This is a genomic window from Streptomyces canarius, from assembly GCF_014650735.1.
GTDB classification, from domain to species: Bacteria; Actinomycetota; Actinomycetes; order Streptomycetales; family Streptomycetaceae; genus Streptomyces; species Streptomyces olivaceoviridis.
Genome location: NZ_BMVN01000026.1, coordinates 1 through 56,590, shown reverse-complemented (window position 1 = coordinate 56,590; position 56,590 = coordinate 1). Strand labels below are relative to the sequence as shown.

Annotated in this window: 53 protein-coding genes and 4 pseudogenes (1 of these 57 cut by a window edge); 23 read left to right on the top strand and 34 right to left on the bottom strand. The window is 71.8% G+C overall.

Translation table 11 applies throughout. The features are described 5' to 3' along the window. The 4 genes in view from IE294_RS29980 to IE294_RS29965 are tightly spaced (at most 35 nt apart) and all read right to left on the bottom strand, a layout consistent with a single transcriptional unit that may run on beyond the window. Positions 1-326, bottom strand: the beginning of a protein-coding gene (locus tag IE294_RS29980) for an aldehyde dehydrogenase (protein ID WP_189891229.1). 1,138 nt of this gene lie to the left of the window's left edge; 326 of the gene's 1,464 nt are visible here — the first part of the coding sequence; its start codon is at positions 324-326; its stop codon lies off the left edge, out of view. A gap of 35 nt (positions 327-361) precedes the next feature. After that, the gene (locus IE294_RS29975; protein ID WP_189891227.1) at positions 362-1,168 is read right to left on the bottom strand and encodes an acetoacetate decarboxylase family protein; all 807 of its coding nucleotides are present in this window, start codon (positions 1,166-1,168) and stop codon (positions 362-364) included. Positions 1,169-1,178: 10 nt separating this feature from the next. Next, the gene (locus tag IE294_RS29970; RefSeq protein ID WP_189891226.1) at positions 1,179-2,387 is read right to left on the bottom strand and encodes an NAD(P)/FAD-dependent oxidoreductase; all 1,209 of its coding nucleotides are present in this window, start codon (positions 2,385-2,387) and stop codon (positions 1,179-1,181) included. Positions 2,388-2,390: 3 nt separating this feature from the next. Then, complete coding sequence (locus tag IE294_RS29965) at positions 2,391-2,579, bottom strand: ferredoxin (RefSeq protein WP_014670403.1); 189 nt, start codon at positions 2,577-2,579, stop codon at positions 2,391-2,393. A gap of 337 nt (positions 2,580-2,916) precedes the next feature. Between IE294_RS29965 and IE294_RS29960 the strand changes: the two genes are divergently transcribed. Both IE294_RS29960 and IE294_RS29955 read left to right on the top strand, forming a co-directional pair. Further along, complete coding sequence (locus tag IE294_RS29960) at positions 2,917-4,272, top strand: glutamine synthetase family protein (RefSeq protein WP_189891224.1); 1,356 nt, start codon at positions 2,917-2,919, stop codon at positions 4,270-4,272. A 37-nt stretch (positions 4,273-4,309) separates the two neighbouring features. Further along, on the top strand, positions 4,310-5,602 hold the full coding sequence (locus IE294_RS29955; RefSeq protein ID WP_189891222.1) for a cytochrome P450: 1,293 nt from the start codon (positions 4,310-4,312) through the stop codon (positions 5,600-5,602). A gap of 63 nt (positions 5,603-5,665) precedes the next feature. Here the strand turns inward: IE294_RS29955 and IE294_RS29950 are convergent, their stop codons facing one another. Next, on the bottom strand, positions 5,666-5,902 hold the full coding sequence (locus tag IE294_RS29950) for a hypothetical protein (protein ID WP_229917415.1): 237 nt from the start codon (positions 5,900-5,902) through the stop codon (positions 5,666-5,668). On the opposite strand from IE294_RS29950, the gene IE294_RS29945 reads away from it, so the two are divergent. Then, on the top strand, positions 5,877-6,521 hold the full coding sequence (locus tag IE294_RS29945; protein WP_229917414.1) for an Lrp/AsnC family transcriptional regulator: 645 nt from the start codon (positions 5,877-5,879) through the stop codon (positions 6,519-6,521). The genes IE294_RS29950 and IE294_RS29945 overlap by 26 nt on opposite strands. 29 nt (positions 6,522-6,550) lie before the next feature. On the opposite strand, the gene IE294_RS29940 is transcribed toward IE294_RS29945, so the two are convergent. The 5 genes and pseudogenes from IE294_RS29940 to IE294_RS29920 all read right to left on the bottom strand — a co-directional run. Then, positions 6,551-7,804: an MFS transporter gene (locus IE294_RS29940; protein WP_189891218.1), complete on the bottom strand. Its 1,254-nt coding sequence runs from the start codon at positions 7,802-7,804 to the stop codon at positions 6,551-6,553. A gap of 187 nt (positions 7,805-7,991) precedes the next feature. Beyond that, complete coding sequence (locus tag IE294_RS29935) at positions 7,992-8,864, bottom strand: helix-turn-helix transcriptional regulator (protein WP_189891216.1); 873 nt, start codon at positions 8,862-8,864, stop codon at positions 7,992-7,994. 188 nt (positions 8,865-9,052) lie between these two features. Continuing rightward, positions 9,053-9,277 (bottom strand): hypothetical protein, encoded by a 225-nt coding sequence (locus IE294_RS29930; RefSeq protein ID WP_229917413.1) that lies wholly within the window; start codon positions 9,275-9,277, stop codon positions 9,053-9,055. A gap of 54 nt (positions 9,278-9,331) precedes the next feature. Then, positions 9,332-10,396, bottom strand: coding sequence for a hypothetical protein (locus tag IE294_RS29925; protein WP_189891214.1), 1,065 nt, complete (start codon positions 10,394-10,396; stop codon positions 9,332-9,334). A gap of 79 nt (positions 10,397-10,475) precedes the next feature. Beyond that, positions 10,476-10,706, bottom strand: a pseudogene (locus IE294_RS29920) (alpha/beta hydrolase); the annotation flags it as partial. A 105-nt stretch (positions 10,707-10,811) separates the two neighbouring features. Between IE294_RS29920 and IE294_RS29915 the strand changes: the two are divergent. Beyond that, positions 10,812-11,327: pseudogene (locus IE294_RS29915) on the top strand (ATP-binding protein); the annotation flags it as partial. 21 nt (positions 11,328-11,348) lie between these two features. Here IE294_RS29915 and IE294_RS29910 read toward each other — a convergent pair. The 8 genes from IE294_RS29910 to IE294_RS29875 form a co-directional block, all read right to left on the bottom strand. Next, positions 11,349-11,720: an STAS domain-containing protein gene (locus IE294_RS29910; protein WP_189891212.1), complete on the bottom strand. Its 372-nt coding sequence runs from the start codon at positions 11,718-11,720 to the stop codon at positions 11,349-11,351. A 28-nt stretch (positions 11,721-11,748) separates the two neighbouring features. Continuing rightward, the gene (locus IE294_RS29905; RefSeq protein ID WP_229917412.1) at positions 11,749-12,969 is read right to left on the bottom strand and encodes a PP2C family protein-serine/threonine phosphatase; all 1,221 of its coding nucleotides are present in this window, start codon (positions 12,967-12,969) and stop codon (positions 11,749-11,751) included. A 168-nt stretch (positions 12,970-13,137) separates the two neighbouring features. Further along, positions 13,138-13,854 carry a GntR family transcriptional regulator gene (locus tag IE294_RS29900; protein ID WP_189891210.1) on the bottom strand — a complete coding sequence of 239 codons (717 nt, stop codon included), beginning with the start codon at positions 13,852-13,854 and terminating at the stop codon, positions 13,138-13,140. A 167-nt stretch (positions 13,855-14,021) separates the two neighbouring features. Continuing rightward, positions 14,022-15,563 carry a sugar ABC transporter ATP-binding protein gene (locus IE294_RS29895; RefSeq protein ID WP_189891208.1) on the bottom strand — a complete coding sequence of 514 codons (1,542 nt, stop codon included), beginning with the start codon at positions 15,561-15,563 and terminating at the stop codon, positions 14,022-14,024. After that, entirely contained in the window at positions 15,560-16,636 is a 1,077-nt protein-coding gene (locus IE294_RS29890) for an ABC transporter permease (RefSeq protein WP_189891206.1), read from the bottom strand. The genes IE294_RS29895 and IE294_RS29890 overlap by 4 nt, the downstream gene beginning before the upstream one ends. After that, positions 16,633-17,709, bottom strand: coding sequence for an ABC transporter permease (locus tag IE294_RS29885; RefSeq protein WP_189891204.1), 1,077 nt, complete (start codon positions 17,707-17,709; stop codon positions 16,633-16,635). Before IE294_RS29885 ends, IE294_RS29890 begins: the two co-directional genes overlap by 4 nt. Next, entirely contained in the window at positions 17,706-18,794 is a 1,089-nt protein-coding gene (locus tag IE294_RS29880; protein WP_189891202.1) for a mandelate racemase/muconate lactonizing enzyme family protein, read from the bottom strand. The genes IE294_RS29885 and IE294_RS29880 overlap by 4 nt, the downstream gene beginning before the upstream one ends. Before the next feature lie 35 nt (positions 18,795-18,829). Then, complete coding sequence (locus IE294_RS29875) at positions 18,830-19,921, bottom strand: substrate-binding domain-containing protein (RefSeq protein ID WP_189891200.1); 1,092 nt, start codon at positions 19,919-19,921, stop codon at positions 18,830-18,832. 387 nt (positions 19,922-20,308) lie between these two features. On the opposite strand from IE294_RS29875, the gene IE294_RS29870 reads away from it, so the two are divergent. From IE294_RS29870 to arr, 5 genes are all read left to right on the top strand, one after another. Then, the gene (locus IE294_RS29870; protein ID WP_189891198.1) at positions 20,309-21,520 is read left to right on the top strand and encodes an ROK family transcriptional regulator; all 1,212 of its coding nucleotides are present in this window, start codon (positions 20,309-20,311) and stop codon (positions 21,518-21,520) included. Positions 21,521-21,885: 365 nt separating this feature from the next. Beyond that, positions 21,886-23,784: an alpha-galactosidase D gene (locus tag IE294_RS29865; RefSeq protein ID WP_189891196.1), complete on the top strand. Its 1,899-nt coding sequence runs from the start codon at positions 21,886-21,888 to the stop codon at positions 23,782-23,784. A gap of 110 nt (positions 23,785-23,894) precedes the next feature. Next, positions 23,895-26,312 carry a glycosyl hydrolase family 95 catalytic domain-containing protein gene (locus IE294_RS29860; RefSeq protein WP_189891194.1) on the top strand — a complete coding sequence of 806 codons (2,418 nt, stop codon included), beginning with the start codon at positions 23,895-23,897 and terminating at the stop codon, positions 26,310-26,312. Positions 26,313-26,609: 297 nt separating this feature from the next. Beyond that, the gene (locus IE294_RS29855) at positions 26,610-27,788 is read left to right on the top strand and encodes an SGNH/GDSL hydrolase family protein (protein WP_229917411.1); all 1,179 of its coding nucleotides are present in this window, start codon (positions 26,610-26,612) and stop codon (positions 27,786-27,788) included. Positions 27,789-27,916: 128 nt separating this feature from the next. Continuing rightward, positions 27,917-28,345 (top strand): NAD(+)--rifampin ADP-ribosyltransferase, encoded by a 429-nt coding sequence (gene arr / locus IE294_RS29850; protein ID WP_189891190.1) that lies wholly within the window; start codon positions 27,917-27,919, stop codon positions 28,343-28,345. Between the two features lie 64 nt (positions 28,346-28,409). On the opposite strand, the gene IE294_RS29845 is transcribed toward arr, so the two are convergent. After that, entirely contained in the window at positions 28,410-29,111 is a 702-nt protein-coding gene (locus IE294_RS29845; protein WP_189891188.1) for a CBS domain-containing protein, read from the bottom strand. A 377-nt stretch (positions 29,112-29,488) separates the two neighbouring features. On the opposite strand from IE294_RS29845, the gene IE294_RS29840 reads away from it, so the two are divergent. After that, positions 29,489-29,956 (top strand): pyridoxamine 5'-phosphate oxidase family protein, encoded by a 468-nt coding sequence (locus tag IE294_RS29840; protein WP_189891186.1) that lies wholly within the window; start codon positions 29,489-29,491, stop codon positions 29,954-29,956. 21 nt (positions 29,957-29,977) lie between these two features. Here the strand turns inward: IE294_RS29840 and IE294_RS29835 are convergent, their stop codons facing one another. The 4 genes from IE294_RS29835 to IE294_RS29820 form a co-directional block, all read right to left on the bottom strand. Continuing rightward, positions 29,978-31,051, bottom strand: a complete 1,074-nt coding sequence (locus IE294_RS29835) for a zinc-dependent alcohol dehydrogenase family protein (RefSeq protein WP_189891185.1) — start codon at positions 31,049-31,051, stop codon at positions 29,978-29,980. Positions 31,052-31,134: 83 nt separating this feature from the next. After that, positions 31,135-32,070 carry a universal stress protein gene (locus IE294_RS29830; protein WP_189891183.1) on the bottom strand — a complete coding sequence of 312 codons (936 nt, stop codon included), beginning with the start codon at positions 32,068-32,070 and terminating at the stop codon, positions 31,135-31,137. 26 nt (positions 32,071-32,096) lie between these two features. Beyond that, positions 32,097-33,002, bottom strand: coding sequence for a universal stress protein (locus IE294_RS29825; RefSeq protein ID WP_189891181.1), 906 nt, complete (start codon positions 33,000-33,002; stop codon positions 32,097-32,099). A 184-nt stretch (positions 33,003-33,186) separates the two neighbouring features. Beyond that, positions 33,187-33,630, bottom strand: coding sequence for a universal stress protein (locus IE294_RS29820; protein ID WP_189891179.1), 444 nt, complete (start codon positions 33,628-33,630; stop codon positions 33,187-33,189). A 315-nt stretch (positions 33,631-33,945) separates the two neighbouring features. Here IE294_RS29820 and IE294_RS29815 point away from each other — a divergent pair, with 315 nt between their 5' ends. Next, positions 33,946-34,158, top strand: a complete 213-nt coding sequence (locus IE294_RS29815; protein WP_189891177.1) for a hypothetical protein — start codon at positions 33,946-33,948, stop codon at positions 34,156-34,158. Positions 34,159-34,207: 49 nt separating this feature from the next. Here the strand turns inward: IE294_RS29815 and IE294_RS29810 are convergent, their stop codons facing one another. From IE294_RS29810 to IE294_RS29790, 5 genes are all read right to left on the bottom strand, one after another. Continuing rightward, positions 34,208-35,092 carry a universal stress protein gene (locus tag IE294_RS29810; RefSeq protein WP_189891175.1) on the bottom strand — a complete coding sequence of 295 codons (885 nt, stop codon included), beginning with the start codon at positions 35,090-35,092 and terminating at the stop codon, positions 34,208-34,210. A 99-nt stretch (positions 35,093-35,191) separates the two neighbouring features. Next, positions 35,192-35,452 carry an SHOCT domain-containing protein gene (locus IE294_RS29805; RefSeq protein ID WP_189891173.1) on the bottom strand — a complete coding sequence of 87 codons (261 nt, stop codon included), beginning with the start codon at positions 35,450-35,452 and terminating at the stop codon, positions 35,192-35,194. Between the two features lie 192 nt (positions 35,453-35,644). Then, positions 35,645-36,670 carry an alcohol dehydrogenase catalytic domain-containing protein gene (locus tag IE294_RS29800; protein WP_189891313.1) on the bottom strand — a complete coding sequence of 342 codons (1,026 nt, stop codon included), beginning with the start codon at positions 36,668-36,670 and terminating at the stop codon, positions 35,645-35,647. A gap of 194 nt (positions 36,671-36,864) precedes the next feature. Then, complete coding sequence (locus IE294_RS29795) at positions 36,865-39,249, bottom strand: phosphoketolase family protein (protein WP_189891171.1); 2,385 nt, start codon at positions 39,247-39,249, stop codon at positions 36,865-36,867. Positions 39,250-39,593: 344 nt separating this feature from the next. Then, positions 39,594-40,586: an Acg family FMN-binding oxidoreductase gene (locus IE294_RS29790; protein ID WP_189891169.1), complete on the bottom strand. Its 993-nt coding sequence runs from the start codon at positions 40,584-40,586 to the stop codon at positions 39,594-39,596. A gap of 422 nt (positions 40,587-41,008) precedes the next feature. On the opposite strand from IE294_RS29790, the gene IE294_RS29785 reads away from it, so the two are divergent. From IE294_RS29785 to gap, 5 genes are all read left to right on the top strand, one after another. Further along, complete coding sequence (locus IE294_RS29785) at positions 41,009-41,218, top strand: ferredoxin (RefSeq protein WP_189891167.1); 210 nt, start codon at positions 41,009-41,011, stop codon at positions 41,216-41,218. Further along, on the top strand, positions 41,208-42,563 hold the full coding sequence (locus IE294_RS29780) for an NAD(P)/FAD-dependent oxidoreductase (RefSeq protein WP_189891165.1): 1,356 nt from the start codon (positions 41,208-41,210) through the stop codon (positions 42,561-42,563). Before IE294_RS29785 ends, IE294_RS29780 begins: the two co-directional genes overlap by 11 nt. Positions 42,564-42,594: 31 nt before the next feature. Next, a complete protein-coding gene (locus IE294_RS29775; protein ID WP_189891163.1) occupies positions 42,595-43,779 on the top strand; it encodes a cytochrome P450 in 1,185 nt (394 codons plus the stop codon). 111 nt (positions 43,780-43,890) lie between these two features. Further along, the gene (locus IE294_RS29770; protein WP_189891161.1) at positions 43,891-44,847 is read left to right on the top strand and encodes a GlxA family transcriptional regulator; all 957 of its coding nucleotides are present in this window, start codon (positions 43,891-43,893) and stop codon (positions 44,845-44,847) included. Between the two features lie 112 nt (positions 44,848-44,959). Beyond that, positions 44,960-45,958, top strand: a complete 999-nt coding sequence (gap, locus tag IE294_RS29765; RefSeq protein WP_189891159.1) for a type I glyceraldehyde-3-phosphate dehydrogenase — start codon at positions 44,960-44,962, stop codon at positions 45,956-45,958. A 75-nt stretch (positions 45,959-46,033) separates the two neighbouring features. On the opposite strand, the gene IE294_RS29760 is transcribed toward gap, so the two are convergent. Both IE294_RS29760 and IE294_RS47920 read right to left on the bottom strand, forming a co-directional pair. Beyond that, positions 46,034-46,921, bottom strand: coding sequence for an SDR family NAD(P)-dependent oxidoreductase (locus IE294_RS29760; protein ID WP_189891157.1), 888 nt, complete (start codon positions 46,919-46,921; stop codon positions 46,034-46,036). A 158-nt stretch (positions 46,922-47,079) separates the two neighbouring features. Continuing rightward, a pseudogene (locus IE294_RS47920) lies at positions 47,080-47,354 on the bottom strand (TauD/TfdA dioxygenase family protein); the annotation flags it as partial. Positions 47,355-47,884: 530 nt separating this feature from the next. Between IE294_RS47920 and IE294_RS29755 the strand changes: the two are divergent. Beyond that, positions 47,885-48,790 carry an NAD-dependent protein deacetylase gene (locus IE294_RS29755; RefSeq protein WP_189891155.1) on the top strand — a complete coding sequence of 302 codons (906 nt, stop codon included), beginning with the start codon at positions 47,885-47,887 and terminating at the stop codon, positions 48,788-48,790. Positions 48,791-48,945: 155 nt separating this feature from the next. Here IE294_RS29755 and IE294_RS29750 read toward each other — a convergent pair. Continuing rightward, positions 48,946-49,455 (bottom strand): annotated as a pseudogene (locus IE294_RS29750) (TetR/AcrR family transcriptional regulator). Here IE294_RS29750 and IE294_RS49815 point away from each other — a divergent pair. The 3 genes from IE294_RS49815 (at position 49,361) to IE294_RS29735 (ending at position 51,714) form a co-directional block, all read left to right on the top strand. Continuing rightward, positions 49,361-50,314, top strand: coding sequence for an ester cyclase (locus IE294_RS49815; protein ID WP_359833873.1), 954 nt, complete (start codon positions 49,361-49,363; stop codon positions 50,312-50,314). The pseudogene IE294_RS29750 and the gene IE294_RS49815 overlap by 95 nt on opposite strands. Before the next feature lie 189 nt (positions 50,315-50,503). Continuing rightward, entirely contained in the window at positions 50,504-50,995 is a 492-nt protein-coding gene (locus IE294_RS29740) for a sortase (protein WP_189891154.1), read from the top strand. 134 nt (positions 50,996-51,129) lie between these two features. Next, positions 51,130-51,714 (top strand): class F sortase, encoded by a 585-nt coding sequence (locus IE294_RS29735; protein ID WP_189891311.1) that lies wholly within the window; start codon positions 51,130-51,132, stop codon positions 51,712-51,714. A 61-nt stretch (positions 51,715-51,775) separates the two neighbouring features. Here IE294_RS29735 and IE294_RS29730 read toward each other — a convergent pair whose 3' ends face one another. After that, the gene (locus IE294_RS29730) at positions 51,776-52,354 is read right to left on the bottom strand and encodes a VOC family protein (RefSeq protein ID WP_229917410.1); all 579 of its coding nucleotides are present in this window, start codon (positions 52,352-52,354) and stop codon (positions 51,776-51,778) included. 231 nt (positions 52,355-52,585) lie between these two features. Between IE294_RS29730 and IE294_RS29725 the strand changes: the two genes are divergently transcribed. Both IE294_RS29725 and IE294_RS29720 read left to right on the top strand, forming a co-directional pair. Further along, the gene (locus tag IE294_RS29725) at positions 52,586-53,134 is read left to right on the top strand and encodes an ATP-binding protein (protein WP_189891150.1); all 549 of its coding nucleotides are present in this window, start codon (positions 52,586-52,588) and stop codon (positions 53,132-53,134) included. 81 nt (positions 53,135-53,215) lie between these two features. Further along, entirely contained in the window at positions 53,216-53,395 is a 180-nt protein-coding gene (locus IE294_RS29720; protein WP_229917409.1) for a hypothetical protein, read from the top strand. 135 nt (positions 53,396-53,530) lie between these two features. Here IE294_RS29720 and IE294_RS29715 read toward each other — a convergent pair whose 3' ends face one another. Beyond that, positions 53,531-54,271, bottom strand: coding sequence for a VOC family protein (locus tag IE294_RS29715; protein ID WP_189891148.1), 741 nt, complete (start codon positions 54,269-54,271; stop codon positions 53,531-53,533). A 54-nt stretch (positions 54,272-54,325) separates the two neighbouring features. Continuing rightward, a complete protein-coding gene (locus IE294_RS29710; RefSeq protein ID WP_189891310.1) occupies positions 54,326-55,087 on the bottom strand; it encodes a TioE family transcriptional regulator in 762 nt (253 codons plus the stop codon). A gap of 58 nt (positions 55,088-55,145) precedes the next feature. On the opposite strand from IE294_RS29710, the gene IE294_RS29705 reads away from it, so the two are divergent. Next, a complete protein-coding gene (locus IE294_RS29705; protein WP_189891147.1) occupies positions 55,146-56,348 on the top strand; it encodes an erythromycin esterase family protein in 1,203 nt (400 codons plus the stop codon). The last annotated feature ends 242 nt before the right edge of the window (positions 56,349-56,590 follow it).

The following is a 56,590-nucleotide window of genomic DNA, read 5'->3' as shown; positions in this document are numbered from 1 at the left end:
CGCCGGTGGGAGCGCAGGAGGGCGCCGTTGTCGCACGTCTCGACGATGGCCAGGTCTTCGAGGCGCTTGTCGACCCCGTCGGCGATGGCGTGCAGGATGCGGGCGCGCTCGGCGCGCGGGGTGGCGGCCCAGCCGGGGAAGGCCGCCTTGGCGGCGGAGACGGCCGCCGCGGCCTGAGTCGCGGTGCCGCGGGCGATCTCGCCCAGGGTGCTGCCGTCGATGGGCGAGACGTCGGTGAACGTGCCGGCGGAGGCGACGCGTTCACCGCCGATCCAGTGCCGGGTGTCGACGGCGACCCCGGCGACGGTGGTGAGGTGTGCGCTCATGGTGCTGGGCTCCTGGGGGTGGGTGCGGTGCGGGATCACTCGGCGCCGGAGGTGTTCGACTCCAGCAGTCGGCCGCCGTCCCAGACCACGCCCACCTGCCGGTAGTACGCGGCGATCGGCTCGCGGACCTCCAGCCGTGCCAGTTCCTCGGTGGGCGAGTCGAACAGGTCCAGGTCGGCGTCGCCGATCCAGGGCTGCCCGCCCTCGAAGGAAGCGGCGCCGGACTCGACCAGCTCGTCCAGGGCGAGGCCCTTGCCCTTCTCGATGGAGGGCAGCCAGCGGTGGTGGGCCATCGGGTGGCCGTTGACGAAGCCGTTGGTCTCCGCCGGCTCGCGCAGCGTGACGACGGCCTGGGCGAGGCGCCGGTCGGCGGCGGCCAGGGTGGCGCCGAAGCGGGCCCCGGCCTCGATGCGGGGGGCCGGCCCGTAGGGGTGCGGGCGGGTCTGGTGGATGGAGCCGAGCTTCTTCGGGTACCCCTGGTGCAGTCCGCGGGCGATGGCGAAGTCCTTGTCCACCCAGATGTGGACGCAGCGGCTGTAGGTCTGCCCCCGGTACATGCAGCGGACGACCGCGAAGGCCTCCTTGTACTGGGAGCGCACCGGGTCCAGCAGTTCCTCTCCGGAGGCGGCGCAGGACTGCCAGTCGGCCCAGACCAGCGCGACCGCACCCGGGTCGTCGTCGGCGAGTTCGAGCGGCTCGGGGAGCAGTTCACGCACCCGGGCGGGATCCGTGCGGTACTCGACGGTGAGCAGGTCGCCGGAGTAGCGCCAGGGCGGGGAGGGGATCAGCGACGAGGCACCCGTCGCCGTCTTGGGGAAGAAGTATCCACGAACGCTGGTCACTTGGGGTTCCTTACGCGGTGAGGGCGGGCTGCGCGAGCAGTTCGGCGCGGTAGCGGGCGGCGGCTGCCGCGGCGGCCGGGCCGCCGAGGGCGACGACACCGACGAGGCGGCCTGCGGTGTGGTAGCCGGCCACGACGTCCCCGTCCGGGTCGCCGTCCAGGACGCGTACGTCGTCCTTGCCGAGGGCGGGGGCACCGAAGGACTGGAGGCGGAAGTCGTGCTGGTCGCTCCAGAAGGTCGGCAGCGGCGCGAACCGCGCGGGTCCGGCGTCGCCGCCGCCGAGGTGGGCGGCGAGGACACGGGCGGCGTGCTTGGCGGTGTCCGTGGGGATCGACCAGTGCTCGACGCGGCGCGGTACGCCGTCGTAGCGGGCGTTGGGGAAGCGGGCGACGTCGCCGACGGCGACCACGTCGGGGCGTCCGCCGGCCCGCAGGTGCCCGTCGGTGAGCACGCCGTCCGTCAGGTCGAGGCCGTTGCCGTCGAGCCACTCGGTGTTGGCGAGGGAGCCGACGCACTCGACCACGACGTCCGCGGCGAGGACCGTGCCGTCGGCCAGGACGACGCCGGTGACCCGGTCGTCGCCCTCGAACCCGGTGACCCCGGTGCCGAGGGCGAAGCGGACACCCCGCTGTTCGTGCCGGCTGAGCAGCGCCTTGGCGAGCTGGTCGCCCAGGGGGCCGACCATGGGCAGCGGCAGCGGGTCCACCACGGTGACCTCGGCGGCGCCCAGGGCCACGGCGGTCGCGGCGACCTCGCAGCCGATGAATCCCGCGCCGACGATCACCACGCGCGCTCCCGGCCGGGTCAGCGCCTCGCGCAGTCCCTGGGCGTCGGCCAGCGTGCGGACCGTGTGCCGTCCGGTGACGGGGCCGGGGCAGCGCAGCCGCCTCGGGCGCATGCCCGTGGCCACGACGAGTCCCCGGTAGGCGAGGGCCTCGCCGTCGTCGAGTGTGACGACACGGCGGTCCAGGTCGGCCGCGACGACCTTGGTGCCCAGCCGCCAGCGCACGTCCGCGACGCTGGCCCGGGGCCGGAAGGCGAGCGACTCGAACGGGGCCTTGCCGGCCAGCACCTCCTTGGACAGCGGCGGCCGGTTGTAGGGCATGTGGGGTTCGTCCCCGACGAGGGTGATCGGCCCGTCCCAGCCGGCGGCGCGCAGCTGCTCGGCCGCGCGCAGGCCGGCCATGGACGCGCCGGCCACGACGACGGTCGCGCTCATGGCTCAGTCCTCGATCCGGATGGCCTGGAGCGGGCAGACGTCGGCGGCCTCCTCGACCTCGTCCCGGAGCGCGTCGTCGGGGTCGGGGACGTAGGCCAGATGTCCGGCGTCGTCGAAGCGGAAGACGTCGGGTGCCGCGAAGACGCACTGGCCGTGGTCCTGGCACTTGTTCATGTCGACGACGACCTTCATGGCCGGTCCTCCTGGTGCTGAGGGGGGCGTCGGGGAGAGGGAAGAGGGGCCCGGACCGTGCGGGCCGGGCCCCGGCCACAGGGGTACGGATCGCCCGCACCCCCAACTCGTTTGGCTTCAAACAACATAGGAACGGGCCGGGCCCTGGTCAATAGCTATCCGCATGGATAAATTTCTGCGACAGGACCCTTGCGGGAAGGTGACACCCCTCCCTACCGTTTGGCCTCAAACAAGCCGGCGGCCACTGCTCCTCTCCGCAGTCCGGGGCCGCCGCCCCCTCCCCTCCCCCAGCGCTCCGAGCTCTGGGAGGCGCCCCCTTCCCCTTGAGGAGACACCGGTGAGCGCATCCGACACCTCACCCGTCCACCACCACATGGAGCGGCTGGCCGCCGAGGGCATCGACGTGGTCCGGGTGACCTATCCCGACCTCATCGGCACCGAACGCGCCCGGGACGTCCTGCTCGACCATCTGCCCGCGGCCTGCGACCACGGGCTCGCCTTCTGCCGTGCCGTCTACCACACCAGCCCGCAGGGTGACGTGGTCCCGGTCTCCGGGGGCCTGGACGCCGGTCTGCCCGACATCTGCGTGCGCCCCGACCTCGGCACCCTCACCGCCCTGCCGTGGGAGCCCGGAGTGGCCACCTGCCTGGGCGACGTCACCGACCCGGCCACCGGGGTGGCCGCCCCGGAGTCCCCCCGCGACCTGCTGCGCGCCGTCGTCGACCGCTGTCACGAGCACGGGCTGCGCCCGGTGGTCGGCCCGGAACTGGAGTACTTCCTCTGCGACGCCGCCCCCGGCACCCCCGCCGGCTGGCACCGCTACGACCAGGCGGCGGGCGTCGTCTACACGGCGGGCCTGCGCGCCGACGGGGACAACCACCTGCTGCGCACCCTGCGCCTGCTGCGCGCCATGGACCTCGGCGTCACCAGCGGCAACCACGAGTTCGACGGCTCGCAGTTCGAGATCAACCTGACCCACTGCGACGCCATGGCCGCCGCCGACCGCGCCTTCCGCTTCAAGGCGGCGATCAAGGAACTGGCCCGCAGGGAGGGCCGCCTCGCCACCTTCATGGCCAAGCCCTTCAACGGCGTCGGCGGATCAGGATTCCACCTCCACCTGTCCTGCGTGGACGACCGGGACGACAACGTCTTCGACGACCCGTCCGCCCCCTACGGCCTCTCCGCCACCGCCCGTCACGCCGTGGCCGGCATCCTCGGCCACGCCCCCGCACTGGCCGCGCTGGCCAACCCGACGATCAACTCCTACAAGCGCTTCGGCCCCGACACCCTCGCGCCCTGGCTGATCGACTGGGGCCTGGACAACCGCAGCGCCATGATCCGCATCCCACCGGAGCGCGGCTCGGGCTCCCGTCTCGAACTGCGCCTCGGCGACGCCAGCGCCAACCCCTACCTGCTGATCGCGGGGACCCTCGCGGCGGCACTGCTCGGTGTGCTGGCCGGCGAGGAGCCCCCCGCACCGCTGGAGGGCTACGGCTACGACACCGCGAAGTCCGCCGTGCTGCCCATGGGCCTGCCCGCGGCCCTCGACGCCCTGGAGACGGACACGGCGCTGGCCGAGGTGCTCGGCAAGGACTTCACCACTTCCTACCTCGCGTACAAGCGCGACGAGGTCGCGCGCTTCCAACGGCACGTCACCGACTGGGAGTTCACCGAGTACGCCTACCACCTGTGACGCCGGCCCGCCCAGGACACCGAGGAGCACACAGCCCATGACCACCACCGCCCGGTCCGTGACCGACGCCGTACGCGAGCCGCTGCCGCTGGCCGACGTCGACCTCGCGAACCTCGACCACTTCACCGACGGCGTCACCCCGTGGCGCATGTTCCACACCCTGCGCCACGAGGCCCCCGTCCACTGGCAGCCCGAGGAGGCGCCCAACTCCGGCTTCTGGTCCCTCACGCGGCACGCCGACATCGCCCGCGTCGACCGCGACGCGGAGACCTTCACCTCGACGAGGTTCGTCAACCTCGAAGAGGTCGACGACGACCAGATCAAGAAGCGCGCCTCCATCCTGGAGCTGGACGGGGTCCGCCACCGTGCCCTGCGCAGCCTGCTCCAGCGGCAGTTCGGCGCGAGCGTCATCAACAGCTACGCCGACTTCCTGCGCGGTCTGACCGCGACCACCCTGGACGCGGCCCTCGCCAAGGGCACCTTCGACTTCGTCAAGGAGGTCTCCGCCGACTTCCCCATCAACGTCCTCGCCCGGCTCCTGGACGTGCCCCCGGAGGACAACCAGCAGCTCATCGACTGGGGCAACCGCATCATCGGCAACACCGACCCCGACTACGCGGACGTCCTGCTGCACAGCGAGGAGAGCGAGAAGTACCGCGACCTGCCCTTCCGCTCCCCCGCCTCCCTGGAGGTCTTCGCCTACGGCCGCGAGCTGGCCCGGCAGCGACGCGGCGGCACCGGCACCGACCTGATCTCCAAGCTGGTCAACGAGACCCCGCGCGACGGCGTCCCCCTGTCCCCGCAGGACTTCGACAACTACTTCCTGCTCCTGGTCGTCGCCGGCAACGAGACCACCCGCCACACCATCACCCACTCCATGCTGGCCCTCATCCAGCACCCCGAACAGCTAGCCCGCCTCCAGGAGGACCCCTCCCTCATCCCGACGGCGGTGGAGGAGTTCCTGCGCTGGGCCTCCCCCGTCTACCACTTCCGCCGCACCGCCACCCGCGATGTCGAACTGGGCGGCAAGCGCATCAAGGAGGGCGACAAGGTCGTCATGTGGTTCGCCTCCGGCAACCGCGACGAGGAGGTCTTCGGCAACCCCTACGACTTCGACGTGACCCGGCAGAACAACGACCACATCACGTTCGGCAAGGGCAGCCCCCACCTGTGCCTGGGCAACCTGCTGGCGCGCACGGAGATCCGCATCATGTTCGAGGAGCTGATTCCCCGACTGGCGGACATCAAGCTGGCCGGGGACGTCCCGCGGGTCCGCTCCAACTTCGTCAACGGCATCAAGAAGCTGCCGGTCGAGGTCACTCCGGCCTGACGGCCACAGCGGCCCGGCCCGCGACATCATCGAGGTCTTCCGCGAGTCTTCCGCGACCGTCGTTCACCGCTCTCCGCCGAAGTGGGGGATGCGGGCGGCGGTCGCGGGGACGTAGGGCGGCCAGTCACCGGCCGTTCCGGCGGCGACGAACTGGGCGAGAGCGCTCGCGAACACGCGGCCCAGCGCGCGCTGGGCATCGCCGGCACCGGCGAGTACGGGGCTGTCGGGGTAGGCGTCGAAGGTGTCGAAGAGGAAGGGCAGTTCGGCGCAGTGGGTGGCGCCGCGAGACCTTCCTCCCACGCGACGTCGAAGTGCGACCCCACCATGCCCAGCTTCTCCAACTGCTCCGACCTCGCACGTCCTGCTCCGGGTCTTATCGGCCGTCTTCGACTGGAGCGGCGGCCTGCTGACGGAGGCCGAACTGGCCGAGCTGCGCCCGGACACGCCCGCGGCACCCACCCGTGCCGTCCTCCAGTCCCTCGACCACCAGTTGATCAGGGCCCTGACCGGGGACGGGCGAGCGTCCTGCACCGACCTCGCGCGGCGCGTCGGCACCACCGCGCTCACCGCCCGCCGCCGGGTGGAGGCGCTGGTGGGTGGCCAGGTGCTCAGGCTCGCGACCGAAGTCGATCTGGCCCGGCTGGGCGTCCGCGCCGAGGCGCTCCTGTGGGTCACCGTCGCGCCCGGCGCAGTGGAGGAGACCGGGCAGCAGCTCAGCCACCACCCTCAGGTCCGCTTCACCACGGCCACCACCGGCTCCGCCAACCTCCTCGTGGCCGTCGCGGCAGCCGGCCTCGACGCGCTCCACCGCTTCCTCAGCGACACCGTCGGCGCCGTCGACCACATCACCGCCCTGGAGGCCACCCCCATCCTGACGGGGGTGAAGAGGACCGGCCTGGTCCGGCCGGGAAGCCTCTGAGCGGGGAGGACGCGGCCTCCTCGTACGGGTCAGCTCCGCGCTGGTTCCGCCGTGCGGTGGGAGGCGGCCAGCAGGCCGAGCGGCAGCAGGGCCGCCAGGGCGAAGGCGAAGCCGGTCAGCGACGGGCCCTTCAGGCCCAGGCCGGAGGTCAGGGCGACGCCGCCGAGCCAGGAGCCCGTGGCGATGCCGACCTGGAACGCGGAGGTGGCCAGGGCCATGGGCAGGAACCGGCCGGTTCCGGCGATGCGGACGACCTCGCCCACCACGACGGGGTTGTTGGCGAAGCCGGCTCCGCCGAGCAGCACGACCAGAACCACGGCCACGGCGCTGTCGGTCGCCCACAGGGTGATGGCGCCGAGCAGCGCGCAGGTGAGGGCGGTGGCCGGGATGAGCGTGGCGTAGGGCCGCCGGTCACCGAGGCGCCCGCCGGCCGTGGTGCCGGCCAGGGCGCCGACGCCGTAGCCGAGCAGCGCCAGCGGCACCGCGGCGGTCGCGAGGTGGGCGCGGTCGGTCAGCAGCGGGGCGACGTAGCTGTAGGCGGCCATGATGCCGGCCTGGATGAGCGCGATGGCCAGGTAGACGAGCCACAGGCGCGGATGCTTGAGCGCGGCCGTCTCGGCGCGCAGGGAGGTGTCGGCGCGTGTGGTGTCGGCCGGGATCCGGCGGGCGATCACGAGGGCGGCGGCCACGGCGAGAGCGGCGAGCATCCAGAAGGGGGCCTGCCAGCCGGACAGTTGGCCGGCCGCCGTACCGAGCGGGACGCCGACGATGTTGGCGAGGGTGATGCCGCCGACCATCACGCCCATGGCGCGGGTGCCGGCGGCCGGTCCCGCGGCGGCGGTCGCCACCACCGCGCCCACCGCCCAGAAGGTGCCGTTGCCGAGCGCGGCGGCGAACCGGCCGATGAGCGCGAGGGTCAGGTTCGAGCTGAGCGCGCCGACGACGTGACCCGCGGCGAAGACCAGCAGCGCGGCGACCAGGGCCGAGCGACGCGGCAGGCGCCGGGTCGCCATGGACATCACCGGCGCGCCGATCATCATGCCGACGGCGAAGGCGGTGATCAGCGTCCCGGCGCTGGAGACGCTGACATCGAGGGCGCCGGAGATCTGCGGCAGCAGGCCGGAGACGATGAACTCACTGGTGCCCATGATGAACGCGACGGCACCCAGCAGCCACACCACCGGCGGCAGCTTGGCCTTTCCGCCGGGCGCCGCCGTGCCGCTGTCACCCGTGGGCGGCGCGGCGGACGAGGTGTCCGGCTTCGTGGACGAGGGGGAACTCACTGACGGTCCTTCCAAGAGAGCAAGAGCGGCGGCGCCGGCCCCGGTCGTCCGAAGGGGTTCCGGCGAGGCGGCATACGCGCCGAGTGCGGGCGGGGCCCTTCCGGCCCGCCGCAGTCCACGAAACCAGCCGCCGGGCCCGGCAGGCAGTCACCCTTGTGAGGGGTAACGGCAGGGACCCCCTCCCGCGTCAGCCCTCGGTGTGGGCCTGCGCCGCGGCCTCGTCCTGTGTGGCCGCCCAGCTCGCCAGGAGCTTCAGGGCGTCCGCGGCCGGGGTGCCGGGATCGGCGCTGTACACGGTGATGGACAGCCCCTGGTCGCCGGACAGGTCCAGACTTTCGTGCACCAGCTCCATCCCACCCACCGCCGGGTGGTGGAACCGCTTGGTTCCCTCGGTGAAGACGTGCACGTCGTGCGCCCCCCACAGCGTGCGGAAGGCGTCGCTGCGGGTGGACAGCTCACCGATCAGGTTCGACAGCTCACGGTCGTAGGGGTGCTTGGCGATCTCCACCCGCAGGACCCCGACTCCGTCGCGGGCCACGCGCTCCCAGTCGGGGTAGAGACGGGTGGCGCGGGGGTCGAGGAAGACGAACCGGCAGGTGTTGGCCGGCTCCTGCTCGAACACCTCACCGAGCAAGGCACGGGCGAGCGGATTCGCGGCCAGGATGTCCATGCGGTTGTTGCGCACGTACGCCGGCTGGTCGTGCAGACCCTCGATGAGGCGCAGCATGCTGGGCCGCACGGTGGCCTTCTTCGGACGACGCCGGACCCGGGCCGGGGTCGCGCTCGCCGCACGGGCCAGGGCGTAGAGGTGGTCCCGTTCGATGTCGTCGAGCCGCAGGGCCTGGGCCAGGCCGTCCAGGACGCTGTCGGAGACTCCGCTGAGATCTCCGCGTTCCAGGCGTGTGTAGTACTCGACGCTCATCCCTGCGAGCATCGCGACCTCGCCCCGGCGCAGCCCGGGCACCCGGCGGTGCCCGTACACCGGCCGACCCCCCAGTTCCGGCGTGATCCTGTCACGACGGGTCCTGAGGAATGCGCTCACTTCGGCCCGATTGTCCATGCCGCCCAGCCTAGGGAGACGGCGCGGGCCCTGGGGGTCCCTGTCAGTACCCCCGTCCGAGGGCCCGCTCGACGCGTTCCAGGTCGCCCCGCGCCGTGGAGCACCGTCCCACAGCCTGCTCAGGAGGGTGCGCGCACCACCCGTCGGGCCAACTGCCGCCCTCGGGGATCAGCTGAGGCACCGGGTCCTCAGGACACGCCGACGGAGCCCGAGCCGCTCCTGCCGTCTTCCGGCCCGGTGAGCCGGGTGGCGAGGCGGTAGGCGACGGTGACGTCGCGGTACTCCTCGCCGGGCACGATCCTGTCGGGCAGGCGGGTTCGGTCGCTGTGGCTCGTCGACTCCCGCTCCCCGGTGCCGGGGAAGCGGACGGCCGTCGTGGGTTCCTCCGCGAATCGGAGACGCTCGGCGTGCACCGTCGACCGGAACGAGATGTCCCACGCCCGGCTCTCCGTTGCCGCGCCCCCCGTTCAGGGCGGCTCCTCCCGCTCCTCGGTGGTGCGGTGGCGACGGGGCCGGAGCGCCGGCTTGCCGTCCTCGGTGCGCGCTCGGCGCGCGCGGGTACCTTCCTGGTCCCGGACGGCCCGGCGCCGGCCCTCCGCGGGCTTGCGCACCGCACCCCGTCCGGCGGACTCGGTGCGATGCGCGGCGCCGCCCGCCGCGTGCGGGACGTCCGCGATGCCGCGTCCGCCGTCCCGCGCCGCCTCGGCCGCCGCTTCCGTCACGCCTGAAGCCGTGTCGGCCACCTTCCCCGTGGCGGCGCCGACCTCCGCCCCGGTCTCGCCGACGACCCGGCTCGCCGCACCGCCGGCCTCCTCCACCACCCGCCCGGCAGCGGTGCCCACGCCCTGAACGGCGCTTGCGGCCCCCTGGCCGATGTCCTGGGCCACCGAGCCGACGCCGTGACCGACGTCCTGTACGGCGGCCCGGGCGCCCAGGCCGACGTCCTGGACCGCCCTTCCGGCCCCCGTACCCAGCTCTCCGACGGCCTGACGGGCTCCGCCACCGACGTCCCGCACCGCGGACCCGACCCCCCGCGCCACCTCACGCAGGATCTCCGGATTGCGGTCGAGCGTGGTCAGCACGCGGTTGATGATCGAGGCGACGTTGTCGAGACGCACCCTGAGCTGAGCCTGCGCCTCCACACCCGAGATGCCCAGGTGCACCCGGCCCAGCGCGACATCGGCGCCCACGTTCAGCTTCACCAGGTCGAGCACCTCGGCTTGCAGCGAGACGTGCGCGCGCAGGTCCTCGACGTCCAGGTCGATCTCGTCGACCTTCAGCACCGGAACGTCGAGGAAGACGTCGGGGTCGGTACCGGCGGCCACCCGCGCGCCGGTTGTCCCGGCGCCGGGGACGGCCACGGCCTCATGAGCCGTGGCGGTGCTGCCGTAGGGCTCCGGCTCGACGTCGTACGGCTCGGGCTCGGTGTACTCGTCGATGTCCTCGGTGATGTCCTGGGCGTCGGGTTCCCCCTCGTACGGGTCACGCTCCCCGGCGGCCCCCTCGTCGTTGTCTGCGTTGCCCTGCGCCACCGCGCCTCCCCGAGTCAGCCGTCACTTTCGTCCCATTTTGTTCCAGCAGGGCGATCGGTGCGCGGCGATCGGCGCGCTGTCAACAGCGCTTCCGTGCGGGCTGCTGTGCCGCCGTCCGCTCCGGTGTTTCCGCTCCCCAGAAGGCGAGCAGTGCGCTGACGACTGCCTCGGGAGCCTCTTCGGCCATGTGGTGTCCGGAGTCGACCGGGGAGCCGTCCAGTCGGCCGGCCGCCCAGGGGCGCCAGACGCCCAGCACGTCGCCGTAGCGGCCGGCCATGTCGTCGCGGGTGGCCCACAGCACCCGCACGGGGGGGGCCGGCAACGGCCCGAAGCACTCATGGCCGAGCAGCCGCACCAGAGCAAGGGCCCCATTTGCCCTATTGTCCTGGAGCGGTGGAGTCATACCCGCCGCCTTCGGGCAGCGGACGCCTTCCTGCCCCACGGCCCGTCCGACGACGTGGCCCTTCTGCTGGCCCGTGTGCACGCGCTGCCCGAGGACCGGATGGCGTCCTGGGAATTCCCGTCCGACCCCGCGGCCGTGGCCCGGGCCAGGGCGCTGACCCGTGCCCAGCTCGCCATCTGGGGCATGTCGGAGCTGGACTTCGACACCGGGCTCGTGGTCAGCGAGCTGGTCACCAACGCCGTGCGGTACGGCGGCCCGGGACCGGTGGGCCTGCGGTCGCTGCGCGACGACTCACTGATCTGCGAGGTCTCCGACGGCAGCAACACCTCTCCTCGGATCAGACGCGCGGCCACGACCGAGGAGGGCGGACGCGGCCTGTTCCTCGTGGCGCAGTTCACCAAGAGCTGGGGTGCCCGCTACATGCCGCAGGGCAAAACGGTGTGGGCCGAGCAGATTCCGCAGCCGGAGCAGCCCGCGCCCGAGACGGACGAGCAAGCACCGCTGGCCATGTTCGACGACCCCGGCTGACCCGCCGCCGGTCGCGGCCGGTCAGTCGGGGACGGAGTCCGGGGTGGCGTAGCTGCGCAGTACCTGGTCCGTTCCGGTGAGCGCCAGCATGCGCCGTACACGTTCGCTGGGTGCGATCAGCGCGAGGCGGGCGCCGGTGCTCCGGGCCGTGCGGTAGACCGCGATCAGGCAGGTGAGCCCGGTGGAGTCCAGGAAGGTGACGTCGGACAGGTCCACGAGCACGCTGTGCCCACCGGTGAGCACCAGGGGTTGCAGGGCGTCGGCGAGGTGTGAGGCGGTGTGCAGGTCGAGGTCGCCCACGACCGTGACGAGGTGACGGCCGGTGCTCAGACGGCGTACGTGCACCCGGAGGGTGTGCGGACGATCACGGGAGGCGGGCCGGTCGCTGTTCATGGCCGCCTCGTTCCGCGGGGGCCCGGGTTCACGGGGTCAGCTCCTGCTGGTGACCGCCGCGCCACTCGGTGAGCAGCACGGTGGCGTCGTCGTCGAGCTTGCCGTCATGGTGTTCCATGATGGCGGCCATCAGCCGGCGCAGGGTCTCGTGCAGGGTGTGCCGGCCGGAGTGGTGACGGCGGATGAAGTCGACGAACCGTTCCTGGCCGAATTCCGTCCCGTACCTGTCGCGGGCTTCGACCACGCCGTCGGTGTACAGCAGCAGGCGGTCTCCGGGTTCGAGCTGCTCGGTGGCCGTGGTGACCGGCAGGCCGAGGTCGGCGCCCATGGGGCCGGCCGGGGGGCAGGCCAGTTCGGTGGTCCAGCGGTTGCCGCGGATCAGGATCGGCAGGTGCTGACCACGGTTGATCCAGGTCAGCCAGCCGCTCGCCATGTCCAGGTCGGCCAGGATGCCGGTGACGTAGCGGCTGGTGCCGAACTGCTCGATCAGCGTCTCCTCCACCAACCGGCTGGTCTCGGTCAGCGAGGCACCCTGGCGGCGGGCGTTGCGGCAGGCGGCCACGGCGACGTTCGCGGTGATCCCGGCGGTGGTGTCGTGGCCCATGGCGTCGAAGACGCCCAGGTGGAGGGTGCTGCCGGCCACCGCGTACTCGAAGGCGTCGCCGCCCACCTGGTAGGCGGGCTCCATCACCGCGCCGACGGTGACGTCGTGACCGGCGTAGGCGGCTGGCGGGGTGAGGTTCCACTGCATCTCCGCGGCCACGTTCATCCGCTCCGTACGCACCAGACGCGCGTAGGAGTCGCTGAAGGACCGCTTGCTCAGCAACAGCAGGGCCGTCATCGACGCCAGGTCGCGCAGGGCTTGGCGGACGGGTTCGTCGTCGCTGGCGGTGTCGGCCCGCAGTACACCCAGGCGTTCCACGCCGTCGGTGATGGCCACCCACCACCGCCGCCCGCCCGGACGGTCACGTGTTCCCTCCCAGCCGGGTTCGGCGAGCATGCCCACGCGCCGGTATGCCTGGCCGGGCAGACTGCCCGAAACGGTGAACTCCTGCCCGCGGTCCCCGGCACCCAGCCCCCGACCGGTGAGCCGGCGCAGCACCGTCTCCCGGATGTCCACCACGAAGAGGGCCACGTCGTGCATGCCTGCCACGGCGGCGTGGTCGGCGATCATCCCCGGAAGCTCTTCGAACGTAGCCGTATGACTGGCCTGCATCAGCCGCAACAGCGACGCCGCGCTGTCGGTCACTGCGCCCCTCTTTCCTGGCCGCTCGGGTCATGCCCATCCTCGGGCACCACACGGGTACCCGCTCCCCGGCAGCACGCGCGGCCCGCGGCAGGCATGCGTGCGCCCGCCCGGATCCGGTGGCTCGGACCGATCACGGGACGGTGGTGTCCGGTGCGCGTGCGGCGCCGGTCAGGGCTTTTGGGCCTGGCCGAGCTGGCGCTGGAGGCTCCCGGTGAGGTGCTCCGCCATGGCTTCCGCGGCGCGCTCGGGCTTGCGGCGCAGTATCGCGCGTACGACACGTTCGTGTTCCGCGAGCGTCGGGTCGTCGGCGTTCCCGGCGCTTCGGATGCGGAAGACATGCAGATGGGAGTGGAGCCGCTCCACCGCGTCGGCGAGCAGCGGACGGTGCGAGGCCACCGCGATGGTGTCGTGGAAGCGCTGGTCCAGAGCGGCGAAGCCGCGGTAGTCCGCGTAGCGCCCCGTCGGCCCCGGGTGGGTCTGCATCTCCTCCACAAGCCGCTCGATGGCGTCGAGTTGCTCCTCGGTGGCGTTGGCGGCGGCGAGGGCCGCCGCTCGCGGTTCCAGGAGGAGCCGCATCTCGAAGAGCTGCTCAAGGCCCTCGCGCGTCAGCAGCTCCGTCGCCCGGTACCCGGACAGCGACCTCTTGACCACGAGTCCGTCGGACTCCAGCCTGGCCAGTGCCTCGCGGACGGGCGTGGGCGAGACTCCGAGAGCACGCGACAGCGCTTCGATCCCCACGCGGGCGCCCGGAGCGATCTCATGGTCCATGACCATGGCCTTGATCTGTTCGTAGACGCTGTCCGAGAGAACCTGGCGACCGGCACGGGCGGATCGGCTGCTCCCGGACTCGGGGAGCCCGGCGGAGGAACTGTCATGCTGTGGCATCCGTTCTCCAGTTCCTGCCGCTCCGGGTTGTCGGGACGATGCAGTTTACCGAGGTGAGCACGTTGTCCGGCCCGGGGTCGGCCGGGTTTCAGGGCATGAGGAACACCTGTTCCACCGAGGCCCGCCCTCCCCCGGTGCCGCCTCCCGCACGCACTGTGCCACGCGCTTCATCCCGCCTTCCTCTCCGTGGTCGCCGGGAGCGCACGGTCGTGGATGATGCGGATGATCCGGCCGCTCATCCGTTCGTAGTCCCCGTCGTTGTCGACCTCGCCACGGACGCGGTGGTCGGCCATGACGAGGACACGGTCCGCCAGCGTGATCATCTCGGTCAGGTCGCTGCTGATCAGCAGGATCGGCAGACCTTCGCGGGCCAGCTCCCACAGGAGCCGGTGGAAGGCGTGCTTGGTGCGCACGTCGACGCCCACGGTCGGTTCGTCGACGATCAGCAGGCGGGTGTCGGCCGCGAGCCACTTCGCCAGACTCACCTTCTGCTGGTTGCCGCCTGACAGTTCACCCGCGTTCTGCTCAAGGCCCGAGATGCGGATGCCGAGCCGGTCGACCAAGTCCTGTGCCGCATTCCGCTCCTCGGCAGCGGGAACGTACCCGAGGGCCTTGGCCAGCTTCCTCCACACCGTGACCGTGATGTTCCGGTGGATGGGCTGTTCGAGGAAGACGCCCTCTTCCTTGCGGTTCTCCGTCAGGTAGCCGATCCCGAACTCGTGCAGCGCCTGGCGGGGCGAGGCGATCCGGACCGGGGTGCCGTGCATCCTGATCTCACCGGCGGTGATCCGGTCGAGGCCCAGTACGGCTTTGACCAGTTCGCTGCGCCCGGCGCCGACGAGGCCGTAGAGACCGACGATCTCGCCGGGGCGCACCTCCAGGGAGACGTCCCGGTGGCCGTCGGCGGTGGAGACGCCGTCGAGCGCGAGGACCGGGGCGGCCGTACGGTCCGGGGCGCGTGGCGGCATCTCGGTCGCCGTGTGCGCGCGTCCCACCATCAGGTTCACGATGTCGTCGTGGGTGTGGCCGGCGAGCGGAGAGGACTCCAGCACGGACCGGCCGTCGCGCAGCACGGTGACGGTGTCGCAGAGGGCGAAGACCTCTTCCAGTTTGTGGCTGACGAAGACGACGCACGTGCCACGGGCCGTCAGCCGCCGGACGACACCGAAGAGGCGATCGGCCTCCCGCGGGGACAACGACGCGGTCGGCTCGTCGAGCAGCAGCACCCGGCTCTCGGTGTAGAGCGCCTTCGCGATCTCCACCAACTGCTGCTGGGCCACCGACAGTTCGCGTACCGGCCGGAGCGGGTCCAGGTCCAGGTCCAGCTCGGCCAGGCAGCGCAGGGCGGGCGTGCTCATGGCCCCGCGGTCGACGAACCCACGGCGCGCGGGAGGGCTTTGCAGGGTGATGTTCTCCGCCACCGAGAAGTCGGGTATGAGGTTGCGTTCCTGGTGGACGACGCCGATGCCGGTGCGGGTGGCCTCCAGCGGCGAGCGCAGGCGGACCCCTTCGCCGCGCCAGGTGAGCCGGCCGCCGTCGGGCGCGTGGACGCCGGTCAGGACCTTGATGAGCGTGGACTTGCCCGCACCGTTCTCGCCCAGCAGCGCGTGTACGGATCCGGCCGTCAGGCGCAGTCCGACGCCGTCCAGGGCCCGTACTCCGGGGAAGACCTTGACGATCTCCCGGCCTTCGAGAAGGACGTCGTTCACTGCCCACCTCCCGCGTTCGGCAGGGCGGCGTCGGCCGTCGGTCCCCGGCCGGCCGGTGCCGGCGGGGTACGACCGTGCGCCTTCCCCTTCTTCTCCAGATGCGTCTGGTGGACGCGGCCACCGACCACCGTGCCGAGCACGACCAGGCCGATGAGGAAGTTCACCCAGCTCGGGTCGAGCGAGAACTGGGCGCGCGCGGCGTCGATGAGCCGCATCACGAACGCCGCCAGCACCGTGCCGAACACCGCGACGGAGCCCCCGCCGAGCCCGACGCCGCCGATGATCGGGGCGGCGAAGCTCGGCAGCAGCCAGTCGCCGCCCACGCTGCGGTTGACGCCGGGCAGTGACGCCGTCGCGGTCACGGCGGCGACGCCGACCAGGAGGCCGGACAGGGTGTGCGCGAGCACGATCTGCCGGTCGGTGGAGATGCCGGACAGCCTTGCCGCCAGCGGGTTGCCGCCTGCCGCGAGGAGCCGTCGTCCGGCGGTCGCGCGGTACAGGAACACGGCCAGCAGGGCCGCCACGGCCAGTGCGGTGAGGAACACCAGCGGGAGGTTCAGCGGGGCCGCCCGGCCGAGCGCCTTGAGGGCCGGTGAGTAGCCGTCGACGGTACGTGTGCCGGCCAGCCGGTACTGCGCCCCCAGCAGGATGGTCATCACGCCGAGCGTGACGATGAAGCCGTTGATCCGGGTGGCCACGATGAAGACACCGGTCACCAGACCGACCAGCATCGCCGTGAGGACGCCGGCCGCCACCGCGATGGGTGCCGGGACGCCGCCGTCCGCCATCAGGACGCCCATCAGACAGGCCGTGCAGCCTCCCAGGGCGCCGACGGCGAGGTTGAGCTGTCCGACGCACAGGGCGACCATCTGGGCCAGCCCGATGAGGACCGGCGTGGCCAGGTACTGGAGGAAGGTCCGTACCGAGGGTCCTTGGAAGAACTCGCCCGACGAGGCGATCCCCAGGGCCAGGTAGCCGCCCAGCGTGACGCACAGCAGGGTCATGGTCGTGGAGCGGGAGAAGCGGCGCAGGGCCGCGGAGGTCCGGGCTCCGTACTCGGTGATCGTGATCACGTGGAGCGCACCACCTTGCGGTAGGACACGACGGCGCGCACCCGGTCGGCCGACAGGGCCAGCAGGAGGACGCAGCCGAGGTAGATGTTCAGGCTCTCCAGGCCGACGCCGAGCAGGTCCAGGCCCTTGCGGATGACCGCGACGAGGGAGGTGCCCAGCAGCGCTCCGACCACGCAGACGACCCCGCCGGTGAGAAGGGTGCCGCCGAGGACCGAGCCGAGGAACGAGGGCAGCATGAAGTCGTCGCCGATGGAGGCGCGGAACGTGCCGGTGCTGACAGCGGCCATGAATCCGGCGAGCGCGGCGAGCAGTCCGGACAGGCTGTGCGCGAGGATCACGCGGCGGCCCGTGGGGATGCCCGACAACTCCGCCGCCTTCGGGTTGGCCCCCGTCAGCAGCAGCTCCCGGCCCATCCGGGTGCGGGTGTACAGGAAGCCGAGGCCGACCAGTGCCAGCACCGTGAACTGCGCCATCTGCGGCACGGCCGGGGATCCGCAGACGCGACCGACGCAGATGTCGGCGAGTGAGGCGGAGCGCAGGTCCAGGAGCCCGCCGGGCCGCGTGGTGAAGGCCGCGTTCTCGGTCAGCGCCGAGTAGAGCAGGGAGACCAGTCCCATCAGCGCGAAGTCCATGGCCAGGGTGACCACGAAGGAGCTCACACCGGTCCGGGCGATGATCCAGCCCGTCAGGCCGCCGATGACGGCTCCGGCGAACAGGCAGACCAGGAGGCCGAGTTGGAGCGGAAGGTGGAGCCGGTCGTAGCCGAGGCCGGCGAAGAGGGCGCCGAAGGCCGCCATCCGGCCGACGGCGAGGTTCATGTGTCCCACGGACAGGACGGCCAGCTGGGCGAGCGCCACCACGGTCAGCGTCGAGATCTCCCGCAGCAGGGGGAACAGCACGAGCCGCTGATCGAGGAACGCCGGCCGCAGGGCGCCGAACAGCGCGGCGAGGGCGACGGTGAGCACCAGGAGCCCGAGCCGCTGGTCCACCCAGAACGGCAGCCGCCGCGGGGGGCGCTGTGCGCCGGCCGCCTCGCCGGTCTCGTGTTCCGGTGCCGTGACGGGTGTCCTCATGCCACCCTCCTGTCGTCGATGGCGTCCATGTCCCAGTCGATCCCGATCCCCGGCACGTCCGGTGCCACCGCCCGTCCGTCACGGACCGTCAGCTCGGTGCGGGTCACCGCCCTCAACTGCGGGATGTACTCGACGAACATGCCGTTGGGCACCGCGGCGGCCAGGCTCACGTGCAGTTCCATCAGGAAGTGCGGGCAGACCATGGCGTTGTGGCTCTCCGCCGTGTGCGCGACCTTCAGCCACGGGGTGATGCCGCCGACGCGCGCGGCGTCGACCTGCACGACAGAGGCGGCGCCCGACTCCAGGTAGGTGCGGAACTGCATGGCGGAGTACAGGGATTCACCGACGGCGAGGGGGATTCTCGTCGCGGCGGCCAGGCGGGCGTGTCCGCTGACGTCGTCGGCCGGGAGGGGCTCCTCGAACCAGTACGGTCCGTAGGGCTCAAGGGCAGCCGCGAGGTGGAGGGCCGACGAGATGGTCTGTGACTGGTTGGCGTCGGTCATGATGTGCATGGACGGGCCGACCGCCTCGCGGACGGCGCGCAGCCGCTCGGCGTCCTCGGCCACGTGCGGCTTCCCCACCTTGATCTTGACGCCCGCCCATCCGGCCCGCTGGGCCGCGCGGGCCGAACGGACCAGGTCGTCGGTACTCAGGTGGAGCCAGCCGCCCTCGGTGTCGTAGAGCGGGACCTCCTGGCGGTGGCCGCCGGCCAGCCGCCACAGCGGTTCACCGGCGCGCTTGCACCGCAGGTCCCACAGGGCGGTGTCCACGGCGGCGAGGGCCAGGGAGGTGATGGCCCCGGTGGTGGTGGCCCGTGTCGTGGCGAACAGCCGCTGCCACAACGCCTCGACGTTACGGGCGTCCGCTCCGACGAGGAGGGGCAGCAGGTGCTCCCGGAGCAGGGCCAGGACGGATGATCCGCCGGTGCCGATCGTGTAGGCGTAGCCGGTTCCGCAAAGGCCGTCCCCGGTGGTGATCCGGACGAGGATCGTCTCCTGCTTGACGAAGGCCTGCACGGCGTCCGTGCGGTCCTTCTCCACCGCGATGTCGGCGAGCAGCGCGGTCGCGGTCGTGATGGTGGTCATCGGGCGGGGTCCGCTTTCCGTAGGGCCGTCGGTGGTCACTCGCAGACGAGGAGCGTGTCCGCGAACTCCTTCTTGAGCTGCTCGGTCTTCGATTTCCTGGCCGCGTCGTAGGTGGCCGCGTTCGCCTTCGTGACCACGAACGAACCGGAGTCGATGGTCTGGCCCGGGTGGCGCATGGCGCACTGCTTCGTCTGCAACAGCGCCAGCGCCCACGTGCCCACCTCGGCCTGTCCCACGGGGTTCTGCACGACGGTCGCGGCGACCGAGCCGTCCTTGATCGCGCCGAGGATCTTGGCGTCGTCGTCGATGGCGACGACCTTGGCGGCGGACCCGGAACTCTTCACCGCGTCGGCGGCGGCGACGGCGGGGTTGTAGGCGGTGGTGACGATGCCCTGGATCCGGTCGCCCTTGGCCGCGAGCAGGTCGGAGACCGCCTTCTGCGCGGTTTGCAGGTCCTTGTCGACGTCGGTGATGGTCTGCAACAGCCTGACCTTGCCGCCGGACTCCTTCACCGCCTTGGCCACGCCCTTGATGCGCAGCTGTGTGTTGGCGTCCACGTTGTTGCCGGTGAGGTGGACGAGCGTGCCCTTGCCGCCCATTGCGTCGATCGCGGCCCTGGCCGCCTTGTAGGCGGCGACCTCCACGTCCGTGGACAGGCAGAAGTCGGCCTTGTCGGTGGGGCCGGCCGGGCAGGAGGCGAGCGAGGCCACGGCGAAACCCTGTGTCCTGAGGTCCTCGAAGGTGGTGTTGATGTCGGTGGGCGACACCCCGAAGACCCCGAACGCGTTGTATCCGCGGGCCGCGAGCGTGGAGAGCAGGTTGTCCTGCTTCTGCTGGTCCCACTCGGCGGTCTCGTCGAAGGTCACGTCCCCGAGGCCGTACTCCTTCTTCGCTGCGGCGCCCGCGGCTTTCCAGGGCTGGAAGTACGGGTGGGCGCCGCCGGGCACGAGGGCCACCTTGACGCCCGACCCGTCGGCCAACTCGGCGCTGCCGGTGCCGGACTTGCCCGTTGCGGGGGGCCGGGCGCCGGTGTCGGCGCCGGAGTTCTTGATGGTGCAGGCCGCCGGGGCCGCCAAGAGCACGGCGACGGCAACCCCTGAGAGGACGGAACGGGTCGGGGGACGCATCTCCACCACTCCCATGAATCAAATAGGAAATCGGTACGGCGATGCTTGGCCACCCGACGCTGCGCGTCAACCCCTCGGACCGCACAATCGCTGCCGACCTGCTCGAAGAAGCGGACAGGTCCGGCTGCGGCGGTCCATCGATCGGTCATCGTCACGTCGGACCGAATCAAAACCCTATAGGAATCGTCACGTCAGCGGCGGGCTCCGGGTTCTGCCGGGAACGGCCGAGATGCTGCCGCCGTCATCGGACCCGAGTCCTTCGATCCGCCGTCAGAATCCGTGTGCAGCATGCCGTTTCAGAGGTTCATCGCCCCTCCGGTAAGCACTTCTGAAGAAGTACGGTTTTTTCATTGACAGCGGAAAAGAGTCACGCCTAGGTTTCCGGCCATGCGCCCGACCTCCCCCCGTGAGTCGGTCCCCACGATGACTCCGGCCGCTTCCCTGGTCTTCACCACACTGCTCTCCCACGGCCCGCTCACCCGGGCCGAGGTCGCGCGGCGGACCAGCCTCTCCGCCGCCGCCGTCACCAAGGCGGTCCGTCCGCTGATGGAACTCGGCTATCTGGTCGAGGGGGTGGACGAAGAGGCGCCGCCCGCCGTGGGACGCCCGGCCAGCCTGGTGTGGGTGGACGGCGGGAAGGCGCTGTTCATCGGGCTCAAGGTGACGGGCGACGAGATCATCGCCGTACTGGCCGACCTGTGTTGTCGTATCCGGATGTCCCGGCACGTACACCTCACGGGCCGCGAGCCGGAGGCGGTACTCCCCGCGATCATCGCGCTGGTACAGGAGTTGCTCACCGAAGCCGTCGGATTCGGCGTGCGGGTGCGGGGGCTGGGCATCGCGATCTCGGGGGACGTGGACCGGGCCGAGGGGGTGGTCCGTTACTCGCCCTTCCTGGAGTGGCGGGACGTGCCGCTCGCCGAACTCACCGCCGCCGCGACCGGGTTGCCGGTCACGGTCGACAACGACGTGCGGGCGCTCACGGTCGCCGAGCACTGGTTCGGGGCCGGAGTCGGACTCTCGCACTTCGCCCTGGTGACCGTGGGCGCCGGCATCGGCTGTGGCCTGGTGGTGCACGGACGGGTGGTGTCGGGCGCGCACGGCGTGGCCGGCGAGATCGGGCATCTGTCCCTCGACCCGCTCGGCCCGCGGTGCCACTGCGGCAACCGGGGATGCGTGGAGGCGATCGCGGCGGACCCCGCGATCGTCCGCGCGGTGCGCGCGGCCACCGGCAAGCAGGTGACCGACACCGCCGAGGCGCTGGATCTGGCCCACCGGGAGGACCCCGGTGCCCGAGCGGTCTACGCACGGGCCGGCGAGGCCATCGGCAAGGCGATCGGCTCCCTGGTGAACATCCTCGGTCCCGAGCGGGTGATCATCTCCGGGGAGGGCCTGGCCGCCTACGACCTCTTCGCCGAGGGCATCCGGAACGCGTTCGCCGCGTCCGCCTTCGGTACCGCCGCACGCTGTGACGTGGTGACACGTCCGCTCCCCTTCGAGGAGTGGGCCCGCGGGGCCGCGGCCACCGCGATCCAGTCCTTCATGGGATCGGACACGTACGAGGAGCAGACCATGACGCTGCACAGCCGCGGTCCGTAGGCCGCCGACGCGTCCCGCCGCCGGACGGCCCCCAGGCGCTGTCCGGCGCCGGGGCCGCCACGAGCCCGGCGCCGCCCGCACCCGCCGACGGCGGCGCGCGGCCCGACGCGAAGACGGTTCCCCTCCCCACGTTCGTCGGGTCAGGTGCGCCCATGACCGCGACCCCCTGCTCTCCTGGTGCGCCGCACGCCACGGCGACGGCGCACCAGCGGGCTCCATCGGCTCGGGCACGGACCGAGCCGCCGTTCCGACGCCCTGGCGGCCGGCCGCTCGGCCGCCTCCCCGGCGTCCCGCCCGGTACCGCACCCGTCCCCCACCGGGTACCACCGCACGATTCCGCTCACCCCACCCCCAGGAGGCGACCCATGCGGTCATCCCCGTCCACAGCCCTGCGCGGAACCCGCCCCGGCTTCCCGCGCCGTACCCTCAGAGCGACGCTGGTGCTGGCCGTCACGGCCGGACTCGCCACAGCGGTCCCGGCCGTCGACCAGGCCATGGCCGCCACCGCCAAGTCCACGGCCAAGTCCACGGCCACGGCCACGGCCACGGCCGCCGATTCCGCTTCGACGACGGCCGATGCCACGTCCGGTCTCGCGGCCAAGCCCTACATGGGCTGGTCGAGCTGGAGCATGCAGTCCTCCCAGTACCCGGGGCTGAATCCGGACGGCAGCTACAGCTACCTCACCGAGGCCAACGTGCTGAAGCAGGCGGACGCCTTGGCCGCCACGCTGAAGAAGTACGGCTACGAGTACGTCAACATCGACGCCGGCTGGTGGATGGACCAGAACTGGACGTCCGAGTTCGACCAGTACGGCCGGCAGACGCCCGACCCGGTCCGGTTCCCGCACGGGATGAAGTCCGTCGCCGACCACATCCACGCCAAGGGCCTCAAGGCCGGCATCTACCTGCCCGTCGGCCTGGAGAAGGGGGCGTACGGCGAGGGCAAGGTGCCGATCCGCAACGCCCCCGGCTGCACCACCGCGGACGTGGTCTACCCCGACCTGCGCACCACCAACGGCTGGGACAGCGCCTACAAGCTGGACTTCGACAACCCCTGCGCGCAGAAGTACATCGACTCGCAGGCACAGATGCTCGCGGACTGGGGCTACGACTTCCTGAAGCTCGACGGCGTGGGTCCCGGCTCGTTCAAGTCCGGAGACAACTACGACAACGTCCCGGACGTCGCCGCCTGGCACAAGGCCATCGGTGACACCGGACGCCCGATGCACCTGGAACTGTCCTGGTCGCTCGACATCGGCCACGCCGCCGACTGGAAGAAGTACTCCAACGGCTGGCGCATCGACACCGATGTGGAGTGCTACTGCAAGACCCTGGTCACCTGGGAGAACTCGGTCAACGACCGGTGGAACGACGCCCCCGCCTGGAGCGGCAAGGCAGGCCCGGGAGGCTGGAACGATCTCGACGCGATCGACGTCGGCAACGGGGAGATGGACGGCCTCACCCCTGCCGAGCGGCAGAGCTACATGACCCTGTGGGCCATCAACAAGTCGCCCCTGTACACCGGGGACGACCTCACCAGACTGGACGACTACGGCCTCTCCCTGCTGACCAACCAGGAGGTCATCGCCGTCGACCAGAGCGACTCGCCGGTGGCACGCCCGGTCACGCCGATGGGCGACCAGCAGGTCTGGGGGACCAGGAACGCGGACGGCAGCTACACCGTCGCCCTGTTCAACCTCGGCGACTCCTCGGCCTCCGTCACCGCTGACTGGGCGTCGTTCGGCTTCACCGGCGCGGCCTCCGTACGCGACCTGTGGAGGCACCAGAACCTCGGGACGTACAAGAACAGGATCAGCGCGACGCTGCCCGCGCACGGCTCACGGCTGTTCACCGTCAAGCCGGGCGGCACCTCGCCGGCGACCATCCGCTACGAGGCCGAGTCCGGGAACAACACCCTGACCGGCAACGCCTCCCTCGCCTCGTGCGACTCCTGCTCCGGCGGCAAGAAGGTCGGCAACCTCTACCTCGACAGCAGGTTGCAGTTCAACGACATCACGGTGAAGAAGGACGGCATCTACACCATCAACGTCGGCTACGTCAGCGGTGACCCCCGGTCGGTGACCGTCTACTCCAACAGCGGCAACGGCACCCGTCTGAAGTTCCCCTCCACGGGTGACTGGAGCACGGTCCAGACCGTCAGCGTCCAGCTGGCCCTGAAGGCGGGCTCCAACAGCATCACGTTCGACAGCGGCTGGGACTACTCCCCCGACATCGACAGGGTCGACGTCCCCAAGACCGCCTGACGCACAGGTGGGCCCGGTGACCGTTCCGGGCCCACCGCCTCGCACCACACCCGACGGCCCCGCATCCGTCGTTCCCGCATGCGCCGTTCCCCGGACATGGAGTGCACCACGTGGACACCCAGCACACCGATTCGCGCGAAAACCGTCCCAGCCGCAGAGGCTTCCTCTCCCTCGCCGCCACCGCCGGCATGGCCGCCGCGCTCGGCGGTCTGCCGAGCTTCACCGCGTCGGCGGCCCCTTCCCGCCCCACCTCCTCACCCATGCTGTCCGCCGCCGCCGCCACGAAGAACCAACTGTGGTGGCGGGCCCCTGGCTCCTCCACCTCGATGATCCAGCAGGGCCTGCCGGTCGGGAACGGGCGCCTCGGAGCGCTCGTGAGCAACGACCCCTCCAGCGAACTGCTGACGATCACCGACGCCACCCTGTGGACCGGTGGCGCCAACGACACCCTCCAGGACGACGGCCAGTTCCCCTACGGACGGGACGACTTCGGCTCCCTGACCCTGCTGGCCGAGCTCACGGTCGACATCCCCGGTCACGACCTGGGCTCCGTCGACAACTACCGCCGCACCCTGGACCTGGCCCAGGGTTTCGTCAGCGCGTCCTACGACCTGTCCGGCGTCACCTACCAGCGGCAGATCTTCGCCAGCCGCCCCGACGACGTCATCGTCGTGTACTTCTCCCAGCTCGGCGGCGGCACCTACACCGGCACCGTCACACTGGCCGGCACCCACGGCGAGCGCACCACCGCGGCCGGCCCGGAGCGCTACGCCTCGTTCGGGGCCTCCCTCGCCAACGGCCTGAAGTACGGCGCCGCCGTCACGGCGACCAGCAGCACCGGCACGGTGACCGTCAGCGGTACGTCCATCTCGTTCCGCGGCTGCCAGGACCTCACCGTCGTGGTCAGCGGCGGCACGAACTACGCGCCCGACGCGGCGAGCGGGTTCCGCGACCCGGCCCTGGACCCGGAGCGTCTGGCGCGCACCAAGGTCAAGGACGCGGCCGGCCACTCCGCGAGCACCCTGCTGCACACCCACGTCGCGGACTTCCGCCCGGTGTTCGAGCAACTGGCCGTCGACCTCGGCACCTCGTCCACCGCACAGCGCAAGCTGGACACCTGGCAACGGATACAGGCCCGCTACCGGGACAACGTCCCGGACCCGGAACTGGAGGCGGCCTACCTCCAGTACGGGCGCTACCTGATGATCTCGGGGTCACGGGGCGTGCTGCCGATGGGTCTCCAGGGCCCGTGGCTGGACGGCAACGACCCGGACTGGATGGGCGACTACCACACCGACATCAATGTCCAGATGAACTACTGGCTGGCCGATCGCGCCGGTCTGTCGGACTGCTTCGACACCTTCACGGACTACTGCCTCGCGCAACTGCCCTCGTGGACGGACGTCACGCGGCGGCTCTTCAACAGTCCGACCAACAGGTACCGCAACTCCAGCGGGAAGATAGCCGGCTGGACCGTGGCCATCTCCACCAACCCCTACGGCGGAGGCGGCTGGTGGTGGCACCCGGCCGGCAACGCCTGGCTCTGCCAGAACCTGTTCGAACACTACGAGTACACCCAGGACCGCGCCCACCTGGAGAAGATCTACCCCCTGCTCAAGGGCGCCGTGGAGTTCTGGGAGGCCCGCCTCATCACCACGACCGTCACCGACGCCTCCGGCTCCTCACGCGAGGTCCTCATCGCCGACAGCGACTGGTCCCCCGAGCAGGGCCCGCTCGACGCCAAGGGCATCACCTACGCCCAGGAACTGGTGTGGAACCTCTTCGGCGACTACCGCACCGCGACCCGGGTGCTCGGCAGGGACACCTCCTACGCCGACACCGTCGACGGACTGCGCCAACGCCTGTACCTGCCCGTGGTCAGCCCGAAGACCGGCTGGCTGGAGGAGTGGATGTCGCCCGACGACCTGGGCGAGACCACGCACCGGCACCTGTCCCCGCTCGTCGGTCTCTTCCCGGGCGACCGGATCCGCCCGGACGAGTCCACCCCGAAGGACATCCTCGCCGGCGCGACCGCCCTGCTGACCGCGCGCGGCATGAACAGCTACGGCTGGGCCAACGCCTGGCGCAGCCTGTGCTGGGCCCGGCTGAAGAACGCGGAGAAGGCCTACCAACTCGTCGTCAACAACCTGAAGCCGTCGGCGGGTGGCAGCAACGGCACCGCGCCGAACCTCTTCGACATCATGGACATGGGGCAGGGCCGCGGCATCTTCCAGATCGACGCGAACTTCGGCACGCCCTCCGCGATGATCGAGATGCTGGTCTACTCGCGGCCGGGCCACGTGGAGTTGCTGCCCGCACTGCCCGCCGCGTGGGCGGCGTCCGGCTCGGTGTCCGGAGTCGGCGTGCGGGGCGGCTTCGTCGCCGACCTCAAGTGGAAGAACGGCAAGGTCACCCAGGTGACGTTGAAGAGCGTCGGCGGTCGTGACACGACCGTGTTCGCGGGCGGCACTTCGCGGAGGGTCAGCCTCAAGCCGGGTGGATCCGTCACGTTGAGCAACCTCGGCTGAGGTCACGCTGGGCGAGCCCGGCTGAGGCCGGTGCCGCACCCCACGAACACCCCGAGCCAACCCCCGATGACCCGTCATCAGCGGGCCGCCCCGCCGTGCGGAATCCGTCCGTCTTCGGCGGGGGCGGGACCGGGCCGGACTCCCCGCGGAGCCGGCCCGCCGCGGATGACGCGGAGAGTGGAGAGAACAACGATGTCCCCGGAAAAGGAAGGCACGGCGGCGGATCGCCGACCGCGTCGCAGATCCCTGCTGTCCGTGTTCGGCGCCGTGACCGGGATGATCCTCACGGTCGTTCCGTTGAGCACCGCGCATGCGGCGAGCGCCGCCACATCGTCCTCACAGAGCAAGGGCACCCGGGTCAGCGCCTGGTCGCCCAGCATGACGACCGGCGGCCCGTCCTTCGACAACCAGACCATACGGATGGTGGTGCACAGCAGCGTCGCGGGTTCGGGCGTACGCATCACCCTGTCGAACCGCTACAGCACCACGCCGCTCGATGTCAGCACCGTCGACGTGGCCGTGCAGGCGAGCGGCGGGGAGGCGACGCGCGGCACCACCCGGAACGTCACCTTCGGCAGCTCGCGCCACGTCACGATCCCCGTCGGCGAAGAGGTGGTCAGCGACGTCGTCCCGATCTCGGTCGGTGCCGGCGAGAACCTGCTCGTCAGCCTCTACGTCCCCGGCGCGACGGGGATGTCGACCTGGCACTCCGACGCGTTCGACACCACGTACATAGCCTCCGGCAACCACGCCGGTGACGACAGCGCCGCCGCGTTCGGCACCACCACGACCTCCTGGTACTACCTGGCGGGGATGGACGTCCTGTCACCGTCCGCGAGGGGCACCGTCGTCGCCTTCGGCGACTCCATCACGGACGGCTACCACTCCTCGACCGGCACCTACACCCGGTGGCCCGACTTCCTCGGACGCCGGCTGGGCTCCGGACCGGGGCCGCAGAAACTGAGTGTCGTCGACGCCGGTATCGGCGGCAATCGCGTTCTCACCGACGTCCCGAACCTGTGGCAGGGGGTCAGCGCTCTCAAGCGCTTCGGCCACGACGCCCTCGGCCAGCAAGGCGTCAAGGACGTCATCCTCTTCGAAGGCATCAACGACATCGGCAACAACGCGGGCCCCGACGGCCGGCCACTGACCGCGCAGGACCTGATCGACGGCTACCGCACCCTGATCGACGAGGCACACGCCGCCCACGTCGACATCATCGGCGCGACGCTGATGCCCGACCAGGGGAACGGGTACTACACGCCCGACGCCGAGAAGATCCGCCAGAGCGTCAACCAGTGGATCCGCACCAGCGGTGCCTTCGACGGGGTCATCGACTTCGACCAGGCCATGCGTGACCCCGCGAACCCGGCGGCGCTCAACCCGGCCTACGACTCGGGCGACCACATCCACCCCGACGACGAGGGGATGAAGGCGATGGCCGACGCGATCGACCTGCGGCTCCTGCGCTCCTGACACGGGTGGGTGCCGCTCGCGGAGGAGGACACCGGATCCTCGTCTCAGGTGGGCCGGCTTGGTCCTGATGGACGGGCAGGAGGACGTGGTTCCCTGTTCTCCCGAGCCCAGGCCCCGAGGAGCAGCCCATGACCAGCGCGCCCGTCCCCTTCCAGGTGTACGAGGCAGGAACCTACCTGCACGGTACGAAGGCGGCCCTTGTACCCGGGGATCTGCTGATCCCCGGGTACGCGTCCAACTTCGAGGAAGGGCGCACCTCCCGGCACGTCTACGTGTCCGAGACCCTGGATGCCGCCGCCTGGGGCGCCGAACTCGCAGCCGGCGACGGGCCGGGGCGGATCTACGTGGTGGAGCCGACCGGCGATCTGGAGGACGATCCCAACGTCACCGACCGGAAGTTCCCGGGCAACCCCACCCGCTCCTATCGCACCCGCGAGCCCGTGCGCGTCGTGTCGGAGCTCAAGGACTGGGTCGGGCACTCCCCCGAGCAGATCGAGGCCATGGTCAACGGGCTGGCCGACCTTCGCCGCCGCGGCACCGCCACGATCCTGGACTGACCAGGGCCGCCCGAACCCCGCAAGCCGTGTCACCGGTCCGGGCCTCCTCCCGCGCGGCGCCCCGTCAGGCGGAAGCCGGCCGCTGCGGATCCGGCAGGTCCGGATCGAGGTCCGGGTGGCGGGGTGGGCCGCTCAGCGCGCACCGTACGTCCACCACACCGGCCACGGTCCGTGCCAGGGCGCCGGCCAGGGGAACGAGTGCCGTCTCGGGGGTCCTGCCGGTGAGAGTGACCACACCGTCGCGCACCTCGACCCGGACCGCCTCCGCGTACGGGCCGAAGTGCCGTGCGACGACCTCGCGCCGGACGTCCTCGGCGATGCCCTGGTCGTCCCGCAGGAAGACCTCCAGCAGGTCGGACCGGCTGACGATGCCCTTCAGCATGCCCGCGTGGTCGACGACCGGCAGCCGCTTGACCTTGCCCCGCGCCATGATGCGCGCCGCCTGGGCGAGGCCGGCGTCGGGCGGCACCGTGACGGCCGGGGCGGTCATCAGCTCCCCCGCGGTCGCCGCGTCCGCCTTGCGGAACCCGGTGAGGTCCCGGGCCCGCCCGTACCAGCCGAGGCCGCCCCCGCCGTACTCCTGCTTGCGCAGCAGATCGGCCTCGGAGACCACGCCGACGACACGTCCGGCGTCGTCCAGCACGGGGAGGGCGCTGACCCGCCACTCCCGCATGGTCCGCACGATGTCCTTGAACGCAGCCCCCGTGCGCAGGGCCACGACCCTGCGCGTCATCACGTCGCTCACGACGCTGGGAATACCGGTCATGGCGTCCTCCAGGGGCCGAGTACCGGTCTGCGACATCTCCAGGCTGCGGTGACGCGGCCTTCCGGGGCATGGGCCGAACGGCCCGTCCGGGGGGACCTTCGTCCGCTCGCCCCGGGGATCGCCGGTCCGACCCGCTCGGCTGCCGGTGCCGCCAGGACCTGTCCCCGGCGTCGAAGCGAGTGCCCGCAGGTGCGAGGGACGTCCGACCCCTGTCCGAGAGCCGACCGGCACTGGAGAGGAGGCATCTGGTGGACGACCGTGAGAACAGGAACGGCACCGGTCCCCCGCGCCGCCGATCCGCCCGTACCGCACCCCGGCACCCACCGGCCGGCCCGAAGTCGGCGGGAAGCCGGTCGCCCGTCCAGGAGAAGCAGGCCATGACCCGTGATCACGCCCCCGTGCACCGACGCGTCGACCTCGGCCCCGCCGAGGCGCTGCGGCTGCTGGGCAGCGTGTCGCTGGGAAGGCTCGTCTTCACCCGGCACGCCCTGCCCACGGTCCGTCCGGTCGACCACGTCCTGGACGACGGGGACATCGTCATCCGCACCCACGAGGGCACGGCCCTGACATCCCACGCCGAGGGGGCGGCCGGTCCGGGCGTGGTCGTCGCCTACGAGGCCGACGTCATCGACCCGGACACCCACCTCGGCTGGAGCGTGGTCGTCACGGGGTACGCCCGCCTGGTGACCGATCCGGCGGAACTGGCCCGTATCCGGGCGATGTTGCGGCCCTGGGCACCCGCGGACGGCCTGGACCAGGCGGTCCGCATCCACCCCGAGCTGGTCGCGGGTGTCCGCCTGACGGACCTGACGGGGCAGGGCGGGACGGTGACGGCACTCGGCTGACGACTGTCGCGCACGGCGCGGTCACGGGGGTGTGGGTACGGCCACCTGCGCGTGCTGCTCCACGCCGAGCACCACCTTCAGCGCACCGGTCTCGCCGGCCCGGGAGAAGACGTCGTACGCCTCTTCCATGTGGTGCAACGGGAAGGTGTGGGTGACGAGTTGCCCGGTCGGCAGCCGGCCGGCGGCGGCCATCCGCAGCAGGGTGGGGGTGGAGTAGGTGTCCACCAGGCCGGTCGTGATCGTCACGTTCTTGCTCCACAGGTCTTCGAGGTGCAGCGTGGCCGGCCTGCCGTGCACGCCGACATTGGCCACGTGCCCGCCGGGGCGGACCATCCGGGTGCACATCTCGAAGCTCTCCGGCACGCCGACCGCTTCGATCACCACGTCCGCGCCGAGGCCGTCGGTCAGGTCGGCGACCAGCTGGCCGGGAGCCTCGTGGACGTCGGCGATCGCGTCGGCGCCCAGCCGATGGGCTGCTTCCAGCCTGGCCGGGGTCAGGTCGACGGCGATGATCCGCTCCGGTGCGAAGAGGCGTGCCGTGGCGATGGCCGCGAGTCCGATGGGACCGGCGCCGACGATGGCCACGGTGTCGCCGGGGCGCACGTGTCCGTTGAGAACGCCGACCTCGTAGGCGGTCGGGAAGATGTCGGCGAGCAGGACGGCGTCCTCGCCGCGCACGGTGGCGGACAGCGCGTGGACGGACAGGTCGGCGTGGGGCACCCGGACGTACTCGGCCTGGGTGCCGTCCACGAGGTGGCCGAGGATCCAGCCTCCGCCGCCCCGGCACTGGCCGTAGGCGCTCTCCCGGCAGAACCGGCACCGGCCGCACGAGGTGATGCAGGAGACCAGCACCCGGTCCCCGGGGCGCACGGTGCGCACGTCACTGCCGGTCTCGACGATCTCGCCGACCGCCTCGTGGCCGAGCACGGTCCCCGGACGGACCTCGGGGACGTCGCCCTTGAGGATGTGCAGGTCCGTGCCGCAGATGGTCACCGCGCCGACCTTCACGATCGCGTCGGTGGGTTCCTTGACGGCCGGGTCCGGGACGTCCTGCCAGGACGCCTGTCCGGGACCGTGGAAGACGAAGGCTTTCATGACGCTCCTCACCCCGGTTCGGTCTTCGGGCTGTGCTGTGTCCGTGGGGCCGCGCTCGGCCGACCGGCCCGTCCGCTCGGGGGTCAGGCCGGCTCGGGTACGACCGCCACCGGGCAGGCGGCGTGGTGGAGCACACCGTGGACGACACGGTCCGGTCGGAGCCCGTGGTGGCCTCGGCGGCGCCGGGCTCCGACGACGAGCAGGTCGGCTTCGCGGGAGACGGCCGGCAGGGCGTCGCGTGCGTGTCCCTCGACCGTACGTCGTCGTACCCGCAGGCCGGACGGGACGTCCCGCAGGGCGTCCGCGATCGTCTCGGCGGCCTGCCGTTCTCGCGGGTGGGCCGGTTCGCCGACGAGCTGGGGGTACCCCCGGTCGAAGTCCGGGGGACGATGCGCACGGGGCTCGTGCAGGGGACGGCGCCAGGCCCGGACGGCTTCCAGCGGGACCCCGCGCAGCACGGCCTCCTCGATCGCGAACCTCACCGCCGCCGAGCCCGCCGGTTCCGCACCGACTCCGAGGACGACGCGACCGCGTGCCGCCGAGCGCGCCTGGTCGCCGTCGCTTCCGCGCAGCACGATCACCGGGCAGTGCGCGTGCCCGGCCACCGCGGCGCTGACCGATCCGAGGAGTGACTCGGTCACGCCGCAGCGACCGCGGCAGCCCAGCACCAGGGCCAGAGCGCTGCTGCTCTCGTGTATCAGGCCGTACTCCGGTTCCTCGGGCAGTACATCGGTGGTGACCTTGAGGCCGGGCCGCCGACGACGGGCCCGCCGTTCGGCGGCCCCGACGATCTCCTCGGCCATCATCTCCTCCGACGGCTCACCGGACTCCTGGGCCGGGACCGCGCCCTCGTAGCGCTCCCAGAGCGAGGCGTACACGAGCCGGAGCGACGCCCCGCGCAGGACCGCCTCGTCGGCGGCCCAGTCCACGGCCCGCATACTCGGCTCCGAACCGTCGACGCCGACGACCAGGGGCAGATCCAGAGGCTTCCCATGGGCCTGTGCGACTGCTGCGCTCATGGCTTCTCCTCCTGCGGAGTGGTCGGTCACGTGTGCGCGACGACCGCGACGGGGGCGGCGACGTGGTGCAGCGCGCTGTGGGTGACATGGCCGATGTGCGCACCGAACGAGTGCGGGCGGACGCGCCGTCCGACGACCACCAGGGAGGCGTCACGGGAGTCGTTGACGAGGACCTGTGGAGCGCTGCCGCACCGGCTCGTTTCGATCACCTCGACGTCCGGGAACTTCTGCCGCCAGGGGCGCAGCACCTTGCCGAGGAGGGTGGCTTGCCCGCGTTCGAGCGAGTTGTGGAGCCTGGCGTCACCGGAGAAGCCGTGGAACGAGGCCGACGGCCCGGACCAGGCGTGGACGGCCCGCAGGGCCGCCTTCCGGCGGGCGGCGGCGTCGAAGGCGAAGTCCAGCAGCGCGTCGTCCGGGTGGTCGAGGTCGAGGCCGAGCACCACGGGCCGGAAGGGCGCCGCGGCGGACGGTACGCCCGACGGGTCCATCCCGTGCTCGTCGGCGGCCTGCTCCCCCGCCCGCACCAGCACGACCGGGCGTTCGGCGCGGGCCACGACGCCCAGGCTCACCGAGCCGAGCACGAACCCGCCGAACCCGCCCACGCCCCGCGATCCCAGCACCAGCAGCTCGGCGTGGCCCGCCGCCTCGCCGAGGACATCGACCACGGTGCCGGTGAGCTGCTCGGTGATCACCTCGATGCCCGGGTGGCGCAGCCGGATGCCGTCCGCGGACTCGTCCGTCAGCTGCTGGGCCCGGCGCCGGTGACTCACCGGGTCCCGCAACGGCGTGCGGGCCACATGCCGGGGCCTCGGCCCCTGGACGTGCACGATCTTCAGCGGCAGGCGACGCAGCAGGGCTTCGCGCGCGGCCCACTCGACCGCGGCCCGGCTCTCGGGCGAGTCGTCGAGACCCACCGTGACGGTTCGCGACATGGTCTCCGCCTCCCGGGTGAGGGGTCCGACACCAGGGTGGCGCCGTGGGGCGCGCGCGATCAGGGGCCATACGGCCCCGTCCGGGACCGGCCGACCCCTTCGAGGCGGACGCCGAAGGGGCGGTCCGAGGCCGGGCGGTCCGGCTCCTTCCAGTGTGCCGGGCGGCCGGGCCCATGGGTCGTTCTCACTGCTGCGCGGAGCGCACGATCACCACCGGGCAGCTCGCGTGCTGCGAGACGTGCTGGCTGACGGAGCCCAGCAGGGCGCGCGCGAACCCGCCCCTGCCCCGGCTGCCCACGACCAGGGCCTCGGCTCCTTCGGCGGCTCGCAGCAGGACGTCGGCGGGGTTGCCGTGCACCACGTGGGTCCGCACGGAGCCGGCCGTGGCCGCGCCGAGCGCCTCGGTCAGCTCCCGGCTCATCTTCTGGCGTGTCTCGTCCTCGTCGACGTCCATGTCGACGGCGGGCCCCGACCAGCCGTACAGGCCCGGCAGCTCCCACACCGCGACCGCTTCCACGGTGCCGCCGACCAGGCCGGCGTACCGCACGGCCCAGCGCAGGGCGTCGTAGGAGGACTGCGACCCGTCGACACCGACCACCACCCGGCGCTCGGAGGCATCCCTGTCCATGCGTCCCACCTCTCCTTCGGTGTGTGTGCCCACCGGGCCGGTCCGCCCCTGTCCCCACGCTGCGGGACCCGTCGCCACACCGCCAGAGATGCGCATCCGGCGGCATGACGGACGGCTGTGCGCGGTCAGCGCGCGGCGCGGGGCGCAGCCGGTTCGACTCGCTCCCGCGGTTGTGCGATTCGGCCCCACCCGCGGGTACACGAGGAGGGATGCTGGGTGTGTGGCCGACGGCTGTCCGGGCAGCGGGGCGAGCCCGGCCGCCGGGAAGGGCCCGGCGTTCCCAACAGCATCCCGTACTCGCGAGGTGGAGGGCCGATGAGCCGACGCACTCAAGCTGACGCGCGGGCCGAGCGGACCTACCGCGGTCCGGCGCTGCCCTCGGCGAGGAAGACGCGGCGGCGCAAGGCGCCCCGGCCGGCCGGTTCCGGTCGGCTGAGCGCTCGTAGCGCCGACGGCGAGCGGATGCTGCTGCCCGGCGGCACGTGGCGGCGCGTCGAGACCATCAGGGTGCGAAGCCTGTTCGGGTGAGGCCGCAGGACCGCTCCCCACGGTGCGTTCGGAGCACACCGCTCCGCACTCACTGCCGTTCGGGCACGACCGCGACCGGGCACTGGGCATGGTGGAGGAGGGCATGGCCCACACGGCTGAGCTGGAGTCCGAAGTGCCCTTTTCCGCGTCGTGCCCCGATGATCACGAGGTCCGCGGCGGCCGACCGGTCCACGAGGATCTTGCCGGCCGGTCCCTCAGGGGCCGCCGGGCGCGTCCGGACGTGCGGGTACTCGTCGATCGCGGCCGTGAGCCGGGCGTCGACGACGGAGGAGGCGCTCTGCGCGGACGTCTCGACCGGTCCTTCGGCCTGTAGCCGGTCGCCGCTCCTGTCATGGGCGGGCCCGCGCCAGGCATGCACGACGTCGAGGACGCAGCCGCGCACCTCGGCCTCCCGGAAGGCGAAGCGCACGGCTTGCGCGCCGGTACCGGCTTCACCGAGGCCGAGCAGGATGCGCCCGTGCCCACCCGTCAGGCCCACCCGGTCACCCCGGACCACGACCGCCGGGCAGGGGGCTCGGGCCGCCACGGCCAGACCGACCGATCCGAGCAGCAGTCCCCTGAGCTCGCCGCGGCCACGCGAACCGGTCACCAGCGCGAAGGCCGCGCCGCCCTCGCGCAGGAGGGCCGCCGTCGCCTCCTCGGGAACGATGTCGGTGGTGATCTTCGCGTCCCGGTTGCGTCGTTCCGCCCGGTCGGCCGCCGCGGCCACGATGTGCTCGGCCAGCACCTGCTCCGAGGACTGTCCCGGACCCGCCGGGGGCAGGCCGGCCTCGTAGCGTACCCAGAGGGAGGCGTGGACCAGCCTGAGCGGGAGTCCGTGGCGGACGGCTTCGTCCACGGCCCAGTCGACCGCGACGAGGCTCGGCTCCGATCCGTCGACTCCCACCACCAGAGGGAGTGTCATCGTCCCCACCGCCTTCCCGGGGCCGCCTGTCGCGCCGTACACCGCAAGGGCGTCAGGCCCGGTCGGAAGTCCATCGGCCCCTTGCCGCTCGCCGTCCCCTTCGCCGGTTCAGGTCCGGGGCGGTCCGGCGTGCAGTGTGTTCAGACGGCGCCGGTAGTCGTCCTCGTCGATCTCCCCGCGGGCCAGCCGCTCACGGAGGATGTCCTCCGCCGAGGGTGGGGCCGGAAGGTGCCGGTGATCCTGCGGCCGGCGGAGGGCGCGGACGAGCAGCACGAGGACTGCGATGATCAGCGCCCAGAACAGGATCACGCCGGTCGACATCGCGAACCATCCCCATCCACCGACGCCGTGTCCGTACCAGAACACCATGGTCTCTCACCTGCTTCGGCCCTGCTCCGTGGCCGGATCGCCGGCGCGCCCGGCGACTCCTGCCCTCTCTCGCATCGTCCCGCCGCCGGTCCCCACCGTCTGGGGCCCAACGGCCCCGGACGGTGGGCCGGTACGCCCGTACGGGGGCGGGGCGGACCGCGGCCACCTGCGTCCCCCGGCTGCCGATGGCCCTCACCGGCGCAGCACGACTTTGAGCGCGCCCGTGCCGGTGCCGTGTGCGAAGACCTCGTAGGCGTCCTCCATGGCGTCGAGGCCGAAGGTGTGGGTGACCAACGGGGCGACGGCCAGTTGGCCGAACCTGAGCAACTCCAGCAGCCACGGTGTGGAGGACGTGTCCACCTGCCCCATGCTGATCGTCACGTTCTTGCGCCACAGGGACTCAAGGTGCAGTGTCGTCGGTCTGCCGTGCGTGCCGATGTTGGCGATGTGTCCTCCCGCCCGGACGGCGCGCGTGCACAGCAGGAAGCCGTCCGGATCACCGGACGCCTCGATGACCACGTCGGCTCCCGGCCCCTCGGACAGCTCGGTGATCATCTCTCCCGGCGATTCGGCGGCGTCCGCCCCCACCCGGGCAGCGGTTTCGAGCCGTGAGCCGGCCAGGTCGACGACGATGATCCTGTGGGGCGAGTAGAGCCGCGCGACGACGACCGAGGCGAGGCCGACGGGGCCGCCACCCACCACGATCACGGTGTCTCCCGGACCGACGTGTCCGTTGCGGACCCCGACCTCGTAGGCGGTCGGCAGCAGTTCGGCGAGCAGCACCGCGTCGTCCAGCGGGAGGTCGCAGGGCCGTCGGGTGGTGGAGTGATCGGCGAACGGCACGCGCACGAACTCGGCCTGGGTGCCGTCGATCAGGTTCCCCAGGAGCCATCCGCCGCCACCCCGGCACTGTCCGTACCGGCCGTCGTGGCACTCCCTGCAATCCCCGCAGGCCGACACGGACGACACGATCACCTGGTCGCCGGGGTGCAGGTGGTTGACCTGCCTGCCGGTCTCCACGACCTCGCCGACGGCCTCGTGGCCCAGCACGGTCCCCGGCTTCACCTCGGGGAAGTCGCCCTGCCGGATGTGCAGGTCGGTGCCGCACACGGTGGTCGCGTCGACGCGCACGACGGCGTCGGTCGCCTCCTCGATCACGGGGTCGGGCACGGTGTCCCAGGAGGTCTGCGCCGGGCCCTGGTAGACGAGCGCTCGCACCGGACTCACTTCCTCGCTCCCCCCTCTACACGGTCGCCCCCGTGACGCCGCCGGGCAACACGGCCCACGCGGCTCGGTCCGGCTCCACGCGGGGTGGACCGCATGCGCACCCGGATCAGCCGGCGGCACGCCGCTGACGTACGGGGAGAGCGCCGCGGCGATGCTTCGCCGGGGCGCTCTCCCCGGGAGGCGGTTCAGCCGTCCCATGTCCAGTCGGCGACCTCGGGCAGGTCCGTGCCGTGTTCCCGGATGTAAACGTGGTGGCGCTGGCGGGCGTCTTCCATCCGCTGGCGTACCCCGGCCGCGCGGACGGCGAGGCCGGGGACGCGGTCGACGACGTCCATGACCAGGCGGTAGCGGTCCAGGTCGTTGCGGACCACCATGTCGAAGGGGGTGGTCGTCGTGCCGATCTCCTTGTAGCCGCGCACGTGCAGGTGGCGGTGCCCGGTACGGCGGTAGGCCAGCCGGTGGATGAGCCAGGGGTAGCCGTGGTAGGCGAAGATCACCGGCCTGTCGGCCGTGAACACTCCGTCGTACTCGAAGTCGCTCATGCCGTGAGGGTGTTCCTCGCTGGGCAGCAGTCTGGCGATGTCGACCACGTTGACCACGCGCACGGCCAGGTCGGGCAGGTGGCGACGCAGCAGCTGGGCCGCGGCGAGGACCTCCTGCGTCGGCACGTCACCCGCGCACGCGAGCACCACGTCCGGTTCGCGCGTGCCGTCCTCACTGCCGGCCCACTCCCAGATGCCGGCGCCCCGGGCGCAGTGGACCTTCGCCTCCTCCATCGACAGCCAGTCGAAGCAGGGCTGCTTGCCCGCCACGATCACGTTGACGTAGTCGCGGCTGCGCAGGGCGTGGTCCGCCACGGACAGCAGTGTGTTCGCGTCCGGCGGGAAGTAGACCCGTACGGCCTCGGGGCTCTTGTTCAGGATGTGGTCCACGAAGCCGGGGTCCTGGTGGGAGAAGCCGTTGTGGTCCTGCCGCCACACATGGGAGGTGAGGAGGTAGTTCAGGGAGGCGACCGGAGCGCGCCAGGACAGGCGGCGGGTGGTGCGCAGCCACTTGATGTGCTGGTTGACCATCGAGTCCACGATGTGCACGAAGGCCTCGTAGCAGGAGAACAGCCCGTGCCGGCCCGTGAGGAGGTAGCCCTCCAGCCAGCCCTGGCAGGTGTGCTCGGAGAGGATCTCCATCACCCGGCCGTGCCGGTCGAGGTGCTCGTCCACGTCGAGGACGGCGGCCTGCCATGCCTTGCCGCTGGCCGCGTAGACGGCCTGGAGCCGGTTGGAGGCGGTCTCGTCGGGGCCGACGAGCCGGAAGTCCCGGCGGTCGGTCGTCGCCCGCATGACGTCTTCGAGCATGTCACCGAGGACACGCGTGGGTTCGTGCAGAGTGGCGCCGTGCTTGTCCACCTCGACGGCGTACTTCTCCAGGGGCGGAAGAGGCAGTTCCCGCAGGAGGAGGCCGCCGTTGGCGTGCGGTGTGGCGCCGAGCCGCCGGGCACCCTCCGGGACGCATGCCACGACGTGCGCGCGAGGGGCGCCGTGCTCGTCGAACAGTTCCTCGGGGCGGTAGGAGCGCAGCCACTGTTCCAGCTGCCTCAGGTGTTCCGGGTTGTCCCGCACGGCGGCCAGCGGCACCTGGTGCGCGCGCCAGGTGCCCTCGACCGGCAGTCCGTCCACCTCGGCGGGACCGGTCCAGCCCTTGGGCGTGCGCAGCACGATCACGGGCCAGCGGGGCCGGTCCGTGGCCCCGTTCTCGCGGGCGGCACGCTGGAAGCCGGCGATGCGGTCGAGCGCCTCGTCCATCGCCGCTGCCATCGCGCGATGGACGGCCGTCGGGTCGTCACCGGTGACATGGAGGGGGTCGTGGCCGTAGCCACGCAGGAGTTCGTCCAGTTCGGTTTCCGGGAGCCGGGCCAGCACCGTCGGGTTGGCGATCTTGTAGCCGTTCAGGTGCAGGATCGGCAGCACGGCGCCGTCGCGGACCGGGTCGAGGAACTTGTTGGAGTGCCAGGAGGCGGCCAGCGGACCGGTCTCCGCCTCCCCGTCGCCGATCACGCAGGCGACCAGCAGGTCCGGGTTGTCGAAGGCGGCGCCGTAGGCGTGTGACAGGGAGTAGCCGAGCTCACCGCCTTCGTGAAGGGAGCCGGGGGTCTCGGGGGCGACATGGCTGGGCACCCCGCCCGGGAAGGAGAACTGCCTGAACAGCCGGGCCATACCGGCCGCGTCCCGGGTGATGTCCGGGTAGGTCTCGGTGTACGACCCCTCCAGCCAGGAGTTGGCGAGGACGGCCGGGCCGCCGTGTCCGGGCCCCCAGACGCACAGCGCGTCCAGGCCGCGGGCCTTGATGACGCGGTTGAGGTGGGTGTGCACCAGGTTCAGGCCGGGTGAGGTGCCCCAGTGACCGAGCAGCCGCGGTTTGACGTGCTCGGGCTGGAGCGGCTCGCTCAGCAGGGGGTTGGCCATGAGGTAGATCTGGCCGACGGAGAGGTAGTTAGCGGCGCGCCAGTGGGCGTCCAGGGAGGTGAGCTCCTCGTCCGAGAGTTCGGCGGGCGCCGTGTGCGTGTCGACGGACATCCGGATCCCTTTCGTGTCGGGACGGCGTTCGGGGGCTTCATGCGTCTCGGCCTCTGCACGACCACCTTCCATCGACGCCCCGGGTTCCCGACAGGGCCGTTCGGGCCACCGGCCGCGCGGCGGACGGTCCCGCAGGACCTGACTGCCTCGGCCGGCACCCGATCGGACCACCCGTCCGGCCGGTCGGCGGTGCGAACGCCTTCCCGGCGCTGCGACGAGGAGCCGTCAGGCCGACTGCGACCGGCGGAGCCCGCGACCGCGACGGGGCCGGCGCGGGCACCGGGCCGCGGCCGGAGCCCCTTCCGTCGTCGTCGCGTACTCCGGTCGTCGTGGCCCCCTGCCGTTCAGGCGATGTCGAGGACGTCGCGGACGGACCGGCGGGGCGTGGCGGGGCCCTGGGGCCCGTAGCCCAGGCGGAGCACCATCTGGACGTGGCCGCGGCCCGTCACGGGGTCACGGGTCAGCAGGCGCAGGTCCCGGCTCTCCAGGGCGTGGGAGGTCAGGGAGGTGGCGAGCCCCGCCAGGGTCGCCTCCAGCAGCACCCGTTGCAGTGCCTGGCCGGCCCGGAGCCAGTCGGCGGGGCTGTCGCCCGGTGTGCTCAGCAAGGCCAGGTGCGGGTTCTTCTCGAACGAGGCCGTGCCGCGGTCCGCCACCGGGCGGCGGCCGGCGAAGTCACGCATGGGTGCCTTGCCGTCCCGCATGCGCGGTCCGAAGGCGTACTCCGGGACCCCGTCGGTGGCCGCGTCGGCCTCCGGTCCGAGCCGCGTCCAGCGCCGCAGGTCCCCCGCGTTCTCCGGGTGCAGGACGTCGCGGCTCTCCGCGTCGTGCACCAGGTCCAGGATGGTCCCCACGTGCCACGGTCCGGGGAACTGCAACTCCGCCCCTTCCCGGTCCGCCGCCGCGCGCAAGGCGGCCCGCACGTCCTCCGGGATGTCCTTGTCGTCGAAGGGGTACCGGCTGGTGTGCCGCCGGCGGACGGCCGCGTGCAGACGTGCCAGATCGTCTTCCGAGGCGTCCGGGGCTGTCTCGCCCAGCCGGACGGCGGCGAGCCGCAGCGGTTCGGCGGGGTCCGGCAGCAGGCTGACCGTGGGGGTGATGCCGGCGTGCGCCGCGGCGACCCGCAAGGTGAACAGTGCCGCACCGCAGCCGATGTGCAGGGCGCGGTTGCCCGGGTCGGAGCGGGGCATGGCGCGGTCGAGGTCGGCGAACAGCAGCAGGACCCGCTCACTCGCCAGGAAGCGGAAGCGCCAGGGCTGCGCGTTGTGCATGGAGGGAGCGGTCACGGCCTCGGCGACCAGACCGGCGACCGTCTTCGCGTCCGGCTGCGGTGTGTCCATCGTGCCCTCCTGCCGACTCCGTCCCAGTACCCACACCGCGCGCGGGCGCACGTCCCCGGCGCGGGGCAGCGGTGCCGTGGTCCGACCCGTTCGGGTTCCGAGCCGGTTCCTCTCAGGGACGGGGCACGACGGCCACCGGGCGGCCGATGATCGATCGCGGCGTGGGTGACCGGACGGGTGCTCCGTCCGCCGGCGCCGCGGGTGGCGACCCTGCCGGACGCCGCGCCGCCGATGCTGCCGCATGTCGGCCCGCACGCCGAGGAGATCAGCCACGCGGGCGCGCAACTGGGCACGTCCCCACCGGCGTTCACGCACCCCGCCCTCATCGGCGCCGCCGTCCCGAGGCGGCCACCGTGCGAGCGAACGGGTCTCCACCCATTCTGGAGGTGAGGGGGGGTGTGACAGCGGAGGAGGTAGTGAAGATGCGGACCGTTGTCGATCTCACGCGCTGCCAGGGATACGCACAGTGTGTGTTCCTCGCACCGGCCATGTTCGAGCTGCACGGCGAGGAAGGCCTGCTCTATGCCACGGCCGTACCCGACGACCAGGTAGAACGCGTGCGGCAAGCCGCGGCGGCCTGCCCGGTCCAGGCCATACTCCTGGGGGAAGAGGTGAACAGCGGTGCCCGATGACCTCAAGGACGGCCGCATCGTCATCGTCGGTGCGTCGCTGGCCGGACTTCGGGCCGCGGAAGCGCTGCGCGAGGAAGGATTCACCGGCTCACTGACCGTGGTCGGGGACGAACTCCATGCACCCTACGACCGTCCGCCGCTGTCCAAGCAGGTGCTGCTCGGGCAGGCGACGGCGCAGACCACCGAGCTGCCGATGCGCCGGGATCCGGACGCCGAGTGGCGGCTGGGCGTCCGCGCCACGGGCCTGGACCTGCTGGAGAAGCGGGTGCTGCTGGAAGACGGGGAGTCACTGCCGTACGACCGGGTGTTGATCGCCACCGGAACCCGCGCTCGGCCTTGGCCGAACAAAGAGGAGGCCGCGCTGGAGGGGGTGTTCACCCTGCGTTCCCTCGAGGACGGCGCGGGGCTGGCCGACCGGCTCGCCGCGAGGCCGGAGCGCGTGCTGGTCATCGGCGGCGGCTTCACGGGCTCGGAGATCGCCTCGGCCTGCCGGGAGTTGGGGGTGCAGGTCACGGTCACCGAGCGCGGCCCCGCCCCCCTGGTCGGAGCACTCGGCGGCACCCTGTCGAAGCTCGCGGCCGTCATGCAGCGCAACCACGGTGTGGACCTGCGCACCGGCGTGACGGTCACCGCCCTGAAGGGCAACGGCGCCTTCACGGGTGCGGAGCTGTCCGACGGCAGCCGGGTCGACGCGGACGTGTGCGTCGCGGCGCTGGGAGCGATCCGCAACGTCGAATGGCTGGCGGAGTCGGGGCTGGCGGCGGGCCCGCGCGGGATCGCGTGCGACGCCGGATGCCGCGCCTTCAACATGTACGGGATCGTCACCGACGACGTCTTCGTGGCCGGCGACGTCTCCCGCTTCCCCCACCCGCTGTTCGGCTACCAGCTGCTGTCCCTGGAGCACTGGGGCAACGCGGTCGAGCAGGCCGAGGTGGCGGCCCACAACATGGTCAACCCGGGTCCGCTGCAACGCCCGCACCTGGCCGTCCCGGTCTTCTGGTCGACCCAGTTCGGACTCAACATCAAGTCCGTGGGCGTGCCCCCGTACTCCGACCACATCGTCATCGCCCAAGGCTCCCTGGAGGCGCGCCGTCTTGCCATGGTCTACGGGTACAAGGGCCGGGTCACCGCGGCCGTCACCGTCGACATGGCGAAGGCGCTCGACTACTACCGGCACCTGATCGAGTCGGCCGCTCCCTTCCCACCCCCGCCCGGCGCGGCGGACCGGGCGATCGCGGCCGACGTCACGATCCCCTCCGACGTGCCCGATCCGTCGGTGCTGTCCCACGGCCCGACCGTCGCGCTCACCGGTCACCTTCCCGACCGCCGGCTGACCGTGGTCTAGCCCGCGTCCCGCCCCACCACGAGGAGCCGCCATGGCCTCCGAGACCCTGCTGGAACGCATCACCGACTACGCCAGCCGCCCTGACCCTTACCCGCTGTACGCGGAACTCCGCGCCGCCGGTCCCGTGGTGCGGCAGGCTGACGGCAGCTACCTGATCGGCACCTACCACGAGGTCGCCGCCCTGCTCCACGACCCGCGGATGAGTGTCGACCCCCGTACCCGCGGCGGGGAGGCCCAGCAACTGCCGTTCCTGCGGCTCGACGACCCCGAACACCACCGACTGCGCACCCTGGCCATGCGGCCCTTCGGTCCGCCCCACAGCCCCCACCGCGTCGACGGCATGCGCGGCGAGATCGACCGGATCACCCAGGAACTGCTGGCATCCTTCCGCGCGGGCGAGCAGATCGACCTCGTCGACGACTTCGCCTACCCGCTGCCCGTCACGGTCATCTGCCGCCTGCTCGGCGTGCCCCGCGAGGACGAGCCCCTCTTCAGGGCCTGGTCCGACGCCCTCGTCGCCGCCGCCGACGTCAGGCCCGGCGCGGACACCACCGAGACGGACAAGGCCGGTGAACAGGCGAAGATGGAGATGGGCGGCTACTTGGTGAACCTCGCCGAACAGCGCCGCGGCAAGCCGAGCGACGACATGCTCTCCGCCTTCGTCAACGAGCCCGACCCGGCTCTGCGCCTGACTCGGGAGGAACTCGCGGAAACGGCGGTCCTGCTGCTCATCGCCGGGCACGAGACCACGGTCAACCTCATCACCAACGGTGTGCTCACCCTGCTGCGCCGGCCGGACCAGCTGGACCTGCTGCGCCGCGAACCGGACCTGTTGCCGCGAGCGGTGGAGGAACTGCTGCGTTACGAGCCTCCGGTCCACATGCGCGAGCGCCTCCCGCGCGCCGACGTCGACATCGCCGGCACCACCCTCCCGGAAGGCGCGTCCGTCGTCCTGGTGCTGGCCTCGGGCAGCCGCGACCCCAAGCGGTTCGTCGAGCCCGACCGATTCGACCCCACCCGTCCGAACAACCAGCACTTCGGCTTCGGCAGCGGCATCCACCTCTGCTACGGCGGCCCCCTGGCCCGCATCGAGGCCTATTCCGCGCTCGGCGCCCTGCTCCCCCACCTCGGCACCGCCCGGCTGGTCCAGGACCCACCGCCCTACCGTCAGAACGCCATGCTCCGCGGCCCCCGCCACCTGCCCCTCCAGCTCTGAGGGCCGTACGCCGGCACAGCGCACGGCAGGAAGGAGGCAGGAAAGAGGGACGGGACGGGGCGACGACCGCGCAGGGGCGTGCCGACGTCACGCCCCACGTAACCTTTCCCTGTGCCGCCCTCCCCCCTCCGTCGCGTCGCCGTGCTCGTGCTCGACGGTGCGAAGCCGCTCGACGTCGGAATTCCCGCGCAGGTTTTCACCACCCGCGCGAGCATGCCGTACGAGGTACGGGTGTGCGGGGCGGCACCCGGTCTCGTGACCGGCGGCGACGGCCTCGCATACCACGTCGCCCATGGACTCGACGCGCTCGCGTGGGCCGACATCGTCTTCGTGCCTGGCTACCGGTTCCCGGACCGCGACGACCCGCCGCAGGCCGTGATCGACGCGCTGATCACCGCCCACGCGCGGGGTGCCCGGCTCGCCGCCATCTCGACGGGCGCCTTCGCGCTCGCCGCCACGGGCCTGCTCGACGGCAAGCGTGCCACGACGCACTGGCACTACAGCCGGGCACTCGCGGCCAGGCATCCGTTCGTCCAGGTCGACGAGAACGTGCTGTTCGTGGACGAGGGCAGCGTGCTCACCTCGGCCGGCGCCGCCTCCGGCATCGACCTGTGCCTGCACATCCTGCGCGGCGACCTCGGAGTGGCCGCGTCCAACCACGCGGCCCGGCGTCTGGTCGCGGCCCCCTACCGCAGCGGCGGCCAGGCCCAGTACGTGCCGCGCAGCGTCCCCGAGCCGCTCGGCGAGCGGTTCGCCGCGACCCGCGAGTGGGCGCTGCACCGGCTCGGCGAGCCCCTCACCCTCGACGTGCTGGCGCGGCAGGCGGGGGTCTCGCCCCGCACGTTCTCCCGGCGCTTCGTCGAGGAGACCGGCTACACGCCGATGCAGTGGGTGATGCGCGCCCGCATCGACCTGGCCCGCGAACTGCTCGAGCGCTCGCAGCGCAGCGTCGAACAGATCGCCGCCGACGTCGGGCTCGGCACCGGCTCGAACCTGCGGCTCCACTTCCAGCGCATCCTCGGCACCACTCCGAGCGAGTACCGGCGCACCTTCACCCGGGGCGAGTAGGCCGCCCGGCAGCACGCCGGCTGGCGCGATCCTTGTGGACCGTGGCGTTCCCGCCACTGTCGGCGGCGCGTGCCGCGGGCGAGTCTGGTGGCGAAAGGAAGGGACGTCACACATGACTCGCATCGCCATCAACGGATTCGGCCGCATCGGACGCAACGTGCTGCGCGCACTGCTGGAGCGCGACAGCGCCCTGGAGATCGTCGCCGTCAACGATCTGACAGAGCCCGCCGCGCTCGCCCGGCTGCTCGCCTTCGACAGCACGGCCGGCCGGCTCGGGCGCCCGGTGACCGTCGAGGACAACACCCTCGTCGTCGACGGCCGGCGGATCACGGTGCTGGCCGAGCGCGAACCGGCGCAGTTGCCGTGGGCCGAACTCGGTGTCGACATCGTCCTGGAAGCCACCGGCCGCTTCACCTCGGCCAAGGCCGCCCGGGCCCACCTCGACGCCGGTGCGAAGAAGGTGCTCGTGAGCGCGCCGTCGGACGGCGCCGATGTCACGCTCGCGTTCGGGGTCAACACCGACGCCTACGATCCGGCCGTGCACACGATCGTCTCGAACGCCTCCTGCACCACGAACGCGCTCGCGCCGCTGGCCGCGGTCCTCGACGAACTCGCCGGTATCGAGCACGGGTTCATGACGACGGTGCACGCCTACACGCAGGAGCAGAACCTTCAGGACGGCCCGCACCGTGACGCCCGTCGCGCCCGGGCCGCCGGCATCAACATCGTGCCGACCACGACCGGCGCGGCCAAGGCGATCGGCCTGGTGCTGCCCAACCTCGACGGCAAGCTGTCGGGCGACTCGATCCGCGTACCGGTGCCGGTGGGCTCGATCGTCGAGCTCAACACGACCGTCGCCCGCGATGTGACGCGCGACGAGGTGCTGGCGGCGTACCGTGCCGCAGCGGAGGGGCCGCTCGCCGGCATCCTCGAGTACTCGGACGACCCGCTCGTGTCGTCCGACATCACGGGCAATCCCGCCTCGTCGATTTTCGACTCGGCCCTCACCCGCGTCGACGGCCGCCACATCAAGGTGGTCGCCTGGTACGACAACGAGTGGGGCTTCTCGAACCGCGTGATCGACACGCTGGAGTTCCTCGCCACCGGCTGATACTCCAGCACGGCGCGTCAGGGGGGGGCACCTCCCCCGCCGGCGCGATCGGCTTGTGTGCGACGGCCCTGGTGTTCAGGGCGTGAGCATGCGGTCCTGCTCCACCGGGGGTGTGCCGTCGTACCAGTCCAGGGCTTTGCCGAAGCGGACGAGTTCGCCGTAGAGGGCGGGATCGACGTGGTCGGCGAGGACCAGGTCGAGCACGGCTTCGGCGGCCTGCGCCGGTGACTGGGCCTGGCTGTAGTCGCTGAACCAGGGGCGGGAGGTGGCGGTGTCGACCATGCCGGGACACACGGCCGCGATCAGCGTGCCGTCGGCGAGATCGTTCGCGCGGCGTTCGGCGGCGACGGCGCGGACGGCGGCGACCTGAGCCACTTTCGAGGGGACGTTCAGCCAGATCGGCCAGCCGCCCTCCTGCGCGGTCCGGTTGTGGACGGCACCGCGCCACGACTCGACGGCGTACTCGACCTGGTCGAGACTCGCGCCGTCGAAGAGGTGGTGCAGCCGGGGATCCAGGTGACCGAGGGTGCCCAGGCTGCTGGCGACGACGAGGAGCCGGCCGCCCCGGCGAAGGAGGGGACCGAAGGAGCGCAGGATCGCGTGCGTGGCGGTGTTGGAGACGTCGATGAACTCGTCGGCCCGCTCGGCCTGTGACTCCTCGGGCAGCACGCGGGCCACCGCGTTGGAGAGCACGACGTCGACACCTCCGTACCGGGCCCGGAGATCCTCGGCGAGACGGGCGATGGCGTCGGTGTCGGTGACGTCCAGGACGCGGCCCTCGACCCGGGCGCGGGTGCCGGACAGCCGCCCGACCTCGTGGGCGGCGTCCGTGACGCGCCGCTGGCTGCGGCCGGTGAGCAGGACCAGGTCCCGCGAGTCCATGCGGGCCGCCAGTCCTTCGACGAGGGCGCGGCCGAGTCCTTGGTTGGCGCCCGTGACGAGGGCGATACGGGGAATGTTCACGCATGCCACGCTAGGAACCGCGCGACCATGAGTCCAACGAAAGTTCGGCACCACTGGTATGCGTGAACGTCATGGACGGCGCGGAGTTCCAGCCGGCCGGCGCCGCGCCTTCCGCGCGGTCGCCGGTCAGGAAACGGTCAGCGTGAGTCCGCGGGACGCACGGGGGTGTCCCAGAGGTTTCCGCGGCCTTTCCGACGCTGGGCGAGGTAGTACCCGAACTCGCGGCTGCCGTCGTGTACCGCGGTGAGTGGGTCGGTCAGCGTCCGCAGGCCCGGCGACAGCGACTCGTGGGCGAGTGGGCTGTAGGCCCAGTTCGTGTCACCGCCGTCGGGCGGCCCAGCGCCACGGCCCGCAGGACGGAGATCGCGGGCGGTCGCCGTACGAACGTCACGTCCGTGTGCCAGACGTCGGCGAACCCGTTGTCCTGGCTGTCCGGTTGGTGGTCCGCGCGGGGGTCGGCCGCGCCGTCGGGGGCACGCCCGGCAGCCGCCCTTCCCCAGCCCGTCCCCGTGCAGCTCCCGAGTCACTCGCGGCGCCCGTTCACCTGGGTGGAAGCCCTGCTGCTCGTCCGCCTACCGCGCATCCGATCCTGCCCTCATGCCGGAATGAACTAGTGAGGGTCCGGGACGATGCGCCCGGACGAGCGCCCGGGACCTGAGGGATGCGGGAAGGCCGGTGCGCTCCTGAGCCCCTGCGCCACGGTGTACGGGGCTCAGCCCTCCCCGCGCGGGCCCGGCCCACCGTGGGCACATCAACGTCCGCACCCGTCCGGGGTGAGGCGGGCGGCGCCTCACCAGCCGGCCGCTGCGGCGGCACGCGACCGGCCTCGGCCTGTCCGGCGCAGGCAGGAGCCGGCCGTGGCAGCGACGCGGAGACCCGGAACCCGGCAGTCGCGGCGCGGCAAGAGTTCGGGGGACGCCGTACCGGACTCCCCGGCGGCAGCCTGTTTCGTACTCTTGCGGCATGCGTATGCGCCCCACTCTGAGTTGGACCCCTACCGAGGACCTGCCGCCCGGCACCACGGATCTGGAGCCGGTCGCCGATGCGCTGAGCGCCGGCGGTGTGCTGGTGCTCAGTGGGGCGGGCATCTCCACGGAGTCGGGCATCCCCGACTACCGGGGCGAGGGCGGGAGCCTGAGCCGGCACACCCCGATGACCTACCAGGAGTTCACCGCCAGTGCCCAGGCCCGGCGCCGGTACTGGGCGCGCAGCCACCTCGGATGGCGCACCTTCGGCCGTGCCCGCCCCAACGCCGGGCACCGGGCCGTGGCCGCGTTCGGACGGCGCGGCCTGCTCTCCGGCGTGATCACCCAGAACGTGGACAGCCTGCACCAGGCCGCCGGCAGCGAGGGCGTCGTGGAACTCCACGGGAGCCTGGACCGGGTCGTCTGCCTCGGGTGCGGCGCCTTCAGCCCGCGCCGCGAACTCGCCCAGCGGCTGGAAGCGGCCAATCCGGACTTCGATCCGGTGGCGGCGGGGATCAACCCGGACGGTGACGCCGACCTCACCGACGAACAGGTCGCGGACTTCCGCGTACTGCCCTGCGTGATATGCGGCGGCATCCTCAAACCGGACGTCGTGTTCTTCGGCGAGGCGGTTCCCCCGCAGCGGGTGGAGCACTGCCGGGAGATGGTCCGTGGGGCAGCCTCACTGCTGGTCCTCGGTTCCTCGCTGACAGTGATGTCCGGGCTCCGGTTCGTCCGCCAGGCGGCCCAGGCCGGGACGCCGGTACTCATCATCAACCGCGACCAGACCCGAGGCGACCGGCACGCCCTCACCCGGGTCGCACTGCCGCTGGGGAGAGCGCTCACCACCGTGGCGGACCGACTGGGCATCCCCGTCGACGTACCGGACTCGCTCCGGACCTGAGCCTCGACCGGGAAACGGTCCCCGCACGAGCGGCCCGTGCGGGGACGGGGGGTGGCGCTACCGCCATCGGGCGGATCGTCACGCTGTGGTGACCCGCTCAGCGGGGCCACGGCATGCCGCTGACGGTGTGGCGTGAGTCACGGGTGGACGGCCGGTCACGCGGTCCTTCGACCGGTGCCGGTGGTGTCGTCGTCCGCGGTGACGCCCAGCAGGTCCAAGGCGCCCTGGATCGCACGGTCGAAGGGCTCGACGGACTGTTCGGCGCGAGCCGGCGCGTATCCGCCCTGGACGACGGCCGTCAGGGTGGCCGCGGTCTGCTCCGGTCGCAGGCGTGCGTCCAGTTCGCCGGCAGTCGACGACACATGTGAAGGTCTCCCGGACCGGCGCACGCAGCGCGTCGTCGGCGACGACCTCCGGATCGCCCACGAGCCGCCCGACACTGCACCCGCGCAGCACGTCCCGTTCCAGAAGCAGGCAGGCGACGATCCGTCGCAGCCCCGGGCCGCCGCCGGAGAAGATCTGGCGGATCTGCGCCTGTATCAGCTCCGCTTGCCCTTGAAGTGGTGGTACATGCGGCCCCGGCCGACGCCTGACCGGCGCAGGATCGCCGTCGGGCTCGTGCCGAGACAACTCCGGCCCCACAGCAGTTGCCGGGCACCTTCGATTCTCTTGGACGTGCCGCGCCACCAGAACCCACGTGCCGCGTCTTGCTCAGCACGCGATCCGGAGAAGGCCGACGACTTCGTGGCCGAGGACTTCGTCATCACCACCGGCGGCGAGCGCGTCGAGGGGCGGGACAACTTCAAGAACTGGATCAGGGGCTTCCTCGGCCAGGTCGACGACCTCCGGCTGGAGGTGATCGAAACCTTGCAGAACCAGGACGGGAGCCGGGTCGCTTCGCGCTGGCGCGTGCACGGACGGAACAACGGTGTCCTGGGCACCGAGGCGGACGGGCGGCCGATCTCCTTCACGGGACCGCGGTCTGGGCGGTCCGCGAGGACGGCAAGCTCCTGCACAGCTGGTCGAACGGGCGAGCTGGGAGCTGTACCAGCGCCTCACGGCGCCGCCCGCCACGACGCACTGACACGGTCAGGCCGACGGGTCACTCACCCCCCGGCCCGCACCGTCGGCGCCCCCCTGTCAGGGGCGGCCCGTATGCGGTTGAGCAGCGCAAGAGCGTGGCTCAGCCCCGAGAAGGCCGGATCGCCGAGGTCGGTGACGGATACGGGCGGGAAGCGGCGTCGACACGTCCCCGTCGCCGGTCCCGGCCGGCAGGGTCGCGCGCGGTCCTGGCCCGTCCACGCGCCACCGTTCCGACCAGCAGCCAGGCACCGATTCCAGGAGAGCGCTTTACGGGCCAGTAGCCGCCGATGCCCGCCCGGCCCCGGCCCGCCACCGCACCGCCCGCACGTCCTGCACCGGGAGCACCGCGAGGGTGACGTCGGCGGGTGTGCCGTGACCGGCGCCCCGCCCGCAGGGAAGAGGGGTCGGCTGTCACCGTTATGGGGACGGGGCGGTGGGTGATGTGTATCGGTGGTCTCCGCGTCGGTGACCTGCGCAAGCGATCAAGGAGAAACGCCAGTGCGGCTGACCGGGTGACATGTACGGCGACCCGTCGGGTTGCGGAACTGACGGACTGTCGGTTGCCTCGTGAGCAGAACACACGAGATGTGCCGGGCAGCAGGCCGGACACTGTTCCGTTGGAGGATTCGCATGCGCTACAGACACATGGGTGCGGGTATCGGCCTGGTCCTCGGTGCCCTCGGGTTGCAGATCCCGGCCGCTGCCGCCGCTGATGACTCCGATGTGCGCATCGACCCCTGGAATGCCCCACCGGGTTCCACGGTCACGGTCAGCACGAGGGCCTGCGACGCTGACGCGGACTATGGCAAGGGCTGGTCGGAGGTAGGAGGAGAGTTCCACCTCTTCGCAGGCGACGAGGAGGGGGTGCTCACCGGCGAGTTCGAGATCCCGGAAGGAACCCGGCCGGGCGACGACACCGTCACCGTGAAATGCCCGCCACTGACCAAGATCACGGAGACGTACCGGGTCACCGGACCCCCTCCGAGCGGCTCGGTCGACGCCGGCTTCGGACCGGCCGAGGACACAGGTGCGGGGCTCGCCCTGGTCGGCGGGCTGCTCGTCACGGCCGCCGCCGGGGGTGCGGTCTGGTTCTACCGCCGCCCGAACGACGACCGAACCTGATCGTCCCATCCCGTCGGACGGGCCCGTCCACGTCGGCCTGCGACCGGACCAAAGGCTCAACCGCGATGGCACCCAGACACCACTCCCCCGCCTGCCGAGCTCCGTTCATCTCGGCGGTGCTCCTTCCGGCCTGCATGATGACGGCCGGTGTGGTGCAGCTGATCAGCGGGATGCATGGCGGGGAGCAACCCCCACAGCCATCGGCAGCCCATTCCTCCTCAACTTCCAGAGCCCCCGCGCGCCCCACCGTCCACCCGCTGCCCCCCGCAGATCCGGTCCGGCTCCGGATCGCCGCCATCGGGGTGAACGCCCCGATGACACGAGTGGGCCTCGATGCCGCAGGAGCACTGCGGACTCCACCACCTGACAAACCCGGCTACGCCGGCTGGTACGGCGACGGCACACCTCCCGGCTCGGCAGGCACCGCCATCGCCGCCGGGCACGTGGACACACCCGACGGCGACCCCGGTGTCTTCTACGACCTAGGGGCCCTGACCGAGGGAGCCACCATTGAGATCAGCCGGACCGACCGGCGGACAGCGGTGTTCACCGTCCGCGCCGTCGAGCTCTACGAGAGGAAGGAGTTCCCGAGCAAGAAGGTCTACGGCAGCTCCGGCCGGCCCGAGCTCCGGTTGATCACCTGCGGCGGCGGCTACACCAAGCGCACGGGCTACCTGGGCAACGTCGTGGTCTACGCGACGCTGACCGCGGTGACGTAGCCGGCCGAACGGAGACTGCCCGCGAGCGATCAGCAGAACCGACCTGGGAGGCGGAGGACCGTCACCCCGTCACATGGAATTCGTTCCCGCCGGCGTCGAGGAACTCGCCGGGTTCCGCGTCCCGTCGGGTGACCTCCAGCCGCAACCGGTTTCGCACCTCCTTCGGCGCCGCGGGCGGCCCCATCACCAGCGAGACCGTACTGGCGGGCCTCCGGCGCAGCCGGACACCCCAGTCATGGGACTCGACCGCGTGCCAGTCGGCCCGGGACTGCCAGAAGGCCGACTGCGCGCAACGGTCCTCCTCCGCGACGTCGAGGCAGATCGCGACGAGGCCGCAGTCGGCACGCACGCCGGGGTGACCGGGACGCAGCACGCAGAACTCGTTGCCCTCCGGATCGGCCAGCACGTCCCACGGGACGTCTCCCTGGCCGATGTCGACCCGCCTCGCACCGAGCGTGAGCAGGCGCGCCACCTCGGCCTCCCAGTCCGGACCCCCGGCCAAGTCGAGGTGGAGTCGGTTCTTGTGCGTCGTCTTCGGTTTCGTGGTCGGCACGAACCGCAGTTGCAGGCCGTCCGTCCGGCCCCGTGTCGCGTCCGACCAGAAGCGGTCCATACGCGCGACATCCAGTGCGTCGATCACGATCCCCGTCAGCATCCCGTTCCCCCAAGCGTTCACACGTGTCGCCTGCTCATGGTCGCGGCCACCGCGTCAGCGCAGGACGGTGCTTCGGCCGACGAAGACCCGGGCACGGAGCTCACGCGAGCGTCTGCCCGGCCCGCAAGCGGCACCGTTCGTAGGCCAAGCCGCGTCGTCAGGCGTCATCACGCCTTGGGATCGCGCGAGGCGGTCGCCGACTGGCACGCTGCCGCCATGGATCACGCGGAAGCACTCATCATCGGCGGACGGGCAGGGGTCGGCAAGACGACGGTGGGGTGGGAGGTTTCGGCGTTGCTGCGCGCTGCGGCGGTCCCCCATGCGGTCATCGAGGGCGACTTCATGGGGCAGGTGCATCCGGCGCCGGATGGGGACCCCCACCGTTCGGAGATCACTGAGCGGAATCTGACGGCCGTATGGGAGAACTTCGCCCGGCTCGGCTACCGGCGTCTGATCTACACGAACACTGCGAGTGTGCTGCCTGAGGCGACGGGCATGTTCGAGCGCGCCATGGGGGCGAATGTGCGGATGACGCGGGTCCTGCTCACCGCCTCCGACGCCACCGCTCGCGAGCGGCTGGTGGGCCGGGAACTCGGCTCGGAACTGGAAAAGGAACTGGCAGGCAGTATCCGTAAAGGACGGCTCCTGGACCAGCGGGCCGCCGCAGGGACGGTGCGGGTGAGGACGGACCTGCGGTCTGTCGTCGACATCGCGCGGGAGGTGCTGGCCGCGACCGGCTGGGTCGGGCAGCGTTCTCGTAAGTAAGTGATCAAGCAGGTAGGGGCATGCGCGCCGATGACGGAGGAACCAGCGCCTCCTGGAGGTCGGCCACAGTAATCTCCGGCCATGCCCGGGACACCAGTGGCGCGCTTCTACGACGAACAGGCCGACGACTACCACCTGATCTGCAAGGAGTTCCGGCGTGGCGTCCGGCTCCTGCTGGAGGTGAGCGCGGACGTGGCGCCCCGCCTGCGAGCGAACTCCGTGATCTGTTCGAGGAGTTGCGCCTCGCCATGCGTGGCGTGACCGTGCGCTCAACAGGGTTCGTGGTGGAGAGGGCCGGCCGGCGCGACGTCCAGCCGAGTTGGTTCCGGACCGAGGCGGTGGTCATCGGCACGAGCCCACGCGGCCCACCTGTCCGGGTGCCGTCAAGGCTCCGCGTCAGGACGGGGCGAGGACGCAGAACTCGTTGCCCTCCGGGTCGGCCAGGCACGTCCACGGGACGTCGCCCTGGCCGACGTCGAGGTCGGTGGCGCCGAGGGCGCGCAGCCGGGCCACCTCCGCTGCCTTGTCGTCCCCGGGGTACGGCAGCAGGTCGAGATGGACGCGGTCCGGCACGGTCTTCACACCGGGAGTGCGGAGGAACTCAAGGTACGAGCCCACCCCCTCGGCGGAACGCAACACCGCGTGTTCGTCGGTCACCTCGTACAGCGCCCAGTCCATGGCCTCGCCCCAGAACCGGGCCATGGCCCGCGGGTCCGCACAGTCGATCACCACCCGGGCGATCGGCCCGGTGTCCCGGTAGGTCTCGCGAGGCTCCAGCACACAGAACTCGTTGCCCTCCGGGTCGGTGAGGACCGTCCACGGCACGTCACCCTGGCCCACGTCGGCGGGCGTCGCGCCGAGAGCCTTCAGGCGTGCGATCAAGTCCGCCTGATGGGACGGGGAGGTGGTGGCGAGATCGAGGTGTACTCGGTTCTTCGTCGTTGTCTTGGCGTCCGGGACGGGAACGACGTCGACGCAGACGGCGACCGGGTCCGGCCAGACGATGCCGCCGGCGGGGCCGACGTAGGTGGTCACGCCGGGGCTGTAGGCACTCCAGCCGAGCGCCTCCGCCCAGAACCGGCCGACCGCCGAGGCGTCGAGGGCCTTGATGTTCACCTGAACAGGTCGCAGTGCCATGCCGGCGATCCTATGCGCCCGCTCTGCGAGGACATCCGCGAGTGTGGACGCGGGTCAGGCCATGACGGGTTCGCGCTCTCGGAGATAGGCCTCCAACTCGGCGGCCCCGGTCAGCATCGCGCGCCCGCGGGCGGACAGCCGGCCGTGCCAGTCGCACAGTGCGGTCTCCAGTGGCTCCAGTCCGCCGGCCGCCCGCACCTGGGCGATCAGCGGGGCGATCTGTTCCAGGAGGTAGCCGCCCCGCCTGAGCTGGTGGGTCAGCCTCGCGTCCCGCACGTCGGCGGCGTCGTAGACGCGGTATCCGGTCCGCGGGTCGCGGCGCGGGCGTACGAGTCCGGCGCGCTCCCACTTGCGCAGTGTCGCGGGCCGGATGCCGAGCTTGACTGCCAGCGGTCCGATGAACGTGCCGCCGGGCCTGGACACCGCGGCCGGCTCGGGCGCCGTATCAGGCTCGGGCGCCGCGGTGAACGCCAGTTCGCGGAGGGCGTTCTCCACGGCTTGCAGGGTCCGCCGGTCGTCGAGGAGTTGGGCGTGGCTCTCGTCGATGAGGCGGAACGCCTCGCCGACCGCGTCCTGGTTCACGGCTCGCATGATCGACGTCGCCGTCTGGTGGCCGTGGCCGGGCAGCAGGGCGAGAAACGCGCGCAGGGCCTGGGCGTGCAGTGGGGTGTAGACGCGGTAGCCGTGGGGTGTGCGGTCGGCGGCCGGAAGGATGCCGGCCTCCTCGTAGTTCCTGATCGCCTGCGTGGACAGGCCGCTCCCACGGGCCAGGTCAACCGGCCTGAGCCTCCCGACGCTTTGAAGGTTCCGCCCCATCATCCCGCCGAAGTCGCGAAAAAGTTTCCACCGAGGGTTCAAAGATACCGTTTATCGCATGGCTACTGACATCAAGGGCACCGCCCATGCCGTCGAGGCGGTCGCCGTCATGAGACTGCTCCCCGCCCGGCCGCGGCTGCTCGCCCTGGGCGAGCCCACGCACGGTGAGGACACTCTGCTCGACCTGCGCAACGAGCTCTTCCGGCAGCTCGTCGAGCAGGAGGGCTACCGGACGATCGCGATCGAGAGCGACTGCATGAGGGGCCTGGTCGTGGACGACTACGTCACCTCGGGCAGGGGCTCGCTCGACGAGGTCATGGAACACGGTTTCAGCCACGGCTGGGGCACCTCCGCGGCCAACCGCGAGCTCGTGCGCTGGATGCGCGCCTACAACGACGGCCGGCCCGCGTCCGAGCGGCTCCGCTTCTGCGGTTTCGACGGCCCGTTGGAGATCACCGGCGCCGCGAGTCCCCGCCAGGCCCTCACCGCGCTGCACGGCTACCTCGCGGCCCGGGTGGACGCGGAACTGCTCCCCTGCACGGGGGAGACACTCGACCGTCTGCTCGGCGCCGACGACCGGTGGACCGATCCCGCCGCGATGACGGACCCCACCCGGTCCGTGGGGCAGTCGGCCGAGGCCGGTCAGTTGCGGCTGCTCGCCGACGATCTGGTGACGCTGCTCGACGCGCAGGCCCCGCACCTGATCACGGCGACCTCGCGGGAGGAGTGGGACCGGGCGCGTCTGTACGGGCGCACCGCCACCGGCCTGCTGCGCTACCACTACTGGATGGCCGACACCTCACCGGCCCGGATGACGCGGCTGTGCGCGCTGCGGGACGTGATGATGGCTCAGAACCTCCTCGCCGTCGCGGCCCGGGGCCCGGCACTCCTCCACGCCCACAACTCCCATCTCCAGCGGGAGAAGAGCACGATGCAGATGTGGCAGGGGCCGGTGGAGTGGTGGAGCGCCGGTGCGCTGGTGAGCGCCGAACTCGGCGAGGAGTACGCCTTCGTGGCCACGGCCCTCGGCACGATCCGGCACCGGGGAGTGGGCGCCCCGCCGTCGGACACCCTCGAAGGACTCCTGTACGCGCTCCCGGAGGACCGCTGCGTCATCGACGTCCCCCGTCTCGTCACCGCCCTCGGCGACACGCGGCCCGCGCCCCGCGTGTCCCCCTGGTTCGGCTACTCCCCGCTCGACCCGGCCCATCTGGCGGGCACCGACGGCATCGTGTTCGTAAAGGACGTCCTTCAGACCTAGTACTGCAATCACAGTTATGGGGTTTGGTCTCGCCGTTTGTAGTGGCTGAGGCGAGCGCGGGTCTGACTGAGCCGTCTCCACCATGACCAGCGCAGATGGTGCGCCGGGGTGAGGTGTTGTGGGCGGAGGAGCAGTCCGATCAGGCGGCGGATCTCCGCGACGGACAGGGGTATCAGGCGGGTTTGTCCAAGATCGCTGCCCCCTTTGACGGTTCCTGGGCACGGATGGCGGTCAGTGCGGCG

Coding starts and splice junctions, on each gene's coding strand:
- IE294_RS29970 (WP_189891226.1), bottom strand. CDS start 2,387: ATGAGCGCGACCGTCGTCGTGGCCGGCGCGTCCATGGCCGGCCTGCGC.
- IE294_RS29965 (WP_014670403.1), bottom strand. CDS start 2,579: ATGAAGGTCGTCGTCGACATGAACAAGTGCCAGGACCACGGCCAGTGC.
- IE294_RS29955 (WP_189891222.1), top strand. CDS start 4,310: ATGACCACCACCGCCCGGTCCGTGACCGACGCCGTACGCGAGCCGCTG.
- IE294_RS29935 (WP_189891216.1), bottom strand. CDS start 8,864: ATGGACAATCGGGCCGAAGTGAGCGCATTCCTCAGGACCCGTCGTGAC.
- IE294_RS29910 (WP_189891212.1), bottom strand. CDS start 11,720: ATGAACAGCGACCGGCCCGCCTCCCGTGATCGTCCGCACACCCTCCGG.
- IE294_RS29900 (WP_189891210.1), bottom strand. CDS start 13,854: ATGCCACAGCATGACAGTTCCTCCGCCGGGCTCCCCGAGTCCGGGAGC.
- IE294_RS29885 (WP_189891204.1), bottom strand. CDS start 17,709: ATGAGGACACCCGTCACGGCACCGGAACACGAGACCGGCGAGGCGGCC.
- IE294_RS29880 (WP_189891202.1), bottom strand. CDS start 18,794: ATGACCACCATCACGACCGCGACCGCGCTGCTCGCCGACATCGCGGTG.
- IE294_RS29875 (WP_189891200.1), bottom strand. CDS start 19,921: ATGCGTCCCCCGACCCGTTCCGTCCTCTCAGGGGTTGCCGTCGCCGTG.
- IE294_RS29870 (WP_189891198.1), top strand. CDS start 20,309: ATGCGCCCGACCTCCCCCCGTGAGTCGGTCCCCACGATGACTCCGGCC.
- IE294_RS29865 (WP_189891196.1), top strand. CDS start 21,886: ATGCGGTCATCCCCGTCCACAGCCCTGCGCGGAACCCGCCCCGGCTTC.
- arr (WP_189891190.1), top strand. CDS start 27,917: ATGACCAGCGCGCCCGTCCCCTTCCAGGTGTACGAGGCAGGAACCTAC.
- IE294_RS29845 (WP_189891188.1), bottom strand. CDS start 29,111: ATGACCGGTATTCCCAGCGTCGTGAGCGACGTGATGACGCGCAGGGTC.
- IE294_RS29840 (WP_189891186.1), top strand. CDS start 29,489: ATGACCCGTGATCACGCCCCCGTGCACCGACGCGTCGACCTCGGCCCC.
- IE294_RS29835 (WP_189891185.1), bottom strand. CDS start 31,051: ATGAAAGCCTTCGTCTTCCACGGTCCCGGACAGGCGTCCTGGCAGGAC.
- IE294_RS29830 (WP_189891183.1), bottom strand. CDS start 32,070: ATGAGCGCAGCAGTCGCACAGGCCCATGGGAAGCCTCTGGATCTGCCC.
- IE294_RS29825 (WP_189891181.1), bottom strand. CDS start 33,002: ATGTCGCGAACCGTCACGGTGGGTCTCGACGACTCGCCCGAGAGCCGG.
- IE294_RS29820 (WP_189891179.1), bottom strand. CDS start 33,630: ATGGACAGGGATGCCTCCGAGCGCCGGGTGGTGGTCGGTGTCGACGGG.
- IE294_RS29815 (WP_189891177.1), top strand. CDS start 33,946: ATGAGCCGACGCACTCAAGCTGACGCGCGGGCCGAGCGGACCTACCGC.
- IE294_RS29805 (WP_189891173.1), bottom strand. CDS start 35,452: ATGGTGTTCTGGTACGGACACGGCGTCGGTGGATGGGGATGGTTCGCG.
- IE294_RS29795 (WP_189891171.1), bottom strand. CDS start 39,249: ATGTCCGTCGACACGCACACGGCGCCCGCCGAACTCTCGGACGAGGAG.
- IE294_RS29790 (WP_189891169.1), bottom strand. CDS start 40,586: ATGGACACACCGCAGCCGGACGCGAAGACGGTCGCCGGTCTGGTCGCC.
- IE294_RS29785 (WP_189891167.1), top strand. CDS start 41,009: ATGCGGACCGTTGTCGATCTCACGCGCTGCCAGGGATACGCACAGTGT.
- IE294_RS29775 (WP_189891163.1), top strand. CDS start 42,595: ATGGCCTCCGAGACCCTGCTGGAACGCATCACCGACTACGCCAGCCGC.
- gap (WP_189891159.1), top strand. CDS start 44,960: ATGACTCGCATCGCCATCAACGGATTCGGCCGCATCGGACGCAACGTG.
- IE294_RS29755 (WP_189891155.1), top strand. CDS start 47,885: ATGCGTATGCGCCCCACTCTGAGTTGGACCCCTACCGAGGACCTGCCG.
- IE294_RS49815 (WP_359833873.1), top strand. CDS start 49,361: ATGCGGCCCCGGCCGACGCCTGACCGGCGCAGGATCGCCGTCGGGCTC.
- IE294_RS29740 (WP_189891154.1), top strand. CDS start 50,504: ATGCGCTACAGACACATGGGTGCGGGTATCGGCCTGGTCCTCGGTGCC.
- IE294_RS29735 (WP_189891311.1), top strand. CDS start 51,130: ATGATGACGGCCGGTGTGGTGCAGCTGATCAGCGGGATGCATGGCGGG.
- IE294_RS29725 (WP_189891150.1), top strand. CDS start 52,586: ATGGATCACGCGGAAGCACTCATCATCGGCGGACGGGCAGGGGTCGGC.
- IE294_RS29720 (WP_229917409.1), top strand. CDS start 53,216: ATGCCCGGGACACCAGTGGCGCGCTTCTACGACGAACAGGCCGACGAC.
- IE294_RS29715 (WP_189891148.1), bottom strand. CDS start 54,271: ATGGCACTGCGACCTGTTCAGGTGAACATCAAGGCCCTCGACGCCTCG.
- IE294_RS29710 (WP_189891310.1), bottom strand. CDS start 55,087: ATGGGGCGGAACCTTCAAAGCGTCGGGAGGCTCAGGCCGGTTGACCTG.
- IE294_RS29705 (WP_189891147.1), top strand. CDS start 55,146: ATGGCTACTGACATCAAGGGCACCGCCCATGCCGTCGAGGCGGTCGCC.